Annotated in this window: 52 protein-coding genes (1 of these 52 running past the window's edge); 15 read left to right on the forward strand and 37 right to left on the reverse strand. The window is 38.2% G+C overall.

Features of this window, described 5'->3' with window-relative positions; genetic code table 11:
• Positions 1 to 525: 525 nt before the first annotated feature.
• Positions 526 to 1,314 carry a CDP-diacylglycerol--serine O-phosphatidyltransferase gene (gene pssA / locus H4J52_RS06570; RefSeq protein WP_182181599.1) on the reverse strand — a complete coding sequence of 263 codons (789 nt, stop codon included), beginning with the start codon at positions 1,312 to 1,314 and terminating at the stop codon, positions 526 to 528.
• A 180-nt stretch (positions 1,315 to 1,494) separates the two neighbouring features.
• Here pssA and H4J52_RS06575 point away from each other — a divergent pair, with 180 nt between their 5' ends.
• Positions 1,495 to 1,938: a DUF4124 domain-containing protein gene (locus tag H4J52_RS06575; RefSeq protein WP_182181600.1), complete on the forward strand. Its 444-nt coding sequence runs from the start codon at positions 1,495 to 1,497 to the stop codon at positions 1,936 to 1,938.
• A gap of 10 nt (positions 1,939 to 1,948) precedes the next feature.
• Here H4J52_RS06575 and clpB read toward each other — a convergent pair whose 3' ends face one another.
• From clpB to rluD, 3 genes are all read right to left on the reverse strand, one after another.
• On the reverse strand, positions 1,949 to 4,522 hold the full coding sequence (gene clpB, locus H4J52_RS06580) for an ATP-dependent chaperone ClpB (RefSeq protein ID WP_182181601.1): 2,574 nt from the start codon (positions 4,520 to 4,522) through the stop codon (positions 1,949 to 1,951).
• Between the two features lie 135 nt (positions 4,523 to 4,657).
• On the reverse strand, positions 4,658 to 5,479 hold the full coding sequence (pgeF, locus tag H4J52_RS06585; protein ID WP_182181602.1) for a peptidoglycan editing factor PgeF: 822 nt from the start codon (positions 5,477 to 5,479) through the stop codon (positions 4,658 to 4,660).
• Positions 5,439 to 6,416, reverse strand: coding sequence for a 23S rRNA pseudouridine(1911/1915/1917) synthase RluD (rluD, locus tag H4J52_RS06590; protein WP_182181603.1), 978 nt, complete (start codon positions 6,414 to 6,416; stop codon positions 5,439 to 5,441). Before rluD ends, pgeF begins: the two co-directional genes overlap by 41 nt.
• 187 nt (positions 6,417 to 6,603) lie before the next feature.
• On the opposite strand from rluD, the gene H4J52_RS06595 reads away from it, so the two are divergent.
• Positions 6,604 to 7,368 carry an outer membrane protein assembly factor BamD gene (locus H4J52_RS06595; protein WP_182181604.1) on the forward strand — a complete coding sequence of 255 codons (765 nt, stop codon included), beginning with the start codon at positions 6,604 to 6,606 and terminating at the stop codon, positions 7,366 to 7,368.
• A 74-nt stretch (positions 7,369 to 7,442) separates the two neighbouring features.
• Here H4J52_RS06595 and glnB read toward each other — a convergent pair whose 3' ends face one another.
• Positions 7,443 to 7,781, reverse strand: a complete 339-nt coding sequence (gene glnB, locus H4J52_RS06600) for a nitrogen regulatory protein P-II (RefSeq protein ID WP_182181605.1) — start codon at positions 7,779 to 7,781, stop codon at positions 7,443 to 7,445.
• A gap of 205 nt (positions 7,782 to 7,986) precedes the next feature.
• On the opposite strand from glnB, the gene nadE reads away from it, so the two are divergent.
• The 3 genes from nadE to H4J52_RS06615 all read left to right on the forward strand — a co-directional run bounded on the left by nadE (position 7,987) and on the right by H4J52_RS06615 (position 10,292).
• A complete protein-coding gene (nadE, locus tag H4J52_RS06605) occupies positions 7,987 to 8,838 on the forward strand; it encodes an ammonia-dependent NAD(+) synthetase (RefSeq protein WP_182181606.1) in 852 nt (283 codons plus the stop codon).
• 82 nt (positions 8,839 to 8,920) lie between these two features.
• The gene (locus tag H4J52_RS06610; protein WP_182181607.1) at positions 8,921 to 9,496 is read left to right on the forward strand and encodes a GspH/FimT family pseudopilin; all 576 of its coding nucleotides are present in this window, start codon (positions 8,921 to 8,923) and stop codon (positions 9,494 to 9,496) included.
• A 214-nt stretch (positions 9,497 to 9,710) separates the two neighbouring features.
• On the forward strand, positions 9,711 to 10,292 hold the full coding sequence (locus tag H4J52_RS06615; protein WP_182181608.1) for a GspH/FimT family pseudopilin: 582 nt from the start codon (positions 9,711 to 9,713) through the stop codon (positions 10,290 to 10,292).
• Positions 10,293 to 10,303: 11 nt separating this feature from the next.
• Here H4J52_RS06615 and H4J52_RS06620 read toward each other — a convergent pair whose 3' ends face one another.
• The 12 genes from H4J52_RS06620 to murJ form a co-directional block, all read right to left on the reverse strand.
• Positions 10,304 to 10,642 carry a TapY2 family type IVa secretion system protein gene (locus H4J52_RS06620; protein WP_182181609.1) on the reverse strand — a complete coding sequence of 113 codons (339 nt, stop codon included), beginning with the start codon at positions 10,640 to 10,642 and terminating at the stop codon, positions 10,304 to 10,306.
• A 1-nt stretch (position 10,643) separates the two neighbouring features.
• The gene (locus tag H4J52_RS06625; protein ID WP_182181610.1) at positions 10,644 to 11,051 is read right to left on the reverse strand and encodes a type IV pilin protein; all 408 of its coding nucleotides are present in this window, start codon (positions 11,049 to 11,051) and stop codon (positions 10,644 to 10,646) included.
• The gene (locus H4J52_RS06630; protein WP_182188798.1) at positions 11,051 to 14,623 is read right to left on the reverse strand and encodes a pilus assembly protein; all 3,573 of its coding nucleotides are present in this window, start codon (positions 14,621 to 14,623) and stop codon (positions 11,051 to 11,053) included. Before H4J52_RS06630 ends, H4J52_RS06625 begins: the two co-directional genes overlap by 1 nt.
• A gap of 2 nt (positions 14,624 to 14,625) precedes the next feature.
• Complete coding sequence (locus H4J52_RS06635; RefSeq protein ID WP_182181612.1) at positions 14,626 to 15,150, reverse strand: PilX N-terminal domain-containing pilus assembly protein; 525 nt, start codon at positions 15,148 to 15,150, stop codon at positions 14,626 to 14,628.
• Positions 15,141 to 16,130 (reverse strand): PilW family protein, encoded by a 990-nt coding sequence (locus H4J52_RS06640; RefSeq protein WP_182181677.1) that lies wholly within the window; start codon positions 16,128 to 16,130, stop codon positions 15,141 to 15,143. Before H4J52_RS06640 ends, H4J52_RS06635 begins: the two co-directional genes overlap by 10 nt.
• A 67-nt stretch (positions 16,131 to 16,197) precedes the next feature.
• Positions 16,198 to 16,809, reverse strand: a complete 612-nt coding sequence (pilV, locus tag H4J52_RS06645) for a type IV pilus modification protein PilV (RefSeq protein ID WP_182181613.1) — start codon at positions 16,807 to 16,809, stop codon at positions 16,198 to 16,200.
• Between the two features lie 394 nt (positions 16,810 to 17,203).
• Complete coding sequence (gene ispH, locus H4J52_RS06650; protein ID WP_182181614.1) at positions 17,204 to 18,133, reverse strand: 4-hydroxy-3-methylbut-2-enyl diphosphate reductase; 930 nt, start codon at positions 18,131 to 18,133, stop codon at positions 17,204 to 17,206.
• 44 nt (positions 18,134 to 18,177) lie between these two features.
• Entirely contained in the window at positions 18,178 to 18,612 is a 435-nt protein-coding gene (fkpB, locus tag H4J52_RS06655; RefSeq protein ID WP_220460114.1) for an FKBP-type peptidyl-prolyl cis-trans isomerase, read from the reverse strand.
• A gap of 32 nt (positions 18,613 to 18,644) precedes the next feature.
• The gene (gene lspA, locus H4J52_RS06660) at positions 18,645 to 19,151 is read right to left on the reverse strand and encodes a signal peptidase II (RefSeq protein ID WP_310649974.1); all 507 of its coding nucleotides are present in this window, start codon (positions 19,149 to 19,151) and stop codon (positions 18,645 to 18,647) included.
• 172 nt (positions 19,152 to 19,323) lie between these two features.
• Positions 19,324 to 22,161 (reverse strand): isoleucine--tRNA ligase, encoded by a 2,838-nt coding sequence (gene ileS, locus H4J52_RS06665; protein ID WP_182181616.1) that lies wholly within the window; start codon positions 22,159 to 22,161, stop codon positions 19,324 to 19,326.
• A gap of 115 nt (positions 22,162 to 22,276) precedes the next feature.
• Positions 22,277 to 23,203, reverse strand: a complete 927-nt coding sequence (ribF, locus tag H4J52_RS06670; protein ID WP_182181617.1) for a bifunctional riboflavin kinase/FAD synthetase — start codon at positions 23,201 to 23,203, stop codon at positions 22,277 to 22,279.
• 117 nt (positions 23,204 to 23,320) lie between these two features.
• Positions 23,321 to 24,916 (reverse strand): murein biosynthesis integral membrane protein MurJ, encoded by a 1,596-nt coding sequence (murJ, locus tag H4J52_RS06675; RefSeq protein WP_182181618.1) that lies wholly within the window; start codon positions 24,914 to 24,916, stop codon positions 23,321 to 23,323.
• Between the two features lie 310 nt (positions 24,917 to 25,226).
• Here murJ and rpsT point away from each other — a divergent pair, with 310 nt between their 5' ends.
• The 3 genes from rpsT to H4J52_RS06690 all read left to right on the forward strand — a co-directional run bounded on the left by rpsT (position 25,227) and on the right by H4J52_RS06690 (position 27,998).
• Entirely contained in the window at positions 25,227 to 25,487 is a 261-nt protein-coding gene (gene rpsT, locus H4J52_RS06680; RefSeq protein ID WP_182181619.1) for a 30S ribosomal protein S20, read from the forward strand.
• A 207-nt stretch (positions 25,488 to 25,694) separates the two neighbouring features.
• A complete protein-coding gene (locus H4J52_RS06685; RefSeq protein ID WP_182181620.1) occupies positions 25,695 to 27,347 on the forward strand; it encodes a dipeptidyl-peptidase 3 family protein in 1,653 nt (550 codons plus the stop codon).
• Between the two features lie 156 nt (positions 27,348 to 27,503).
• On the forward strand, positions 27,504 to 27,998 hold the full coding sequence (locus H4J52_RS06690) for a peroxiredoxin (RefSeq protein WP_182181621.1): 495 nt from the start codon (positions 27,504 to 27,506) through the stop codon (positions 27,996 to 27,998).
• Positions 27,999 to 28,070: 72 nt separating this feature from the next.
• Here the strand turns inward: H4J52_RS06690 and dinB are convergent, their stop codons facing one another.
• Positions 28,071 to 29,132 (reverse strand): DNA polymerase IV, encoded by a 1,062-nt coding sequence (gene dinB, locus H4J52_RS06695; RefSeq protein WP_182224395.1) that lies wholly within the window; start codon positions 29,130 to 29,132, stop codon positions 28,071 to 28,073.
• A 221-nt stretch (positions 29,133 to 29,353) separates the two neighbouring features.
• On the opposite strand from dinB, the gene H4J52_RS06700 reads away from it, so the two are divergent.
• Positions 29,354 to 30,484, forward strand: coding sequence for a HupE/UreJ family protein (locus tag H4J52_RS06700; RefSeq protein WP_182224396.1), 1,131 nt, complete (start codon positions 29,354 to 29,356; stop codon positions 30,482 to 30,484).
• 121 nt (positions 30,485 to 30,605) lie between these two features.
• Here H4J52_RS06700 and metH read toward each other — a convergent pair whose 3' ends face one another.
• The gene (gene metH, locus H4J52_RS06705; RefSeq protein ID WP_182181651.1) at positions 30,606 to 34,304 is read right to left on the reverse strand and encodes a methionine synthase; all 3,699 of its coding nucleotides are present in this window, start codon (positions 34,302 to 34,304) and stop codon (positions 30,606 to 30,608) included.
• A gap of 59 nt (positions 34,305 to 34,363) precedes the next feature.
• Positions 34,364 to 35,311 (reverse strand): homoserine O-succinyltransferase, encoded by a 948-nt coding sequence (gene metA, locus H4J52_RS06710; protein ID WP_182181652.1) that lies wholly within the window; start codon positions 35,309 to 35,311, stop codon positions 34,364 to 34,366.
• A gap of 312 nt (positions 35,312 to 35,623) precedes the next feature.
• Between metA and H4J52_RS06715 the strand changes: the two genes are divergently transcribed.
• The gene (locus H4J52_RS06715) at positions 35,624 to 36,418 is read left to right on the forward strand and encodes a class I SAM-dependent methyltransferase (protein WP_182181653.1); all 795 of its coding nucleotides are present in this window, start codon (positions 35,624 to 35,626) and stop codon (positions 36,416 to 36,418) included.
• A gap of 121 nt (positions 36,419 to 36,539) precedes the next feature.
• Here the strand turns inward: H4J52_RS06715 and recA are convergent, their stop codons facing one another.
• A complete protein-coding gene (gene recA, locus H4J52_RS06720) occupies positions 36,540 to 37,577 on the reverse strand; it encodes a recombinase RecA (protein ID WP_182181654.1) in 1,038 nt (345 codons plus the stop codon).
• 337 nt (positions 37,578 to 37,914) lie between these two features.
• On the opposite strand from recA, the gene mutS reads away from it, so the two are divergent.
• A complete protein-coding gene (gene mutS, locus H4J52_RS06725; RefSeq protein ID WP_182181680.1) occupies positions 37,915 to 40,494 on the forward strand; it encodes a DNA mismatch repair protein MutS in 2,580 nt (859 codons plus the stop codon).
• A 63-nt stretch (positions 40,495 to 40,557) separates the two neighbouring features.
• On the opposite strand, the gene rpoS is transcribed toward mutS, so the two are convergent.
• The 10 genes from rpoS to H4J52_RS06775 all read right to left on the reverse strand — a co-directional run bounded on the left by rpoS (position 40,558) and on the right by H4J52_RS06775 (position 47,962).
• Positions 40,558 to 41,481: an RNA polymerase sigma factor RpoS gene (gene rpoS / locus H4J52_RS06730; protein WP_182181655.1), complete on the reverse strand. Its 924-nt coding sequence runs from the start codon at positions 41,479 to 41,481 to the stop codon at positions 40,558 to 40,560.
• Between the two features lie 86 nt (positions 41,482 to 41,567).
• The gene (locus tag H4J52_RS06735; RefSeq protein ID WP_259367829.1) at positions 41,568 to 42,428 is read right to left on the reverse strand and encodes a peptidoglycan DD-metalloendopeptidase family protein; all 861 of its coding nucleotides are present in this window, start codon (positions 42,426 to 42,428) and stop codon (positions 41,568 to 41,570) included.
• Between the two features lie 29 nt (positions 42,429 to 42,457).
• Positions 42,458 to 43,036, reverse strand: a complete 579-nt coding sequence (locus H4J52_RS06740) for a YqaA family protein (RefSeq protein ID WP_182181656.1) — start codon at positions 43,034 to 43,036, stop codon at positions 42,458 to 42,460.
• Between the two features lie 140 nt (positions 43,037 to 43,176).
• The gene (locus H4J52_RS06745) at positions 43,177 to 43,812 is read right to left on the reverse strand and encodes a protein-L-isoaspartate(D-aspartate) O-methyltransferase (protein ID WP_182181682.1); all 636 of its coding nucleotides are present in this window, start codon (positions 43,810 to 43,812) and stop codon (positions 43,177 to 43,179) included.
• Between the two features lie 68 nt (positions 43,813 to 43,880).
• Positions 43,881 to 44,627 (reverse strand): 5'/3'-nucleotidase SurE, encoded by a 747-nt coding sequence (gene surE / locus H4J52_RS06750; RefSeq protein ID WP_182181657.1) that lies wholly within the window; start codon positions 44,625 to 44,627, stop codon positions 43,881 to 43,883.
• Positions 44,628 to 44,631: 4 nt separating this feature from the next.
• Positions 44,632 to 45,666: a tRNA pseudouridine(13) synthase TruD gene (gene truD / locus H4J52_RS06755; RefSeq protein ID WP_182181658.1), complete on the reverse strand. Its 1,035-nt coding sequence runs from the start codon at positions 45,664 to 45,666 to the stop codon at positions 44,632 to 44,634.
• Position 45,667: 1 nt separating this feature from the next.
• The gene (ispF, locus tag H4J52_RS06760; RefSeq protein WP_182181659.1) at positions 45,668 to 46,168 is read right to left on the reverse strand and encodes a 2-C-methyl-D-erythritol 2,4-cyclodiphosphate synthase; all 501 of its coding nucleotides are present in this window, start codon (positions 46,166 to 46,168) and stop codon (positions 45,668 to 45,670) included.
• Positions 46,165 to 46,923, reverse strand: a complete 759-nt coding sequence (ispD, locus tag H4J52_RS06765; RefSeq protein WP_182181660.1) for a 2-C-methyl-D-erythritol 4-phosphate cytidylyltransferase — start codon at positions 46,921 to 46,923, stop codon at positions 46,165 to 46,167. Before ispD ends, ispF begins: the two co-directional genes overlap by 4 nt.
• Positions 46,924 to 46,930: 7 nt before the next feature.
• Complete coding sequence (gene ftsB, locus H4J52_RS06770; protein WP_182181661.1) at positions 46,931 to 47,233, reverse strand: cell division protein FtsB; 303 nt, start codon at positions 47,231 to 47,233, stop codon at positions 46,931 to 46,933.
• Positions 47,234 to 47,344: 111 nt separating this feature from the next.
• On the reverse strand, positions 47,345 to 47,962 hold the full coding sequence (locus tag H4J52_RS06775; protein ID WP_182181662.1) for a hypothetical protein: 618 nt from the start codon (positions 47,960 to 47,962) through the stop codon (positions 47,345 to 47,347).
• Positions 47,963 to 48,122: 160 nt separating this feature from the next.
• On the opposite strand from H4J52_RS06775, the gene H4J52_RS06780 reads away from it, so the two are divergent.
• Positions 48,123 to 49,016 carry a mechanosensitive ion channel family protein gene (locus H4J52_RS06780; protein ID WP_182181663.1) on the forward strand — a complete coding sequence of 298 codons (894 nt, stop codon included), beginning with the start codon at positions 48,123 to 48,125 and terminating at the stop codon, positions 49,014 to 49,016.
• A gap of 390 nt (positions 49,017 to 49,406) precedes the next feature.
• Here H4J52_RS06780 and eno read toward each other — a convergent pair whose 3' ends face one another.
• Positions 49,407 to 50,705, reverse strand: a complete 1,299-nt coding sequence (gene eno, locus H4J52_RS06785) for a phosphopyruvate hydratase (protein WP_182224397.1) — start codon at positions 50,703 to 50,705, stop codon at positions 49,407 to 49,409.
• Positions 50,706 to 50,853: 148 nt separating this feature from the next.
• Positions 50,854 to 52,491 (reverse strand): CTP synthase, encoded by a 1,638-nt coding sequence (locus H4J52_RS06790; RefSeq protein ID WP_182181665.1) that lies wholly within the window; start codon positions 52,489 to 52,491, stop codon positions 50,854 to 50,856.
• Positions 52,492 to 52,780: 289 nt separating this feature from the next.
• On the opposite strand from H4J52_RS06790, the gene H4J52_RS06795 reads away from it, so the two are divergent.
• The gene (locus H4J52_RS06795; protein ID WP_182224398.1) at positions 52,781 to 53,380 is read left to right on the forward strand and encodes a DUF4202 domain-containing protein; all 600 of its coding nucleotides are present in this window, start codon (positions 52,781 to 52,783) and stop codon (positions 53,378 to 53,380) included.
• A gap of 69 nt (positions 53,381 to 53,449) precedes the next feature.
• Here the strand turns inward: H4J52_RS06795 and H4J52_RS06800 are convergent, their stop codons facing one another.
• From H4J52_RS06800 to H4J52_RS06810, 3 genes are read right to left on the reverse strand one after another with little or no spacing between them, the layout of a single operon-like run.
• Positions 53,450 to 53,815 carry a YbaN family protein gene (locus H4J52_RS06800; protein ID WP_182181667.1) on the reverse strand — a complete coding sequence of 122 codons (366 nt, stop codon included), beginning with the start codon at positions 53,813 to 53,815 and terminating at the stop codon, positions 53,450 to 53,452.
• A gap of 57 nt (positions 53,816 to 53,872) precedes the next feature.
• Positions 53,873 to 54,877: an ABC transporter permease gene (locus H4J52_RS06805; protein WP_182181668.1), complete on the reverse strand. Its 1,005-nt coding sequence runs from the start codon at positions 54,875 to 54,877 to the stop codon at positions 53,873 to 53,875.
• A 5-nt stretch (positions 54,878 to 54,882) separates the two neighbouring features.
• Positions 54,883 to 55,797: an ABC transporter ATP-binding protein gene (locus tag H4J52_RS06810; protein WP_182181669.1), complete on the reverse strand. Its 915-nt coding sequence runs from the start codon at positions 55,795 to 55,797 to the stop codon at positions 54,883 to 54,885.
• Between the two features lie 165 nt (positions 55,798 to 55,962).
• On the opposite strand from H4J52_RS06810, the gene H4J52_RS06815 reads away from it, so the two are divergent.
• Together H4J52_RS06815 and H4J52_RS06820 are read left to right on the forward strand one after the other, a co-directional pair.
• Positions 55,963 to 56,193 (forward strand): hypothetical protein, encoded by a 231-nt coding sequence (locus H4J52_RS06815; protein WP_182181670.1) that lies wholly within the window; start codon positions 55,963 to 55,965, stop codon positions 56,191 to 56,193.
• Positions 56,184 to 56,441, forward strand: a complete 258-nt coding sequence (locus H4J52_RS06820) for a hypothetical protein (protein ID WP_182181671.1) — start codon at positions 56,184 to 56,186, stop codon at positions 56,439 to 56,441. The genes H4J52_RS06815 and H4J52_RS06820 overlap by 10 nt, the downstream gene beginning before the upstream one ends.
• Here H4J52_RS06820 and H4J52_RS06825 read toward each other — a convergent pair.
• Positions 56,438 to 57,671, reverse strand: the 3' portion of a protein-coding gene (locus H4J52_RS06825) for a GNAT family N-acetyltransferase (RefSeq protein WP_182224399.1). Its footprint extends 974 nt past the window's final position; the window shows 1,234 of its 2,208 coding nt (coding positions 975-2,208); its start codon lies off the right edge, out of view — the gene reads right to left on this strand; the stop codon is at positions 56,438 to 56,440. The genes H4J52_RS06820 and H4J52_RS06825 overlap by 4 nt on opposite strands.

The following is a 57,671-nucleotide window of genomic DNA, read 5'->3' on the forward strand; positions in this document are numbered from 1 at the left end:
GAACCGACTATGTAAAATCAATGTAATGTGAGTGTCCACACAAATTGCATGATAACTAATTGTTAAAGAAAAACTCATTTACTCAAAGTAAAGAGTTAGATATAAAACCCATTCGTTTATACCTTCGGAGCGTTGCTCCATTGCTGCAGGCCTTGCCTGAAGCGAGATGCGCATGATACGCTCCTCAGCTTTGATGTCAACGTTTTATTTAATTTAATTTGAAGTTTCTTATAAAGCTTCAAACTTACTTTTAAAACGTTAAGTTAACGACTTTGCCCTAAAGCGATGTAGATAACTTATCAAAACAGCTCTTTCGTGGTTCGTTTTAACTGAACCCCTTGGAACTGGAGCGCATTCTAGACATTTTTCGCTGGGCGTCAACCCTTTTTTGTCATAACTTTGAAACAATCACTTTTTTGGTTAGTTAACGTACAATCCCCGGTTGCGCTGCAGATTATTTGAGCAGCTAAAGTAAAGTTATCGCAAAAGTGCCTATATGTTCAAACAAGAATTGAGTGTTTTAAGCTATTTTTCTTTCGGATCTTTAAAGTCTTCATCTTTATCATCCCCGACGACATGTTCTAGTTTTAACTTATTAACAGAACGAATAGTAGTGAAAGGTCCGGAGCACGCATAGAAACCAAAGATGATAAGTAGTACGTTCTCTGGGCTAGAAGCAACAATAACGAAGGCTAGTACGATCAATAGCACAACAAAGAAATTCACTTTCCCTTTCCAGTCAACATCTTTAAAGCTGTTATAACGAAAGTTACTTACCATCAACCCCCCTGAAAGCATGGTAATAATACCAACAACAGTGCCGTAGTCTTGGCCGTTTATTTGATATTCTGCGCCAACCCAAACTAAACTCGCAATTACTGCAGCCGCTGCTGGGCTAGCTAACCCTTGAAAAAAGCGTGCATCGGCAATACCCATTTGTGTATTAAAACGCGCTAAGCGAAGTGCTGCACAAGCAACAAAAACAAAAGCGGCTAACCAACCAAATTTCCCATAACTCGATAGTGCCCAGTTATATGCAACAAGCCCAGGTGCTATACCAAAAGATACCATATCAGCCATACTGTCATATTCTGCACCAAAATCACTTTGTGTATTGGTCATTCTTGCAACACGCCCATCTAAGCCATCAAATATCATCGCAATGAATATTGCCACTGATGCACTAACAAAGTGGCCGTTCATTGATGAAACTATGGCATAAAATCCTGAAAAGAGACCTGCTGTGGTTAATAGATTAGGTAGTAAGTAAATACCTTTAGAAGGAGTGCTAGTATTTATTTTTTTATCATTCATTGTTGGTGCGCTTGTTTAAGAAGTTATTTAAAGTTATTTATTTAAATCTAACATAAATTTATATGATGGGTATATTAGAGAGTAATAGAACAATATTCTTTTGCTTATATTTGTATAGTTTCAATTGTGTTGTTATATAAAGTATAAGGGACTTTTCTCTCAAAACTTATGGGTGGCTCAATGAATTTTCGTATTATATCTTTCGGGCTTGTTATTTATGTTAGCTATTGTTCTGCGAGTGAGCTTGTGGTCTATCGCTGGCTTGACAAAAATAATGTCGTACACTTTAGTCAACATCAACCTATTAACGATGAATACACGCAGTTTTTAATTTCAAACCAATCTAAAGTCATTAGCCGTGCCGATGTTATGCCCCTTTTACCTGCCAATAAAAGTGAATTACCTAAGAGTGATAAAGAGAATATTCCATCAACAATAAATACATCTGAAAAATGTAAGGAGGCAAAAGAGAATCTGACCATGTTGTTAGCGTTTAAAAAGTTGCAATATACGGATGAAAATGGTGTTAAACAGATATTAAATGAACAAGAAAAAAATCAGCAATTAGCAATAAACCAAAAGCGCACAGAGGTTTACTGTGCGCCGATAAAAAAAGAAGAGTAACCGCTTATTTTCAATGCCTAAAAACTAACTCTCCATTACTTACGTCTATATTTATTTCACCTTTATTTTTAAAGGATCCAGAAAGTATTTTCTGCGCTAAAGGATTTTCAATTTTCTGTCTGATCACTCTTTTTAAAGGCCTTGCACCAAATAATGGATCAAATCCAGCCAGAGAAATTAGCGCTAACGCTTCCTGTGTTATTGATAACTTAATATCTTGATCCGCTAAACGTTCTTGTAAACTATCAATTTGTATCGCCGCTATTTTTTCTATTTGCTGTGAAATTAAGGGATGGAAAACAACGGTTTCATCAATACGGTTAATGAACTCAGGTTTAAAGTGTAAACTCACCTCTGACATCACCTTTGTTTTCATTTCTTCATATTGACCATCATCTGCAAATGTTTGTATGTGATCGGAGCCAATATTAGAGGTCATAATGATAACCGTATTTTTAAAGTCAACGGTACGTCCTTGGCCATCAGTTAATCGTCCATCATCAAGCACTTGTAATAGAATATTAAAGACATCACTGTGCGCTTTTTCAATTTCATCAAGGAGAATAACTGAATAGGGCTTGCGTCGAACAGCTTCGGTTAAATAGCCACCTTCTTCATATCCTACGTAACCTGGAGGAGCCCCCACTAAGCGAGAAACTGAATGTTTTTCCATAAATTCAGACATATCGACACGAATAAGAGCATCTTCACTGTCAAAAAGATAATGCGCTAAAGCTTTAGTTAATTCTGTTTTCCCAACACCGGTAGGACCTAAGAATAAAAATGAACCAATCGGCTGACTGGGATCTGCAAGCCCAGCTCTTGAACGCCTAATTGCATTTGACACACTAACAACCGCTTCAGTTTGTCCAATAACACGTTGATGTAAATTATCTTCCATTTGTAATAACTTATCACACTCTTCTTCTAACATTTTTGAAACAGGAATACCCGTTGCTCTACTTAACACATCAGCAATTTCAACTTCTGTGACCTTATTTTTTAATAATGTCATTTCTTGCATTTCTGCTTGGCTTGCTAAATCGAGTTGTTTTTCTAATTCGGGTATTTTGCCATATTGTAATTCAGACATTTGGTTAAGATCGCCCACACGTCGCGCAGCCTCTAAATCAAGCCTTGCCTGTTCTAAATCAGATTTTATAGCCTGTGTACCATGTAAAGCAGCCTTTTCTGTTTTCCAAATTTCGTCTAATTCGTCAAAGTTATTTTGGCAAACACTGAGATCTAATGAGATCAACCCTAAACGTTTTTTAGAAGCATCATCTGAGTCTTTTTCTAATGCTCGTTGCTCTAATTTTAGTTGAATGATACGACGTTCTAAGCGATCTAAGTCTTCTGGCTTAGAATCTATTTGCATGCGAATACTTGATGCAGCTTCATCGATAAGATCTATCGCTTTATCAGGTAATTGCCTATCACTTATATAGCGATGTGACAAAGTAGCAGCAGCAACAATAGCAGGATCAGTAATATCAACACTATGATGAAGTTCGTAACGTTCTTTTAAACCACGCAATATAGCAATGGTGTCTTCAACACTGGGCTCTTCAATTAATATTTTTTGAAAACGACGCTCTAAAGCCGCATCTTTTTCAATGTACTTTCTATACTCATCTAGTGTTGTGGCACCTACACAATGTAAGTCGCCACGGGCGAGTGCTGGTTTTAACATATTTCCAGCATCCATTGCGCCATCAGATTTTCCTGCGCCAACCATTGTATGCAGCTCATCAATAAACAAAATGACTTGCCCTTCTTCTTTAGCTAGCTCGCTCAATACCGCCTTTAAGCGTTCTTCAAATTCACCACGGTATTTAGCGCCAGCGACTAGTGCCCCCATATCAAGTGACAATACTCGTTTTCCCTTTAAACCTTCAGGGACCTCATGATTAATAATCCGCTGTGCTAAGCCTTCGGCAATGGCGGTTTTACCCACTCCCGGTTGACCAATTAACACAGGATTGTTTTTTGTACGGCGCTGTAAAACTTGAATAGTACGACGAATTTCATCATCTCGGCCAATAACAGGATCAAGCTTTCCTTGCTCTGCGAGTTCAGTTAGATTAATCGTATATTTATCGAGTGCTTGTCGGATATCTTCTGCATTGGGTTCATCAACCTTTTGCCCCCCGCGCACATGCAATATTGCATCTTGTACCCGTTGTTCACTTGCCCCTAATGATTTTAATATTTGCCCCAATTTTCCTTTGTCTTCGATGGCAGCAAGGATAAAAACGTCTGAAGAGATATATTTATCACCCATTTTTTGGGCATATTTATCGCAGAGATTAAGTAAATTCCCCATGGCAGAAGAAAGTTGCACATCACCACCAGATCCTGAAACCTGAGCGAGTTTTTCGATAACCGTTTCTATTTGAGCGCGCAGTGATCTCACATCAATACCCGCACTTTTCAACAATGGAATAATACTACTCGCGTTCTGATTTAATAGTGCGAGCATAATATGCACGGGTTCAATAAATTGATGATCCCGCCCTAATGCTATTGATTGGGCATCAGAAATAGCCACCTGAAATGCTTGGGTTAATCTATCTAAACGCATGGGACTCTCCTACTTAATAAATAAACATATTCTTTTATACCTTATAGATAAGGATAAAATTGAAATATTTCAAGGAAAGAAGTGAAAAGCTTTTGATTTGGAATAAGTTTTACTGACTTTATTATATGTTTACAACTAATTTCGACAAATTATCGAAACCATTCTGCCCGTAATACTATCTCGTCGATAAGAAAAATACTGTTGTTCGTCAGAATAAGTGCAGTGATTTAAGTGATAAACCTTATTAATGCCAAGTGCATTTAATTGAATTTTTGCGATCATCGCTAAGTTTGCTAAGTATTTATTGTTACCTTCAGTTTTTGGTAAAACAGATTGCTCAGCAGGAACAAAAGCCAATGAAAATTTTTCAGATTGACGTTCAAACACTATTTTTACTTCTTCACCTACCTCAAAAACAGATTGACCAATACAAGGACCTAACCAGGCAATAACATTTTCATTCGCCGTTTTCATATTATCAAGAGTATGAGCAATAATATTTTTAGCTAAGGGTTTCCATCCGCCATGAATGGCCGCAATTTCATTACCGTCAATCGATGTTAATAGTATGGGTAAACAATCTGCAGTCATTACGGCTAAAGCAATATTCTTTTGCCGAGTGATTGCTGCATCAGCTACTAAAGGCGTTATTGAATGAGACTCTACAGTAACAACTTTATTACCATGCACTTGTTCAAGCCATTGAATTTTGGTATTCGACGGTAAGTATGCGAGTAACGAAGCTCTATTTTTGTTGACATGCTCTAGATCATCACCAACATGTTTGCCCAAATTAAATTGGTCGTATGCCGAAGAGTGTGAATGATTAAAGGATAACGTTTTTTGTTGAGGAACGAGTCTTGTCGTAGTAAAAGCCAGTACATTTTGTACTGGCCACTCTACATTGTAGAGACTATTATAAATAGTCGTCTGTTGCGTTAAGTTTTGAATCCTCACGCAAAATATTTGTCAAATTCACCATATCGTCTGGAATAGGTGCATGCCAAGTCATTTCTTCACCGGTGATAGGGTGAAACAATGACAACATTGCCGCATGTAATGCTTGGCGTTTAAAACCACGAAGTACATCCCGCAAATCTTCTGTCGCATTCTTAGGTGGGCGTGGACGACCACCGTAATTAGGATCACCAATCAATGGGTGAGTAATATGCGCCATATGAACACGAATTTGGTGCGTACGACCTGTTTCAAGACGTAATCTTAAACGTGTGTGTAAACGGAATTTTTCCATTACACGATAATGCGTTACCGATGGACGACCAAAAGGACTAACAGCCATGTGTGTTCTTTTAGTTGAATGACGACCTATGGGTTCATCAACCACACCACCAGCGGTCATTAAACCATTAGCAATCGCTTCATACTCACGCGTTATTTCACGCTCTTGTATAGCATCAACTAAATTTGTTTGCGCAGCAATTGTTTTAGCAATAACCATCAAGCCTGTTGTGTCTTTATCAAGTCTGTGAACGATACCTGCGCGAGGTACAACATTAAGCTGTGGGCAATAATACAATAAAGCATTAAGCACGGTACCGTCAGGATTACCTGCTCCAGGGTGAACAACAAAACCAGCAGGCTTATTAATAACGATAATATCGTCATCTTCATAAACGATATTTAAAGGAAGGTTTTGTGGTTCAAATCGCACATCACCTTCAACTTCAGTTGATATTTTAACAACTTCCCCACCAAACATTTTCTCGCGAGGTATGATTAAAATAGCGCCGTTTAAAGTAACGTGACCTGCTAAGATCCATTCTTTTATGCGAGAACGAGAATATTCAGGGAACATCTCAGCTAATGTTTGGTCGAATCGTTTACCTAAACAAGTTTCAGGAACCGTATCTGTATGTTGAATTATTTCAGCCATTAAAATTTCTATTTAACTCTCTATAAATTTACTATGAATTAGCGCTGTGCAAGGCAAGTATGCTAGGTTAGAATGCCAGTGTTTATTTTACCTCTTTGCTAATTCAATTACATTAAGTAATTTGCAAAGGACGTATATTTATTTAACTAATACCTTTAACTAAAACAAAGTAGTGATACCGAAGTCTATGCAAAAATTGACAATGAAAATGATAATACTAGTGCTTTCATTAGGGCTAGCGGCGTGTTCGTCATCAGATAAAACCGATATTGAAAAGGTACCAGACAAGTCAGCGCAAGCATTATTCACTGATGCTAGAACTGCGCTTGATAGTGGCTTATACCAAAGAGCTATCCAAATTTTATCGGCAATTGACTCACGCTTTCCGTTTGGACCTATTTCTCATCAGGTACAATTAGACTTAATTTACGCCTATTATAAGAGTAGTGACTCAGCTCAAGGCATCGCTTTAGCCGATCGATTCTTACGCTTAAACCCAGATCATGTAAACCTTGATTATGTTTATTACATGCGCGCATTAATCAATATATCGACTGAAGATAATATGTTCCAAGAATTAGCCGGGATTGATCGTTCAGACAGAGATCCAACGGCGGCCCGTGAAGCCTTTAAAGATTTTAAAACAATTATTACTGACTTACCTCAAAGTAAATATGCCGCTGATGCACGCAAACGTATGATAGGTATAAAATCACGGTTAGCTAAATATGAATTGTCCGTCGCCCGTTTTTACATGAAACGTGATGCGTGGGCATCAGCAGCAAATCGTGGTAAATATATTGTTGAATACTTCTCGCCAAGCCAACAAGTAGAACAAGCTTTAGAAATTATGATTGAGTGTTACGACAAGTTAGGTTTAATGGATTTAAAAACTAATGCTAAGCAAGTATTAGTCGCTAATTATCCAAATAATAATTTTTTGACGCGTTAAATTATGCTCAAAATAAAGCCCACTTAGTATAAAGACTAAGTGGGCTTTTTTTATGACTAATTTACCTAAAAAATTTATATAGCTGCTTCGTCTTCTTCGCCTGTACGAATACGAATGACACGTTCAACATCAGTAATAAAAATTTTTCCATCACCAATTTTACCCGTTTGTGCCGTTTCAATAATGGCGTTAACGCAGCGCTCTACTTGCTCAGTGGCAACAACAATTTCTAATTTTACTTTTGGCAAAAAATCTACCATGTACTCAGCACCACGATAGAGTTCGGTATGGCCTTTTTGTCGGCCAAAGCCTTTAACTTCTGAAACTGTCATTCCGGTAACCCCGATTTCACTCAGTGCTTCACGCACGTCATCCATTTTAAAGGGTTTGATAATTGCTTCAATTTTTTTCATTTTTATTGTCCATTACCCGCAAAATATACTTTGAATTGTACACAATTATATGAATTAAACCCAAGCGCTATATTTATTCTACGCCATTTAAATTTTAGATACCCCCTGAAACTCCAAAATGCTAGTTTCCTTTATTTTGAAGTATCACGGGGATACGTTACAATAAGGTTATTTCTCTTATCGAATAAATGGCAAAGGACATTCAATGGATCTGCAATTAATTATAAATGAAATGAAAGTTTTACCACAAATAGATATCGATTTTGAAATAAAGCGCCGTATTGAATTTATAAAAAAGACACTTAAGACGTCAGGATTAAAGAATTTAGTTTTAGGTATTAGTGGTGGCGTTGACTCTTCTACTTGCGGTCGTCTTGCTCAACTTGCCGTTTCAGAGCTCAATGCTGAAGAAAAAGTTTTAAATAAAAATTCAACCATGGTTTATCAATTTATTGCTGTGCGACTACCTTACAGCATTCAAGCCGATGAAGACGATGCTCAACTTGCTTTGAGCTTCATTCAACCGACACATTGCTTAACCACTAATATTGCTGATGCGGCAAATGGTATTCACACTGAAACTATCAACGCACTGAATCAAGCAAATATATTATTAGCCAATGAAGCAAAAATTGATTTTTCAAAAGGTAATGTAAAAGCCCGTAGCAGAATGGTCATGCAATATCATATAGCCGGTATTGTCGGTGCACTTGTTTTAGGTACCGATCATTCAGCAGAAAATATTACTGGATTTTTTACTAAATGGGGTGACGGTGCCTGTGATTTAGCGCCTTTATTTGGCCTATCAAAACGCCAAGTAAGATCATTGGCTGAAAAATTAGGTGCTCCAGGCTTGTTAATCAATAAAGCACCAACAGCTGATTTAGAAGACTTGGAACCGGGTAAAACAGACGAAGATGCTTTAGGGATGAGTTATGATGATTTAGATGACTTTCTTGAAGGAAAGCAGGTAACACCTGAAATACAGACACTTATTATGAATATTTATAAAAAAACACAACATAAGAGGTTAGCTATCCCAACAATCTACAGTTAATTAAATACAAATAGCTTGTAAATTAAAAGTTAACAACCATAATTAGTAGCACATTAATTTAGCCAACGGACGGCTTGCTACTATGTTATACATCACATTAAAAATCGTTGGTTTCACCCTCATTGAAACATTAATCACTCTCGCTATACTGATCTCTATCGCTACAGTAGCACTGCCCAGCTTTGCAGATTTAGTCATCAAAATACGGGTTGATAATGAAATTTCAGCTCTGCATCGGTTGCTCTTATTAACGAGGAATCATGCGGTTAATCAAGAACGTTTTGTTACGGTATGTCCATTAAATAAATCAGGACAGTGCTCTAACCAATGGCATGAAGAGCTAAGTGTATTTTATGATGACAATAAAAATAAAGCCCTTGATCCCTCAAGCGCTGAAGTTGTTATAAAAATAAAGTTAGCGATAAAGTCTGGTGATAAATTGCAATACGCCCAAGGAAGAACAGCATTAATTTATGCTCCTAGCGGCCGGCTTGCGGTTTGGGGGGGAAATGGTACTTTTCGTTACTGCCCAAAAAATCATAGTAACAAGTCACGGGGAATTATTATTTCAGGGGCTGGTCGCTTTTATTTATCTACCGACCAAAATATGGATGGCATAGATGAAAATCGCAGTGGCAGAATAATTCATTGTAACTAATAAATTAAAATAAGTTACACCATCAAAATTCAATGTTCTGTAAATACCAAAAAAATCTAGTTTCTCATATCCAGCTGAGTAACCTAGCGAAATATTAGCTTAAGTGATATAACTTAGTCATATTGAAATATTCTTGACGCTGTTTTGAATATGATGTAATCAATAAGACTGACTAAGTGCTCTCATTGATATAACAGAAGTTAAGGCTGATATTATGAAGAGTTATGATTTGCAATCAAACAACAAACAACATGGTTTTACTCTGGTTGAGCTAATGGTCACCATTGCTATTGCGGCAACCTTAATGGCGATAGCGCTGCCAAATTTCAACAGTTTCATGGTGGAGACACGCGTCGACAATGAAATTTCTCACTTGCAACGTATGTTATTAACAGCGAGAAATACCGCCATAAATGCAGAACAAACGGTTACTCTATGCCCACTCAATGCGAGTAGCCGTTGCGATACTAATTGGCACAAGGAACTCAGCGTCTTTATTGATATTGATGGTGACAAAACGTATGAGCCAGCTAATGATGAAAGGTTAATCACCGTAAAGGCTCAAATAAAGAACAATGATAAACTCCAATACGGCCAAAACAGCATTATATATACACCAACTGGCAGTATATTAGGAGGTGTTAGTGCAACCCCTTTTAGCTATTGTCCACAAGGTTATGCTGAAAAGTCACGCGGAATAACAGTGAGTTCATCTGGACGTTCTTATGTTACCTCTGATACAGATAACGACGATATAGATGAAGACCGCTCAGGTAATGAAATTAATTGTCTTTAGTTTAGCCACAATTAACGCGCGGTATTTTCATCTAATTGTTTTGAAACAGCACTCGTGAAATCATCTTGAGATTTTACACACTCTTTTACCTTATGAATTTGCTGCTTTTTCTTTGAAATCCCTGTTGCCACTTTTTTACCCACTAGCCAATGAGTATATTTTGCAATGCCGTTAGCTTTAATAATGCCAAAGTGAATAATATCTGTCCCGCCCATTAATTCAACATGGCATTTAACCTTGATTTTTGATGCTTGTGCGCCTATTTTTGCCATACTGTCGATACTTATAAAAAGTAAACTAGCTAAAAGTAAGCTTGGCGTGAGATAACGCTTAAATAATAGTTTCATCATATTACTCCCAGCAATTGGTTGATGTTGCAGCTTTCTTACCCGTATCAGTGATAGATAACATTAAACAAGACGAATCATTTGTTGCTTGCGTGCCTCTAGCCGACGCGGTCAATATATAAGTTACCCCTACAACTGAAGCATCTATGCTATAAAACCCAGAATCTGTTATGTAAGGATCAGCAGAAACACCTAACTTTGTCATATCTGTTGTGTACTCTCTGTGGTCAGTAAAATACTGTTCTTGCAAGCTTGCTAATCGAAGTAACTCGCGTTGACCTTCACTACGGTTTGCTCTGGAAATATTGTCAATATAAGACGGATAAGCAACCGAAGCTATGATCCCAACCACCGCGACTGAGATCATGAGTTCAAGTAAGGTAAAACCTTTGACTATTGATATTTTTATCATTACTTCGACTCCGTCACATAAAGGTAGGTTCTTGAGGTTTCTAAGCTAATACCCAACGGAATAATTTTACCTGCCAAAAGCTTTATTGTGGCTATCACCTCTCCTTCTTCAATTGGAGCACAATTTTCAGAGCATGGTACGGTAGGCTCTTGTGGATCTTTAGTAATAATAATTGAAGGTGTATCAGGAATACCAGCAGCAATTTCCCAAGTCCTCCAATCATAAACAGTCGTACCTAACGCTAAATTAACTGCATATAAAATACCAGAACCATCACTTAATTCACAACTATCAGGATCAGAAGATACGGCAGCGGGCGTAAAAGAGGTAAAATATACGACACCATTTATAACAATAGCTGACGCCGTATTTTTCTCACCATTACCCACGAAATCAATAAACCACCCTTTTTTGTTGCCTACTGCTATTTCCAGTGTTTGACGAGCAGCTGCAGTCAACGCCTGACCAAACGGATTATTTGTATAATTATAAAGATCACTCGCTAATATAACTGAAGGAATGGAACGTTGAGGGTGGGTGGGTGAAGAAACGAATGAGGTAGTGATAATATTTGCATCTTTAATCATGAAAAATTTATCGTCAGTGTCACTGGCCGCAGGTGTTGATCGGTCGCCACTTCCAATAAGTATTGCTTCGTAGGGTCTTTCCTGTTTTGTTACCACGGTTGAACTAATACCATTAGCATCAACTGATGTAGTTTCTACCGTGTCTGAAATGTATGTTCTAGCAATTGAAGGTTCGCTAAAAAAGCGGCGATCTGTCGCATGAGTTGTTCCGCCCAACTTAGCTAATTTAAAAGCAGTCCACGGCGATGTTCCACTAAAGGGAGCATTGCCGGGCATATCAACACGCCAAACATTTCCACCCGTATCGCCAAAATAAAGACGGTCTGTTAAGCCATCAGAATCACTGTCTAAGATAGCGAGGCTAGAAGGCACGCTATCAGTTATCTCAGTAAATTGAGTATTAGTCGCACTCGTTGCATCAGGGCTTAACCCCCATTTTAATACACCTGTTTCTGCATCGACCATATAAACAGCACGGCCTAAGGTATCATCTGCACCAACGGTTAAGTTATCTTTAGTTGTGTCATACCCGCCAGCAAAAAAGAGTACAGGTTTTGGTGTACCATTTTCTATGTTAAGCGCTGAAAATCCTATTTTAGGTTGCGACCATGATTGTCCTAAATGGCTAAATCCTGCTGAGCTTGCATCTATGTGCCACAATAACTTAGGAGTATCGGGGTCACTAACATCCATAGCATAATATGAAGAGCCACCACGACGTAAACCAAAAAATATCCACGCTTTATCTCCACTTGCGCTATCAATAGACCCATCACCATTGACGTCCAGTAAGTATGAAACGGCGGGGCTGTCTATGCCGTATGATTTACCTGATGAAGTAAAATTTTCACGTAAACCTTTTATTTTTGAAAAAAATTCTTTAGGCATAAAAGCCCAGCTTTCATCAACTGTTGCTCCATTATCGTCAAACATATGTAAAACGCCCGCATTGGTACCAACAATAATTCGGATATCCTGGCTTGTACTGACACCTCCATAGTTAACAACTAAAGGTTTAGAGTGTAATGGATCACCAAAAACATCACTTCGAATATCAGTGATTAAACCATCGTTATTAGCATCATCAACATCAATTCCCTTCGCCCAGTTAAGCATACTGTCAATTTCATTAACCGCGACATCCAATTTAACAGCCAGTGTGGCAGCATCTCCGTATGATGTTTCAGCATTGGTTTGGGTCAAGGGCACTAAAGTATCATTCAAACCAAGGTCACTGATGATAAAACGACCTGATTTAGTGCGTAACATTTCAGCCACCCCGCCCTTTTTAACATCATTGCCATCGGGTGTTGTCTCAGTTGTCCAGAAAGTTTTAGCGTCTTTTGAAATATTACCATTATCATCAATCGCTGCAACACCAACTCTATCGACCTGCTTACCATTAGTCACTTTTAATTTTTTCAAATTTCCTTGCCATCTTGCACCATGATCGGGAACAAACATTGCGTAATAAACAGAATCTAAGGTTTCGGTGCGGTCAAAATTATTTGAGGCAACTGAAGGTGCAGTAAAACTGGTGTTCACTTCTAAAATATTGGTTAATGCCGCCTGTAGTGAGGCGAGTAAGGCACTAGGATCTCTAGCCGGGTAATATTGCCCTCCTCCTAACCTTGCAGCCTCTCGCAATAACTCACCCGCATCATCAATAGCATCTTGACCAAAACCGATAGTGAAAAGTGTTGCTGATTGCACATCGGGTAATGTGCTGTGTAGATCATGAGTATGCATCCAACCGGCAAGCGCAGCTAAATAATTGTCCGTGCCATTGACATCAAAAGGTAATCCAATGTCAGGTAAACCTTTAATATAACTGTCAGCGGCAAGATCTCGAGTTGGCTCCCCATCAGTAATAATGATCACATAAACTTCATTAGTACACGAATTATAGGGAGATTTATAGACCCCTCCATCTTCAATTGTTATATCTCTTGGCGGCGTATTGCCTCGATAATTACGTCCAGCATTTGAATCATTATCACCAAAGTCTACTGACTTACCACTAAAGTATCGCGAGGCTTCATAAAGAGATTCGCATAACGGTGTATTTGTTTCAGCATCAATATCTAAATCAATTATATTTACTAATTCAGCGCGAGCTGCTGCGGTCATTTCTTGGATACCAAAAACAATTCTGCCACCGTCACGGACATATTCACCGGAGTGATTATAATTAAAAACTTGTAAGCCAAAATCAACAGAAGGTGCTGATTCAATTAAATCAGTCACCGTATCTTGTGCTATTTCTAAACGGGTACGATTGACCTGGTCGAGTGACTCACTATTTGCCCAACGCAAATAGTTGTCGGTATAAAGCGTAACAACCTCACCCGACCAAATAACATTTGAATTATTGGCGCTTGGCGTATAATAAATAGGGCTTTGTGTCGAACCCTCACCATCGATAGGAAAGCCGTCAGGTAAATCAATGACGGTACCGCCATTTTTTTCTATACCTGCATTATCTTCTGGGTTTGCAGGCACTAAATTAACATCATCTTCACAGTCAATTACATCAATATTAGTACCATTGTTATCAGGAATTTCTTGCCAGCTACCTGAGTTTCCTTGAAAGGCATATTCACGAATGTGTCCTGTATAAAAGCCAACAGATGCTAAACGTTCACGGGCAGTTGCACAGCTATTTATTGCATCAAGAAAACGACGGCTTTCACTTGGACTGTCGGGGGTAATTGAAGAAGCACCATCAATACCACCTTTGGTGAAATAAATATATTTATAAGATAACGAGTTTAACCCTCCAACTGCAGGGTAAACTGTATCAGGATCATAAGGTTCATCGACTGATTCTAGACTATTCATGCTGCCAGAGTTATCAAAAATAATCAGTACTTGTGGTTTATTGCCAGTACGTTGTGCTGCATCACCAATATAAAGTTCAATATCTTCACTATAAGCAGTAAGTGATGTGCATATCAATAAGCCAAGTAATAATAACTTTTTCATCATCAGTTCCCCACATTAAGTAGTTGTTGCGATACACCTGAATTAACTTCAATAGTGCTTTTATTGGTGCGACCATACAGTCGAGTAACCTGCACTTTAAGTACATTACACTTAAACACTTGTACAGAAGAAGCCGCTCGAGAGTGGGGGCAATCGGCTTCAATCTTATACGGGTTAGCCAGCGTTATTTCTGCGCTGGTATTAATTGCACTACTCACTGTTGGTGAAAGTGGAAATCTTGCAATTTCAGAAGCAAAAGCATTGGTTCCGCTTATTTGTGTTACTTCTTTATAAATAACTTCATCAATGGCGCTTACCGCTTCTTGGGTAGCCACCACTTTTTCTTCACTTGCTCCTGACATTTTCATATCGATGGTGGTATTTTGCATCAATGCAGCAGCAACTGCAGTTAAAGCAATCAAAAAAACCAGTGAAACAATCAGTACGACACCACTTTGCTTAGGGTACTGCTGATTTAAATTTCGGTGATAGAGTGCATGATTTTGTTTTATTAACCTTATGGCCATGAGTCGACCCTCGCATTGTAAAGTGTAATGGTAGAACTAAATAATAAACGTCGATAGTTATCACCTTTACCATCCCCATCAATAAAATCAATATTGAGGTCACCAAGCTGATAACTATTTAAATTTTCGTAATCTCGATCCGGTAAAATATTTCGTGCTAAGACAAAAATCTTAACCGCGAGTATTCGAACATCACTTTCATTATCCCAGTGACTATTGGCCATGTTATCAGCTGAAATAAAAGCATTCACTACGCCATTATTAGTCGTATCGACACCATACATAAAACGAATATATTCGATACCTTCGACCACCATATCAAGGTTCATCACTAACGCTTTATTTTGTAATCGACCTTGCACTAAAACGGGTACGTTATTAGTACCTTGACTGTCTTCACGGATATAATAAATATGCTGTTGATATTCCCAAATTTGACCAAAGTTTACACTGGGTACTGCAGTCCCACCAGCAAATATACCTGCGGTATTTGAATTTGAAATAATATAATAATCATCACTAGAGATATCGGCTAAGGCTATAGTCGATGAAACCGCTCGTTTGAGCTGCAACACATCTGAGCCTATTTTTGCATTGGTAATGCAGCCCATTAAAGTGGCATTGTTGACTGTTTTGCCCCACAACGTTCTAAAATGACCAATGGCCGCAGGAAAACTAGCATTATTTACGCCTTCACCAATACAATCACCCGCAACCGTCATTGGTAAAGGTGAACTTACCAAGCCACTTACATCAAGTGATCCCGATAAATCTCCCCAAAAACCTTGCCGTAATAGGTCATCACTGAGTAAACTAATCGCATATCTGCCATTTTCTTGTAACTCCCCATAACTGGTGGTCTCAACAGTCGTCGTTTTCATACCAACAAAAATACTTAATATACCTAACAGCAACATTAAACCTACCGCAAGCGATATAAATATTTCGATTAAACTAAAACCTCGTTGAGCATTAAACATCATTTTCTCTTGTCTAAAATAAACGCAATAAATTTTGTCACTTCACACCAACTAGCCGTTTACTGTATTAATACACGAACGCTTCAATGGTAACTTGTCGACGTTTATTATCACTTGTGCCACAAGCGTTGGCTAATGTTGCAGCCGCTGAACTATTGTTATTGGCATCATAGCCGTCAGCCGTTTCTATTCTACCTTGCCAGCTGATCACCACGGTGACTGCGTTTCTGTTATGATCAATACAGCCAAAAGCGCCCACTAATCCCCCTGAATTTTTACCTCCAGCGGTTACATCAGCCCCCATTAACTTGACTTCCCATTCATACAAGTCATTGGTCACCATTTCAGCACTCGTACACAAAGAGTCAGCTGAATTACACCTCTCGCCAGGTATTGCGTTTAAAGCGGCACCATAAACACCTTGATAGGTCTCTAAGACTAAAAAATCAGAGTCATTGCTACGCATTCGTTCAATAATATCTTGCGCTAACGCTGAGGCGACAGAACGTTGCATCGCATCAAAGCTACCTTTTTTAGCCGATGCCTGCATAGCTACGGCGCCAAAAATTCCCGTCACTAAAATCACCAAAGCGACTAAAACTTCAATAAGTGTCATCCCCTTATTCACTGAAAGTGGGTTTTTATTGGGGTAATTAATCCTAAATAAGTTATTGCGCATAACATTCCTTAATACACTGCCAATCGTGGCTAACTAGCCAAATAAATTGTGCTTTAAAATATAGAGCGAGAGGGAAAAAAATAAAAGAAACAACACGGGCGAGTATACTTTTAAGTAATAAACGGTAAAAAAATAAAAATAATATTTTACAGGCAAAAGCAATCGAAACTAGGCCTAGGGCGAAGAATTCAGTGGTAAACTTATATGTGTTAAAAATCACAAACGTGAACCGCATTAACCCATACCTTAAAATTTATTATTGAATAGCTAATTTCCACAGCGACTATTCATGATAATAAAGTTAAGTAATGAATATTGATATTAGTGTACTTAAAATTTTACCGCTTAAAGGAGGGTAAAATTATATTCAATCACTTAACCTAATATTTTAAGACTAGCGTAATTCTATAGGTACCGCAAATACGGTGTTCTCTTCTCGGCCAGGATATTCGATAACCTCTTGACCACCATAGTCTTTTAATGCGTCAATAACTTGTTGTATAAGTATCGCAGGTGCTGAAGCCCCCGCAGTAACACCAATTTTTTTAATATTATCAAGCCATTGTGGTTGAATATCAGAAAAGGTATCGATCAAGTAAGAAGGTGTGCCCAACTTCTCAGAGAGTTCACGTAAACGATTAGAATTAGAGCTATTCTTCGCCCCTACGACTAAAAGTAGATCAACTTCTGCAGAGATAGTACGCACAGCATCTTGACGATTTTGAGTCGCATAACAAATATCGTCTTTGCGTGGGCCTTTAATTAACACAAACTTTTTTCTTAAGGCATCAATGACTTCAGAGGTATCATCAATTGATAATGTTGTTTGACTACAGTAATACAATTGGGAAGGGTCTTTAACTTCAAGTGTTGCTACGTCAGCAACTGACTCAACTAAATAAATTCCACCTTGTTCACTTTCATACTGCCCCATAGTCCCTTCCACTTCGGGGTGTCCGGCGTGACCAATAAGAATACATTCAATATTTTTACGGCTCGTACGTGAAACTTCCATATGTACTTTAGTGACTAACGGACAAGTCGCGTCAAACACCTTCAGGCCGCGATCCTTAGCTTGTTTACGAACAGCTTTAGAGACACCATGAGCACTGAAAATAACGGTATTATCATCGGGAACTTCAAAGAGTTCATCAACAAAGATTGCGCCTCGGTCTTTTAAGCCATCAACAACAAACTTGTTATGTACGACTTCATGGCGCACATAAATAGGTGCACCAAATAAGTCGAGTGCTCTGTCGACAATGCTAATGGCTCGGTCTACACCGGCACAAAAACCACGAGGGTTAGCTAAAATAATTTCCATGATCTGTTCCTAAGGGACTACATACAAGTCCTAAGAGTTAACGGCTATAAAACTTCAACAATATCAATAACAAAAGTAATAGCTTGTCCAGCTAACGGATGATTAAAATCAATAGTTACGGATGTACCAACCACTTCTTTTACCATTCCTGGTAATTCTATATTCCCAGGTTGAGTAAACGTAATAATACTGCCCACTTCAGCAGGCACGTCACTACCAAATTTGTCAGCGTCAACGTAATGGAAATTGTCAGGGTTGGGCTCGCCAAAAGCATCTTTTGCTTCAAGGGTAAATTCTTTAGAATCTCCAGCGGCGAGTCCTAATAGTTGTGCTTCAAAAGCAGGTGAAATACTTGCATCCCCCATCACTATTTTAGCCGGTTTTTTATTAACTTTTGTACTGTCTGCAGCTGAGCCGTCAGATAGTTTCATGGTGATATGTGTGATAACTTGAGATTTTTCAGTAATTAACATAGTCATTATATTTCTCGTATACTCTTATCTATTAAGCGTTATTTGGTTTCGTATTTTTTTGCTGGTTCACCATTTTTAAATGAATCATATATCATCAAAGCTGCGCCGATAAATATAGCAGAATCGGCAATATTAAAAACGGGCCAATGGTGACCAGCAATATGAAAATCTAACATATCGATAACATAGCCAAATAATGCACGGTCAATTAAGTTACCCACTGCCCCACTTAGCATAAACGCTAAAGCGATACTCAATAATGGGTTTGATTTTGGCGTTTTAGCCAACCACACTAAAAATACCACACTAGCAACAGCAGCAATGATGGTAAAAAACCAACGTTGCCACCCGTCTTGATCCGCAAGAAAACTAAAAGCGGCTCCAGGGTTTTGAACATATCTTAAATCGAAAAAAGGCAAAATATTCATTGATTCGCCCAAGTTGAAAGCGTTAACAACTAAATACTTGGTTACTTGGTCAATGATCAAAAATAAAACGGTTAACCATAACCATTTAAAACCTGTTTCTGTAAAAAGTTTATTCATTTGCATATTTATTATTTTTCAATTTTTTATTTTTAAACAATAAGAGAGTTAGAATGTTCACAATATCAACGTTAATTCACTATAGAACAAAAAGAAAGTACACAGCCTAGTATGCTAGGCGAGTACTTTCGGTGCCGCTATTGAGTGAAGTAACAAAGATATTTGGAAACATTTAGGCGAATTGGCGTATCTCGCCCTCACCCTCTACGTTAGTTATACAACGTCCGCAAAGTTCAGGATGCTTTTCATCTTGTCCTATGTCTTCAGTAACATGCCAGCAACGTTCACATTTAGTCCCCTCTGCTGGAGCAACAGTTAACCATAAACCTTCAATCTCAGTTGCTAAGACACCCTCTGGAGCGCTTTCAACCACTTCAACCGTCGCTTTAGAGGTGATCAGAACAAAACGAAGTTCTTCGCCTAACTGCTGTAATTTTTCAGCTAACTCAGCGGTAGTATATAAAGTAACTGACGCTTCAAGTGCTTTACCTACTTGCTTTTCTTTACGGGCATTCTCTAAGGCTTTGTTTACTTCAGTGCGCACCAGTAAAATTTCATTCCAGTAATCATTGTTTAATGCATTACTTGTTTCTGCTTTAGGCAAGCCATTAAACCAAACACCCGTAAAAACGAATTCATCACGTGTTTCACCAGATGGTGTCGGTAGCGCCTGCCAAATTTCTTGTGCAGTAAAAGATAAAACAGGTGCCATCCAACGCGTCATCGCTTCAGCAATTAAGTACATGGCTGTTTGACATGAACGACGAGCCGTACTGTCGTCTTTCGCGGTGTACTGGCGGTCTTTAATAATATCTAAATAGAATCCACCTAACTCGGTAGTACAGAAGTTCATCAGTTTATGAACAACTACATTGAATTCATATTCGTCATAAGCGCTAACAATTTCTGCTTGCAACTGTGCGGCTTTATCAACAGCCCAACGATCAAGAGCGACCATATCATCAAAAGCAACTGAATCTATTTTTGGATCAAAACCATTAAGGTTTGATAATAAAAAGCGCGAAGTATTACGAATACGTCGGTAAGCATCGGCTTGGCGTTTAAAAATTTCGTCAGAGACGGTTATTTCTTGCGTATAGTTAACTGAAGCTACCCATAAACGTAAAATATCAGCCCCTAACTTACTGGTAATTTCTTTTGGGGTGATAACATTGCCTAAAGATTTAGACATTTTATGGCCGTTCGTATCAACGGTAAAACCATGAGTTAGTACTTGTTTATAAGGTGCTTTACCGTTCATCGCTACCGATGAAATCATTGACGACATAAACCAACCACGATGTTGATCTGAACCTTCAAGATATAAATCTGCAACACCATCAAACTCTTCACGTGCATTAACAACAGAGTAATGCGTAGTGCCTGAGTCAAACCATACATCTAAGGTATCAGGTACTTTTATATATTCTTTTGCGTCATCGCCAATAAGTTCAGCAGCGTCTAAATCAAACCACGCTTGAATGCCTTTTTCTTCAACACGTTTAGCAACTGTTTCAATTAACTCAATGCTACGTGGATGCAAAGCACCTGAATCTTGATGTATAAATAATGCCATTGGCACGCCCCACGTACGTTGGCGTGAAATACACCAATCAGGACGACCTTCAACCATCAATTCAATACGGCGTTGGCCCCAATCAGGGATCCATTGGGTTTTTTCAATTTCGTTTAATGAATCTTGACGTAAACCTTTTTTGTCCATGCTAATAAACCATTGTGGTGTAGCACGAAAAATTAAGGGTGTTTTGTGGCGCCAGCAATGCGGATAAGAATGCTCTATTGCATGGTGGTGTACTAAAGTGCCATGTTCTTTCAATGTTTCAACGACATTCGCATTGGCTTTAAAAACATGTTGACCAGCAAACAATGGCGTATCTTCTAAATAAACACCATTCGCACCAACAGGATTTGCCACTTCAAGGTTGTATATTTTACCCACCACGAAATCTTCAACACCGTGACCCGGCGCTGTATGAACACAACCTGTACCAGAGTCGGTAGTAACGTGTTCACCTAGAATCATTGGCACAGTAAAATCATAAAAAGGATGTTTTAGTTGCACTAAGTCTAAATCGCTACCTTTACAAAAACCTAACGCATGGTATTTATCAATTCCGAAACGGTCCATACAACTTGTGACTAAGTCAGACGCAATGATAAAACGTTCTTTACCTTGCTCTGTTTCACATTGTACTAACGTATATTCAACATCAGCATTTACCGAAACTGCGCGGTTAGCCGGTAATGTCCAAGGAGTTGTTGTCCAGATAACAACTGAAACGTTACCTTCACCTTGATGACCTTCTGGATGATCAAACTTGTCTGCAACGCTTTGATCAACAACAGTAAATTTCACATCAATCGCAGGAGACTGTTTATCTTTATACTCAACTTCAGCTTCAGCTAAAGAAGAACCACAATCTGTACACCAATGAACAGGTTTGAATCCTTGATGTAAATGGCCATTTTCAGCAATTTTTCCTAAAGCACGAATGATATTCGCTTCGGTGCCAAAATCCATAGTCAGATAAGGTTTTTCCCAATCAGCAAAAATACCTAAACGTTTGAAATCTTCACACTGTCCAATAACTTGCTTGGCTGCATATTCACGACATTTTTCACGAAAAACACTCGCTGAGACTTTATGCCCCGGCTTGCCAATTTTTTTCTCAACCATTAATTCAATTGGTAAGCCATGACAATCCCAACCTGGAACAAATGGCGCATTGAAATCAGATAATGTTTTTGATTTAACAATAATATCTTTAAGAATTTTATTAACTGAGTGACCTAAATGAATATCACCATTTGCATACGGAGGGCCGTCATGCAAAATAAATGACTTTTTACCCTTTTTAGCTTCACGAATTTGGCCATACAAGTCTTTCTCAGCCCACTCTTTTAGCATGTTTGGTTCACGGTTTGCCATATTACCTTTCATCGCGAAAGAAGTAGCTGGCAAGTTTAGGGTTTGTTTGTAATCACTCATTTAAATCATTATCCGTTGTTATATTCGCTAACTGGTGGTTAGCTTCTGATAAGTTAATAATAAAATCAACATCGGTTACATATTAATTTTATTATTAACTCACGTATCTGTTTATTTACAAGTTTTGAACAAAGGCCTTTGCCTGTTCGCTGTCTTGTGATATTTGCATTGTTAATTCATCTAGTGATGAAAACTTTATTTCATTTCTTAGTTTTTTCAGCATAACCACTTCAATAGTTTGACCGTATATATCTTTATTAAAGTTAAAGATATGTACTTCTAATTGTTGTCTTATACCTGCAACTGTAGGCCTTGAACCTATATTAGCCACACCATAAAAACAATCTTCAACCGTATTAACTTTTACAACAAATACACCTGAAATGGGCGAAACTCGTCTTTTAAGTAGCACATTCGCTGTTGGAAACCCCAACTGCCGACCACGCTTATCACCATGAAAAACACGACCTATGATGGAATAAGCACGACCCAGCATTTCTTCTACATCGGCTAACTCATTATTTTCGAGGGCCTTACGTATTTTAGTACTGCTAATCCGACTGTCTTCAAGCTTAAAACTTGCGGTATCAGAAACAGTAAAATCAAATTTTTCACCTGCCTGCTTAAGTAAACTAAAATCACCAAGACGGTTCTTGCCAAAACGAAAATCATCACCAATAATTAAATGTTTAATACCTAATTGTTTTACTAATAATTGCTCTATAAATTCTGACGCGCTTTTGCGGGCAAATTCTCGATGAAAGTTCACACAAATTAAGCGTTGAACACCCAAATTTTTTAATAAAAAATATTTATCTCGCAAACGTGTCAGTCTTGCAGGCGCCGTATTAGGAGAAAATAATTCTTGTGGCTGTGGCTCAAAGATCATCACTGCAGGTGAACAGTTCAATGCTTTGGCTTTTTCAATTAAGGCTTTTATCACACGAGCATGTCCCAAGTGAACACCATCAAAATTACCTATGGTTAACACACAGCCATGATCTTCAGCTTGAATATTGTGGATACCGCGTATTAACTGCATTTAATTAAAAAACCTAAATTTAACTTACATTACTTTGCAAGTGTCGCCATTGAAGAATATAAACCGATAAATTATATATTACTCAAGCTTAAGAATCAGCACTTGAACGCAATTTCATCAATTTATTTTTACGTCTGCTTGAACTTTGAAATCTTTCACTCGTATTCCTAATGCAGCAATAGAAATAAAGTAACTCAGCATACCCAAAGAAATACAAATAAGTAATTGTTGAATTTGCATAGCGGTACTCATGGCTAACCACCCTTTAAACGGTGGCGACAACCCATAAAGCACTCCAGCCATTATGCCCGCGGAGAAAACAAGTCGAGCAAAAAACCACCAACTGGCTTTCGACAGTTCAAAAACATTGTTCTTTTTCAAGCCATGATAAAGCATCAGCGCATTTAAGGTTGCCGACATCGCCGTAGCTATCGCTAAACCCACATAACCAAAAAAAGGTGCCAACATCAAGTTGAAAACCATATTAGCAACCATTGCTTTAATACCTATTTTTACCGGCGTTTTTGTATCTTGTCGGGCATAATAGGCGGGCGCTAATATCTTAATAAACATAAAGCTTATTAATCCAGAAAGGTAAGCAAACAAGGCATAAGACACCTTTAATACCGTTGCTTCTAAAAACTCACCACGCATAAATAAAATCATAATAATAGGCTGAGCTAACACCATTAAGCCAGCAAGTGCAGGCCAACCAAATAGCGAAACAATTTTTAATCCCCAAGTAATCGTATCGCTAAACTCTTGGTTATTTTTCTTAGTATGAAGTTTTGCCAAACTTGGAAGAATGACTGTCGCAATACCAATACCAAATAATCCCAACGGAAATTCTAATAATCGGTCGGCATAATAAAGCCAACTGATAGAGCCTGTTACTAAAATAGTCGCGATGACAGTATCAAGCAGTAAATTAATTTGTGTCACCGAGACACCGAATAAGGCAGGTACAATAAGCTTGCGTATTTTTGTTACGCCTGGCTCATGCCATGCCCATTTTGGCTTAACAAAGACCCCCGCTTTAATCAAAAATGGAATTTGAAATAAAAACTGAGCTAAACCACCCAAAAAAACACCCCAAGCTAATGCATAAGCAGGATTTTCAAAAAATGGTGATAGATAGATTGCACAACCAATAATACAAACATTGAGTAATACGGGAGTGAATGACGAAACAGCAAATTTGCCAAAGGTATTTAACACCGCGCCAGCAAGGGCCGTAAAACTAACAAACCATAAATAGGGAAAAGTAATTTTAAGTAAGGTAGATGCTAATTCAAACTGCTGTGCTTTAGGGCCATCGTTAAGCCAGTCAACAAACCAGCCATAGCCAAACAATATAACAAAAAGTGGTGAGGCAACCATACCAAATAGTGTCACTAAGGTAATGATGACCCCTAAAGTACCTGAAACTTGCCCAATGAGTTTTCGTGTTTCGCCTTCACTAACACCAATACTGGCTTGCTCGTCTTTCGTATGATATTCACTCAACACGGGGACAAAAGCTTGTGCAAAGGCCCCTTCAGCAAACAATCGCCTGAAAAAACTGGGGATTTTGTTAGCAAAGAAAAAAACATCTGATGCCAAGCCCGCACCAATAATATTGGCGATAACAACATCTCGAACCAAACCGAGCACACGAGAAACCAAAGTCATAAAACTCACTATCAGACCTGATTTTATTAACTTTTTACTCAACGAATAGCTCCAATAAATTGATGAAAACAATGATTTTGCAAGATGTAATTTCTCATTAATATTATGCAGCTTTTTACTGGTTATAAACAAGTAAATGCAAAGAAGTTTTTAATCTATTTAAAATCCCGAAAATAACAGGTAAAATACCTGCATTATTTAGTAACCAATAATGATAATTATTATATAATGGTAAATCCATCGTTATTAAGTAAATTAAACCGGTAAAAGGTTTGACAATCGAGCTAAAAAAAGGCATATTTCCTCGCCTTAAATTTAGGCTATATATACAATCATATTTTAGGAGTTCACCTTGGCTAATTCAAAGCAGGCGAAGAAACGCGCGGTTCAATCAGAAAAACGCCGTCAACATAATGCAAGTCGTCGTTCGATGATGCGCACGTTATTTAAAAAAGTACTCGCTGCAATTGAAGCTGGTGACAAAGACACAGCATCTAAAGAATTTGCTGTTGCACAACCGATTTTAGATCGTTTTGCAAGCAAAGGTCTTATTCACAAAAATAAAGCCGCTCGTAGTAAGAGTCGTTTAAACGCTGCAATTAAAGCGCTTTAATTTTTGTTATTGAATTTAAAAACCAGCTTATGCTGGTTTTTTTTTGCCGTTAATTTAGCTTTCTCCCTTCTAAAATAAAACATGATCTTTAAGTCTTATCAAATTTCTAATCAGTAAAATCTTGCGCATCTTGCCATTTTTGTTAACCTCTCCTCGTTATATATAATAATTACATCATGAATATACAAAACAACGTGAGAATAAAAAATGAAACTAACAAAATTAGCTACTGGCCTTTTGCTTGCCACTAGCCTTTTAAGCGCTTGTAGTGAAAATAATAATACGCAAAATCCTGCTCCTACTTTATTAGTAGAAGCACAAAGTCGCTTAGACATTTATAAAACGGTAACGCTTAGTGCTGACTTAAGTCACCTGTCTGAAAACCAAAAACAAATGATTGTTCTACTGATTGAAGCTTCAGATATTATTGATGAACTTTTCTGGCAACAGGCCTTTGGTGAAGACAAAGAGACTTTCCTTGCGAGTATCGAAGATGAAAAAGCTCGTGAATTCGCCCGTATCAATTATGGTCCATGGGATAGATTAGACGGCGACAAACCTTTTCTTTCTGGGTATGAGGCAAAAGCACTTGGTGCAGAATTTTATCCAAGTGATTTAACTAAAGAAGAATTTGAGAAAACAGACTTTGAAGATAAAGACGGCTTATATTCAGTGGTCCAACGCAACAGTGATGGTCAGTTAACCTCTGTTGCATATTCCGAACTCTATAGCGACAGTATTAATCGCATTGCCGCTATTTTAGAAAAAGCATCAAGCCTTGCTGATGACAAAGAGTTTGCACATTACTTAAATTTACGTGCCACTGCTATGCGTCATGATGACTTTCAAGCCTCTGATTTTGCTTGGATGGATATGAAAAACAATCCAATCGATGTCGTTATTGGCCCCATTGAAACCTATGAAGATCTACTGCATGGCTCGAGAACAGCTTTTGAATCTTATGTGTTGATTAAAGATTTGGCTTGGAGTGCAAAGCTCGCTAAATATGCTGAGTATTTACCAGAGTTGCAAAAAGGCTTACCTGTTAAGAAAGCATATAAGAAAGAAATTCCGGGCTCAGATGCAGACTTAAATGCCTACGACGTTATTTACTATGCAGGGCATTCGAATGCGGGTAGCAAAACAATTGCAATTAATCTGCCCAATGACGAAGTAGTGCAATTAGAGAAAGGAACGCGTCGTTTACAGCTTAAAAATGCGATGCAGGCTAAATTTGATACTATCATGCTCCCTATAGCAAGCACGCTCATTGTGCCTGAACAGCGAGAAAATGTAACATTCACCGCTTTCTTTGCTAATACTATGTTTCATGAAGTTGCTCACGGTTTAGGTATTAAAAACACCATTAATAATAAAGGTACGGTAAGAGAATCATTAAAGGAACTCGCCTCAGCATTAGAAGAAGGTAAAGCTGATATTCTTGGCCTTTATATGATCCGTCAATTATTGATTAAAGGCGTCATTGAAGAAGGCACTTTGCAAGATTATTACACAACCTTCTTAGCGGGTATTTTCCGTTCAGTACGCTTTGGCGCGTCGTCTGCTCATGGTAAAGCAAATATGGTACGCTTTAATTATTTCGCCGAACAAGAGGCATTTACCCGTAACGCAGAAGGTTTATATTCTGTCAATATAGATAAAATGACAGCAGCTATTGATTCGTTATCTGAATTAATTTTAACCTTACAAGGTAATGGCGATTATGACAGTGTTGCAGCACTTGTTGCAAAAAGTGGTGTTATAAAAGCTAATTTAGCCGAAGACTTAGCTCGCATTGAAGCCGCTAATATTCCAGTTGATATTACGTTTAAGCAAGGTAAAAAAGTTTTAGGTTTATAATACTTTTAAGTTAATCCTTGATTGACGCTAAAATCTCATAAAGCCTATCCATTGCGATAGGCTTTTTTTTAATAAAAATTGAAAAGTATTTCAACTTATAGCGGTCTAATAAAAAGTTATTAAGATAACTCATCATTTAATACGAAAGGTTTATTCATGAAAACAGCTTTATCGATTTTTATTATACTGATCAGCTTGTTTACTTTTAATGCTCAAGCAAATGACGACATAAGTGCCAAAGCACCCACTTGGATACTATTAACTCAAGCGGGTACAAGTATTTCTTTAGCTGACTATCAGGGAAAACCAGTGATTTTGCACTTTTGGGCGACATGGTGCCCTTATTGTAAAAAATTGCAGCCTAAATTAGTTGAGCTAACTGAAAAGTATAAAAATACCGGCATTGAGATTGTTGCTATTAGTTTTAGTGAAGATGAAGGAGCAAAACCACAAGACTCGATTACTCAACGAGGTTATCAATTTATTACCGGTGTTGAAGGTGAAAAAGTTGCCAAGTTATATGACGTAAAAGGTACACCAACAACATTTTTTATCAATCGAAGTGGACAAGTTGTTTTCAAATCAACCAGTTCAAATAGTACCGATCCACGGTTAGAATTAGCGATTAAAGAAATAATCAAAAAAAAATAAGCAGAAAAATAAAAAATCGATGCGTAGCAAGTAAGCACTTACTTAAGCTACATTCACTATTTTATCTATTACTTACCAACTCAGAGACAGTTGTTTTATTTCTTTCACATCATGATGAGCAAAACCTAACGTTAAGCCAATTAAACGAATCCCCCTAGATTGACTGCGTAAAAGCGCTTTAACGAGTAGTTGCTTAAATGTGCTTTCATCACAACGCTGGCTCTGCTGTTCTACTGTCGTTTGCGTAAAATCATTAAACTTAAGCTTTACACCTTGTTTGCTTATCATCATGTGCTGATGCTTTTCTAACCGTAATAAAAGCTTCTGGTATAGAAGTTCAACGGCACTTTCGCACTCTTTTTCACAAGACAAGTCTTGAGAAAAAGTGGTTTCTATCGCTAATGATTTTCTTACTCTGTCGGTTTCTAATTGGCGATGATCAATACCAAAACTACGTTGATACAATGCAGGCGCAAACTTGCCGACAATAGGTGTTAATACGGCGACAGCACTTGCTCGTATATCTGCACATGACGAAAAGCCGTAACCCAATAACTTTTGTGCGGTTTTAGGGCCAATACCCGGGATTTTTTTCAACGGTAAATTTTCAACGAAACCACTAACGTCTGCGGGCGTAACAACACATTGACCATTAGGTTTGTTTTCATCACTGGCAATTTTAGCGATAAATTTATTAGGGGCAACACCTGCCGAGGCGGTTAGGTTGAGTTCATTAAAAATATCACGACGTATTTGCTCCGCAATGAGCGTCGCACTGCCGTTAAACGCTTTGTTACCGGTAACATCTAGAAAGGCTTCATCAAGCGACAATGGTTCAATCAACTGAGTGTAACGTTGAAATATCGCCCTTATTTGTGCAGAAACTTCTTGGTAAACAGCCATTCTGCCTGAAACAATAACTAGCTCAGGGCAAAGTTGCATCGCCTTAATTGTTGGCATTGCAGAGCGAACACCAAATTTTCTTGCTTGGTAATTACACGTACATAAGACGCTTCGGGGCCCTGTACCACCGACCGCAAGTGGCACATTACGTAAAGACTCATTGTCTCGCATTTCAACCGCTGCATAGAAACAGTCCATATCTATATGTATTATTTTTCGGCTTTGAGTCATGTTTTAATTATAGTAATCATGTTTATCAAAAGTCCCTTATTTCGTTGTGAAAAAATATAGCGTATTATCGCTATGGGCAACCCAAACTGTATGTAAATACAGTATAAGCTTTTAAGTTAATAGTTCAATACTGAAATAATAATTTGACCACTGTTAATTTCATGCTAAATACGTTAATTTGTCGCTTTATTTTTTATCAATGACTAGCTGATATTACTTTTATGATTACGCGCCTTTTACAAACAACTTTTGCCCTATTACTACTTTTATCACCTGCACTAGTGAATGCTCACACCAATGAAGTTAACCAAGCAGAGCTTAAATTACTTGTAGAGAATAACTACCAACTTAGTATCGATATTGATGTTTTACATGTCATTAAAAGTCATCAAAAATCATCAGTAGATGAGACAGATTTAATTAATCATCTAAAAAACCTCTCTTTAATTGAAACAAAGCAATTACTCTCAAAAATATTGCAAATAATAAATCAACAAAGCGCTTTTATTATTGATGAAGAAAGTGTGCTTGTTGCCCCTTTTTCAGGGCTAACGGTATTTGAATTAAAAGCAAGACTCCGCGCTAACTCACCGACTAAAACCATTAAGCTATTGTCGCAGGGTCAATTGCCACAAAAAAGTAACAACGCAGCCTTGATATTTTCGCCCATCTTAGGGGATGTCTTATTAACAGTCAGCCGTTCAGAGAAATCTTTAGTGCTATCCGGCCAGAACAGCCATCACTTTTCTATTGATGATATCAAGGGTGGCGTACGTAAACTTTCAACAGCCGAAATTAAGCTGCTTAATATTGTTGAGTATATCTATCAGGGGTTTGTACATATTCTGCCGCAAGGGCTTGATCATATTCTTTTTGTGCTCGCGCTATTTTTATTAGCCACGAAGACATCAACACTGCTCTGGCAGGTAAGTGCCTTTACTCTTGCCCATACCATTACGCTAGCTTTAGGTATATTTGGTATTATCAACCTACCTAGCAGCATTGTAGAGCCGCTTATTGCCTTATCAATTGCTTACGTGGCTATTGAGAATATTTTTTATCACAAACTGACAAAGTGGCGCTTATCCATTATTTTTGCTTTTGGTTTACTGCACGGTTTAGGGTTTGCAGCAGTACTTGTTGAACTGGGCTTACCCAAGAGTGAGTATGTCAGTAGCTTAATTTCATTTAATATTGGCGTTGAGTTGGGTCAAATAATGGTCGTTGCCTTGGCTTTATTAGCGACGCGCTGGTTTGCTAAAAAACCTCAATATAGACAATACGTGGTGATACCGTTAAGTGCGCTTATTGCCGTTATCGCTATTTATTGGTTTATTGAAAGAACCTTTTAATACGCAACACAGGTCATCTCGTCGTTTAACATTCAGTAGTCAAATGAACAACGGCCTTAAAGCTACTTTACAGAGATTTAAGGCCGTTGCCGTATAAACTAAATGATAATGGCTCTATTAATTACTCAGGTTCATAATCCAAGTTAGCTGACAGCCAACGCTCTGCTTGTGGCAATGTCATCCCTTTGCGAGTAGCATAATTAATCACTTGGTCTTTAGCGACTTTAGCGACCGCAAAGTATTTTGATTCTGGGTGAGCAAAGTACCAACCACTAACCGCGGCTCCAGGCCACATGGCAAAACTTGAGGTGAGCTCCATGCCGATGTTTTCTTCAACATTGAGTAGTTCCCACAACAAACCTTTTTCAGTATGCTCTGGACAGGCAGGATAACCGGGCGCAGGTCTAATACCTTGATATTTTTCGCGAATTAAATCGTCATTAGCAAGCGACTCTTGTGGGGCATATCCCCAGTATTCTTTGCGAATTTTTTCATGGAGATATTCAGCACTCGCTTCTGCTAATCGGTCGGCAACCGCTTTAACTAAAATACTATTGTAGTCATCATGTTGAGCGGCGAACTCCTTCACTAGGTCATCACAACCATAACCTGCAGATACCGCGAAAGCACCAACATAATCTTTAATACCCGACGTTTTATCGGCGATATAATCAGCCAAACAACGGTTAAACTGCCCTGCTGGCTTTTTACTTTGTTGACGTAATTGATGTAATTTCATCAATTGCTTATCTCGGTTTTCATCTGCAAATAAAATTAAATCATCTTGTTGACGATGAGCAGGAAACAGACCAAAAACCGCTTTTGCGGTTAACTTTTTACTGTTAATAATATCGTCTAATAAAGCATTAGCATCATTAAATAGATTAGTTGCCTCTTCGCCGACCACTTCGTGTCGTAAAATAAGCGGATATTTGCCTGATAACTGCCAAGTCATGAAAAATGGCGTCCAATCGATGTAGTTTCGAATGACATTTAAATCAAGATCATCAAGTACCGTAACACCAAGTTTATTGGGTATTTTAGGGGTATAGTTTTCAAAACTTATTGGCGCAGCATTGGCGCGTGCATCTTCTAGTGATATTAAGCTTGAACGTGGTCCTTTTTTATAATGACGCTCTCGCACCCGCACATATTCATCGTCTTGACGCGCTAAAAATGCCGCACGTTTATCACTATCATCTGAAAGTAAGGTACTAACGACTGAAACTGAACGCGACGCATTAGGTACATATATCACCGGATGTTGATATTGTTGTTCTATTTTAACGGCAGTATGAGCTTTTGATGTTGTCGCGCCACCAATGAGTAATGGCAAGTCAAAATTAAGACGTTTCATTTCTTTAGCAACATGCACCATTTCATCAAGTGACGGTGTTATCAAACCTGATAATCCAACCACATCGACCTTTTCGGCTTTCGCCACGCGCAAGATATCATCACAAGAAACCATGACACCTAAATCAATAATTTCGTAGTTGTTACATTGTAAAACAACTCCGACTATATTTTTACCAATATCGTGGACATCACCTTTTACCGTTGCCAGTAAAATTTTACCGTTTGATTTTATTTCAGTTTTTTCAGCTTCGATAAATGGATTTAAATGAGCAACAGCTTGTTTCATCACTCGGGCTGATTTTACCACTTGTGGCAGAAACATTTCGCCTGCGCCAAATAAATCGCCAACGATATTCATACCATCCATTAATGGTCCTTCAATAACATCAAGAGGTCGTTCAGCCACTAGCCTTGCTGCTTCAGTATCTTCGACAATAAATTCATTAATGCCTTTAACCAAAGAGTATTCTAAACGCTCTTTAATCGGTAGCTCACGCCACGTTAAATCAGCCTTATTATTTTTGCTTCCCGCTTGCCCGCGATAAGATTCAGCCACATCAAGTAAGCGTTCTGTTGCGTCGTCATCACTATTTTGTATAACATCTTCAACAGCAAGGCGGAGATCGTCAGGAATATCTGAATAAATAGCTAACTGACCTGCATTTACAATGCCCATGTCCATACCATTTTTTATTGCGTGATATAAAAACACCGCATGAATCGCTTCACGTACTGGGTTATTACCACGAAATGAAAATGACACGTTAGAAACACCACCAGAAATCATCGCATGAGGCAGGTTTTCTTTTATATCCGCAACCGCTTCAATAAAATCTACCGCATAGTTATTATGCTCTTCAATACCAGTGGCTACCGCAAAAATATTCGGATCAAAGATAATGTCTTCTGCAGGAAAACCTATTTCATTGACTAAGATTTCATAAGCACGTTTACATATTTCATACTTACGTACCCGTGTATCTGCTTGACCTTGCTCATCGAAGGCCATAACAATAACAGCCGCACCATAACGGCGTAAAAGTTCAGCTTGTTTACGGAAGTTTTCTTCGCCTTCTTTCAAGCTGATTGAGTTAACAACCCCTTTACCCTGAATACATTTCAAGCCTTCTTCTAAAATATCCCATTTAGAAGAATCAAGCATAATCGGCACTTTCGCGATATCAGGTTCACCGGCGATTAAATTCAAATAACGGATCATCGCCGCTTTTGAATCAAGCATGCCTTCATCCATATTTATATCTATAATTTGCGCGCCATTGGCGACTTGTTGTAGGGCAACTGCGACCGCTTGTTCGTAATTTTCTTCGGTAATTAAGCGCTTAAATACAGCAGAGCCCGTAACATTGGTTCGTTCACCAACATTAACAAACAATGAAGTTTCATCTAGGGTTAACGCTTCAAGCCCAGACAAACGACAAGCAATTTTCCTTGCGGTGATCTTCCTAGGTTTTACATTGGCAACCGCATCGGCCATACCTTTTATATGCGCCGGCGTTGTACCACAACAACCGCCAATAATGTTAAGGAATCCCGATTCAGCCCACTCATTGACATGAACATTCATATCTTCGACGCTGAAATCGTATTCACCAAAGGCATTAGGCAAGCCTGCATTAGGATGAGCTGAAACAGCAAAATCTGATATTCGACTCAATTCTGCCACATACTGTCTTAGTTCAACCGGACCTAATGCACAGTTCAAACCAAATGAAATAGGTTTCGCATGGCGCAATGAATTATAAAAAGCTTCGGTGGTTTGCCCAGACAATGTTCTGCCTGAGGCATCAGTAATGGTACCCGAGACCATTACAGGTAAACGTAACTGCAATTCATCAAAAACAGTTTCAACCGCAAAAATAGCCGCTTTAGCATTTAAGGTATCAAAGATAGTCTCAATAAGAATAATATCTGAGCCACCTTCAATCAGTGCTTTCGTTGATTCTATGTAGGCATCTTTTAATTGATCAAAAGTCACATTACGATAAGCAGGATCGTTAACATCGGGAGAAATAGAACATGTTCTATTCGTTGGCCCTAAAACGCCGGCAACAAACCGAGGCTTATCAGGGTTTTTAGCGGTAAATTCATCCGCTGCAGCACGGGCTATTTGTGCCGCCGCTAAATTGATTGCCGCACTGTAAGACTGCATATCGTAATCTGCCATCGCAATCGTCGTGGCATTAAAAGTATTCGTTTCAAGAATATCAGCACCCGCTTCAAGGTATTCATAGTGAATAGCTTTAATTACCTCGGGCTGGGTTAGCACTAACATGTCATTATTGCCTTTGACATCAAGATGCCAATCAGCAAATTGTTCACCTCGATAATCTTGTTCTTCAAATTTATAGGCTTGGATCATCGTCCCCATAGCACCATCTAAAATAAGAATTCTTTTTTGTATTTGTTGCTCAAGACGACTAAATGATGCTGATTTTTTCATACGATTTCTCTACTTTTACTTTCAAACTTAATTTAATGGCTAAATATATCCGACACTGTTTATATTTCTGCATCTGGGTGTATTGCTTTAATATTTGTTGCGTCTAGCTTGTACGGTGTGATCTGATAGACATAATAGTTTAACCAATTAGTAAATAACAAACTGGCATGACTACGCCATGAACTGTGTGGCACTTTTGTTATGTCATCATTAATATAGTAATTATTGGGCATAACTGCGTTAATATCGGCTTTAAGGTCACGTTGAAACTCTTCATCTAGTGTGGTTGAGTCATATTCTGGATGACCGGTTAAATAGACCTGCTGTTTATTTTTGCTCGCGACCACGTAAACCCCTGCTTGAGGAGATTCAGCAATAATCTTTAATTCAGGAATTGAGAGGTAATCAGATTTATCAATATATCCAAATCGTGAGTGTGGGACATTAAAAAATTCTTCAAAGCCGCGGGTAAGCTGTTCTTTTTGGTCGATGGGGCTATGTTTAAAAACACCGGATAATTTTTCTTTTCTTAAATGTCGTCGTAATCCATAGTGATGATATAGAGCGGCATGAGCAGCCCAACAAGAAAACATTGTTGAGGTGACATTTTCTTCAGCCCAATCAAATATTTCACAAATTTTATCCCAGAAAGTTACTTTTTCGTATTCCATTAACGCCAATGGTGCACCGGTTATAATTAAGCCATCGTATTGCGTATTCTTAATGTCATCAAAGAGACGGTAAAAATTATCTAAGTGCTCTTTCGGCGTATGTTTGGATTCATTGGCGTGAATACGTACAAAATCAACATTTATTTGTAAAGGTGTATTAGACAATACCCGTAATATTTGAACTTCTGTTTCAATTTTATTAGGCATTAGATTGAGAATAGCGACTTTCATTGGGCGAATTTCTTGACTTGCCGCTCTACGCTCAGACATTACAAAAATATTTTCTTCACCTAAAATAGACAAAGCAGGTAATAAATCTGGAATTTTAATGGGCATAGCGTTTACCTAATCAAATAATGTCAAACAAGCATGAACACTTTGTTCTCTAATTTCACGTATTAACTTTTATATAAATATGAGTATTTGATGGTACGTGTATTTATAGCTATGTCAACATCTAAACGTATAGACGTCTATAACGTTTTATTTCATTAAATAAGTAACTCATTGCTTTGGCATTGAAAGTAAGCAGATTGTTAATGTTTAATAACCTATCTGTATTTATTTATGAGTAACATCTTGAAGTGTTATTTTTTATTAGATTGCGGTAATATCAAAACTCTGAAGAAAACATGGCAGATTTTACCCTTGACTATAAAAGTACTTTCCCCGGTAGAACGACATAATAATGACGTCATTAAAACTTATGACAGTATATTAAAAGATATACAAGATGAAGAAGCGCTTATTTTTATGAATCATGGCTTCGCTCCATGTGAAATTTTATTAGATGACATTGATAAAAAATGGAAACATCAAATATCGCTTTACAACAACATGCTAATTCAAGCATTCAAGCTTGGTTTAAGCGAAGTCCTAACCGATAAATCGATTTTAGAAATAGGAAGTGGACGTGGCGGTGGCTTAGCTTTTGTTAAAAAATATTATAATCCAAAACAAGCAACAGGCGTTGACCTAAATAAAAATCAAGTAACTTTTTGTGCTAACACTCACAAAATAGAAGGTCTGCACTATATGGAGGGCGACGCATGTGCCTTAAATATTGAAGACAACAGTATTGATATTATCTTTAATGTTGAATCATCGCATTGTTACTCAAATATCAATCAATTTTATCGCCAAGTTAGTGATAAACTTAAACCTGGAGGCTTCTTTCTCTATACCGATATATTTTTCCCGGATGAGAAGCTTTATGATGATTTTTTAGCTTTTAAACAGAATTTAATTCCTGGCATGGATATTTTATATGCTGAAGATATGACCGAAAACGTCATTAATGCTTGTCGATTAGATAAAGTAGACTTTAAAACAACACTGCCCAAGACAATTGCGGCTTTAATGTCAGAAATTGCTGAAGTTAAATTAGATAAATACGAAAAAGGTCTTATTAAATATATTACGGTTGTGGCAATAAAGCGCTAACGCTTCATTGTAAATGAATAGCGACTATTAATTGATTATAATAATCAAATTTACATTCTTCAGATATAATAAGCCACCGCAAATGCGATGGCTTATTAAGATATAGATGACTAATAACAGCTTATTCGGTAACCGCTTCTTCTTTAGGTAATTTATCACCCGCTCTTACGCTTTTAACTAACAGTAATTCACGTAAACGTTTATCAAGCTCTTTTGCCATTTCAGGTTTTTCTGCTAACGATTTAGAAGCGTTTGCTTTACCTTGGCCAATACGATCGCCATTGTAACTGTACCAAGAACCCGCTTTTTCAACCATATTATGCTGAACACCTAGGTCAATTAATTCACCTAAGCTGTTAATCCCTTCCCCATATAAAATTTGAAATTCAGCTTGTTTAAAAGGAGGCGCTATTTTGTTTTTAACCACTTTTACGCGGGTTTCATTACCAATAATTTCGTCGCCTGCTTTTACAGCACCGATACGTCGAATATCTAAACGAACAGAAGCATAAAACTTAAGTGCATTACCACCCGTTGTGGTTTCAGGAGAACCAAACATTACACCAATTTTCATACGAATTTGGTTAATGAAAATAATCATGGTATTTGATTTTTTCAAGTTACCCGTTAACTTACGCATTGCTTGTGAAAGCATACGGGCTTGTAAACCCATGTGTGAGTCGCCCATATCGCCTTCAATTTCTGCTTTGGGTGTAAGTGCAGCAACAGAATCGACAACAATAACGTCTATAGCACCTGAACGCGTTAGCATGTCACAAATTTCCAATGCTTGCTCACCAGTATCAGGCTGAGAAACAAGTAATTCGTTGATGTTAACACCTAACTTTTCAGCATAAATAGGGTCAAGTGCATGTTCAGCATCAACAAAGGCACACACTTTACCGTTACGCTGAGCTTCAGCAATAACTTCAAGTGTTAAGGTTGTTTTACCACTTGATTCAGGACCATAAATTTCAACAACACGCCCAAGTGGCAAACCACCCGCACCGAGTGCAACATCAAGCGCTAATGAACCTGTAGAAATGGTTTCAACATCCATGGTGTTATTATCACCAAGTTTCATAATTGAGCCTTTACCAAATTGTCTTTCAATTTGACTTAATGCTGCTGCTAATGCTTTTTCTTTATCATCTTTCATGTTTGTTCCGCCGATGTTGCTAAGATTTCGTTTTGATGAAGCAAGTATACTGTATGACCGTACAGTATCAAGCTTTTTTACAACTATTTTAATTATATTATCAAAAACAAAACGAGTTGACTTTTAAGTCATTGATAAACAAAAACATAACGAACATTAATAACTTTTAATCATTACTCACCAAAAAGTTACTATTTATATTATCACTGTAAAATCCTTTCATAAATCTTATCGTATTCAGTAAAAACTTTAGTTAAATAAATAGAGTCTAAATTTGCCAGTTATGACATAATTGTGACCTTACTCTTTCATTGAACTTATGAGTTACCGCATAGAAATGACGACAGCAAACTTAGACTTATCCTCACACACCCCTATGATGCGCCAGTACTTAACCATTAAAGCTGAGTTCCCTCATATTTTAATTTTTTATCGCATGGGTGACTTTTACGAATTATTTTTTGATGATGCGAAAAAAGCATCTGATTTGCTCGATATTTCATTAACCGCTCGCGGCAAGACAGGTGGCAATGCTATACCAATGGCAGGCGTTCCCTATCATGCGGTGGAGAATTATCTAGCAAAATTAGTACAACTGGGTGAATCTGTTGCCATTTGTGAACAAATTGGTGACCCAGCAACCAGTAAAGGTCCTGTTGAACGTAAAGTTGTTAGAGTTATTACCCCAGGCACAGTGAGTGATGAAGCATTATTACTTGATAAGCATGACAACCTAATTGTTGCGGTAAGTGAAGGCAATAATAAGTCATCGCAACGCTTTGGACTGTCTTATCTTGATATGACCAGTGGCCGCTTTGTACTGACCGAGCCAAGCACCATCGAGCAGTTACAAGCTGAATTACAGCGTTTATCTCCTGCTGAACTCCTCTACAGTGAGTCGTTCTCAGCGCCAGAGTTACTAAAAGGCTATCAAGGGTTAAGAAGAAGATCTGAATGGGAATTTGATTTAGACACGGCCATTAATTTACTCAATACACAATTTGGCACTAAAGAACTTTCTGGCTTTGGTGTTGATGATAAATCATTAGGCTTAATGGCCGCTGGTTGCTTATTCCAATATGTAAAAGAATGTCAACGCAGTGCGCTTCCTCACATTCGAGCCATTATTTGTGAGTCTTCTGCTTCTGGTGTCATTTTAGATGCGGCAACTCGTCGTAATTTAGAACTCACGCAAAACTTACAGGGTGGCTTTGAAAATACCCTCGCATCGGTATTAGACAAGTCAGCGACACCAATGGGTTCTAGATTACTGAAGCGTTGGTTACATTTTCCTTTACGTGATTTAAACATATTAACCGCACGTCAAAATGCAATTAGTGAACTATTGTCACAAGATTTAACGTCTGAATTATTTAGCCAACTTAAATCTTTTGGTGATATTGAGCGTATTGTTTCTCGCATTGCCTTACGCTCTGCGCGTCCAAGAGATTTTGCTCGTTTACGTAATGCCTTAAGTCAATTGCCTGAACTTCAGCAACATTTACACGCTTGTCAGCAAGCACATATCACTGAATTAGCGTCACAAAGTTTTCCGATACCCAACTTACACGACTTATTACAACATGCTTTAGTTGAAAACCCACCCGTTCTTATCCGTGATGGTGGTGTTATTGCCAAAGGCTATCATGAAGAACTTGATGTGTTACGTGACTTAAGTGATGGTGCTACTGAATTTCTTGCCCAACTCGAAGCGCGTGAAAAAGAACGTACGGGTATTAGTTCCTTAAAAGTAGGTTATAACAGGGTTCATGGCTTCTTTATTGAAATGAGTCGTACTGCCGCGAACGATGTACCTGATGATTATATTCGTCGACAAACCTTAAAAAATAACGAACGTTTTATTACCAATGAACTAAAACAACACGAAGAGAGAGTACTCAGTGCCCAAAGTAAATTTCTCGCATTGGAAAAACGTTTATATGATGAACTGTTCGATTTAGTCTTACCCGATTTAGAAAAGCTGCAGTTACTTGCACAAGCAATTGCCGAGTTAGATGTCTTGAATACTTTTGCTGAACGTGCCGAGAGCTTGAATTACGTACAACCCAATTTAACAAAAAATAACGGTATTGAAATTAGCGCGGGTCGCCACCCTGTTGTCGAGTTAATGACAAGCGAACCCTTTATTGCCAATCCAGTAACGTTAAATACCGAACGTAAAATGCTGATAATTACTGGCCCTAACATGGGCGGTAAATCAACCTATATGCGGCAAACGGCACTCATTGTTTTATTGGCTCATATTGGTTGTTATGTACCGGCAGATTCAGCAAGTATTAGTATGGTTGATCGTATATTTACCCGTATTGGTGCGTCTGATGATCTAGCCAGTGGCCGATCAACTTTTATGGTTGAGATGACAGAAACCGCTAATATCTTGCATAATGCGACAGAAAAAAGTTTAGTGTTATTGGATGAAATAGGTCGAGGTACCAGTACTTATGATGGTTTATCTCTTGCTTGGGCGTGCGCTGAAATGCTGGCGATTAAAACCAAAGCTTTTACTTTGTTTGCCAGCCACTATTTTGAATTAACACTTTTAGCCGAGCAAATACCGACACTGGTTAATGTACATTTAGATGCGGTTGAACATGGTGATACCATTGTCTTTATGCATAGGGTTCAAGAAGGTGCTGCAAGCAAAAGCTTTGGCTTACAAGTAGCACAATTAGCTGGTGTGCCTAAGCCGGTTATTCAACGAGCAAAACAACGCTTGGCTGAACTTGAAAAACAACAGACGCCTTCTATTATCAATGTTGAACAGCAACCTTTTGAGCAACTTTCATTTATTGAAAATACTCACCCCATACTTGAGTCCTTATCATCAATTGATGTCAATGATTTAACCCCTAAACAAGCATTAGATTTATTGTTTGAGTTTAAAAGTAAAATTTAACCGCTTATGGTTGGCATAAAAAAACCAGCAAATGCTGGTTTTTTTATAGACTCAATCAGTTAATTAAGCTTGGAACAAGGCTTCTATTGATAAATCTTGTTGGCTCAATATATCCCGTAAACGCTTAAGTGCTTCAACTTGAATTTGGCGAACACGTTCACGTGTCAAACCAATTTCTACGCCAACGTCTTCTAATGTTGCCGCCTCGTAGCCTAACAAACCAAAACGACGAGCAAGTACTTCACGTTGCTTAGAGTTCAATTCATTTAGCCAATGAATAATGTTATTTTTAATATCTGTAGTTTGTAGGCTGCCTTCTGGGCCGCCACTCTTGTCATCAGGAATAACGTCTAATAATACTTTGTCGTTTTCACCACCAAAAGGTGAATCAACCGATGTCATACGCTCATTCAAACGTAGCATTTTAGTAACATTAGCCACCGGGACATCAAGCTGTTCAGCAATATCTTCTGCGGTAGGTTCATGGTCAAGTTTTTGGACCAATTCACGCGAGGTGCGTAAATAAATATTGAGTTCTTTTACGACATGGATAGGTAAACGGATAGTGCGGGTTTGATTCATAATGGCACGTTCAATCGTTTGACGTATCCACCATGTTGCATAAGTTGAAAAACGGAAGCCACGTTCTGGGTCGAATTTTTCTACGGCGCGGATCAAACCTAAATTACCTTCTTCAATTAAGTCGAGTAATGGCAAACCACGATTGTTATAGCGACGGGAAATTTTAACAACTAAACGCAAGTTACTTTCGATCATGCGTTTTCTAGAGGGCTCGTCACCTTTAAGAGCAAGGCGAGAAAAATAGACTTCTTCTTCTGCGCTAAGTAGCGGAGAAAAACCAATTTCACTTAAATACAACTGAGTAGCATCTAAATTTGATGGAGCATCTTCTCTATCTTTAGATGATGCTTTAGTTGACTCATTTTTATCTACAACAGTATTTACTAATTCTTTTTCTATACCCATGCTGTATCTCCCGATATGCTGCAAAGTCTACTATCACTGATTAAGTATTCACACGAACTCCAATTTATTATTATTATTATTATTTATTATTTCGACAGATACTTCATTGGGTTAACTGATTTTCCGCGAAAGCGAACTTCAAAATGAAGCATAACTCTTTCAGCGTCTGTATCACCCATTTTAGCGATAACTTGACCCGCTTTTATCAACTGCTGTTCTTTAACTAAGATACTCTCATTATGAGCATAAGCACTAAGGTAATCATCATTATGTTTAACAATAATTAACCGTCCATATCCTCGTAAAGCATCACCGGCATAAACGACTACGCCATTAGCTGTTGATTTAACCGAGTCACCGCGTGTACCTGCGATATTTATTCCTTTATTACCTTGTTTTGCTGTAGAAAACCCTTCAATGACTTTTCCTTTAGCAGGCCACAACCAAGTCCTTATCTTTTGAGAAAATGTTGTGCCATTTGCAGAGGTTTTGTTGTTTACTTTTTGCTCTCTTACGTTTTTACCATACGCCTGCTTTTTATTTGATGCAACAGGTTTTTTTACCCTTATTGGTTTCTTATTTTTTTGCTTTTCAACGCGAGCTATATGATTACTGGCTTGAGCAGAATTTTTGACTAGAAATAATTTTTGTCCAGGAAATATTCTGTAAGGTGACGCTAGGTTATTGAACGTTGCCAAGCGATTAATATCAACATTAGCACGCCACGCAATAGAATATAAAGTTTCACCTTTTTTGACTATGTATTCACGTCCCTTTAAGCTGCTTTTAAGACGTTTGCTTAAAGGGATGGAGCCTTGAACATCAACAACAGGTGCAGGTTTATGGTTCGAAGAACAGCCCGCGAAGAACAAACTAAGCGCTAAAAAAGCGACATAGGTGAGCTTTTTATAGGGCAGAAAAAAATAGTGTTCAATATGTAAAGTCAAAAAGCATTCCTAATGTTGTCGATATTTATTTACCGCAATAAAAAATAAGCAACGATGATAAGTCCAACAATGATCCAACCCAGTAAATCTACCCATTGCCTTATCTTTTGTTCCATTGCTGCGCCGCCCCAACGAATAACGCCTGCAACCAAGAAAAACCTCATGCCACGGCCAATCGCAGAAGCGATTAAAAAAGGTAGAAAGGCCATTTGTAAGAAACCGGCACTCACGGTAAATAATTTATAAGGGATCGGTGAGAAGCCCGCAATAAAAACCACCCAAACACCCCACTGCACAAACCATAACACCACAGCATCAAAGGCCTCTTGTTTTCCCAGAGCGGTAATTGCCGGTTGTATCCAAGGTTCAAACATATAATAACCAAGTAAATAACCAACCGAGCCCCCCAAAATAGAAGCAACCGTCGTTAACGTTGCGTACGACCATGCTTTATTCGGTTTAGCTAAGACCATTGGCGCAAGCAGCACGTCAGGGGGGATAGGAAAGAATATAGATTCAGCAAACGTTAATAGTGCCAGCATTCTTGGCGCAAATTTATGCTCAGCAAAACGAAGTGTCCATTCATACATCTTTGAAAAAATTTTCAATTAATCATACCTTTTGTACAATAATAAAGAGGATATAACCTTGCCTAGCTTGTTTTACGAAGGCGCAGCAAAGCTATGGGTATCATTCAGGTTTCATCATTTAAAAAACAGTTAAATTTTGTCTTCTTTACAGACAACAATTAAATTAACGCGCCAGGAACAAGCGGCACAAATTTAACCATCTCAACTTGCTGTTCTTTATATTCGTCACCGTGACGAGTAATGACTTTTAGTATTTGTGTCTCTGATCCTACGGGAATAACTAAGCGTCCCCCTTCAGCTAATTGTTCTAATAATGCTTTAGGGACTTCTGTTGGCGCTGCAGTAACGATAATCGCTTGAAAAGGAGATTTACTACTCCAACCTTTCCAACCATCGCCATGCTTCATTGAAACGTTGTTTAAGTCTATTGACTGTAGGCGACGCTTTGCCTGCCACTGTAAAGATTTGATACGTTCTACCGAAAAAACTTTAGGCACCAACTGCGTAAGAATTGACGTTTGGTAACCTGACCCTGTACCTATTTCTAAAATACTTTCAGGCACACCGTCAGCTAATAATAATTCCGACATTTTCGCAACGATATAGGGCTGAGAAATAGTTTGCCCTTGTCCAATGGGCAGCGCAGTATTATCGTAAGCTTTATGTGCCAATATTTCTGGAACAAAAAGATGACGCGGTGATTGAGCAATGGCATGCAATACTCGCTGATCACGTATTCCTTCGGTATATAATTTCTGCGCCAATATTTCGCCACTACGACGTGATTTACCGATGAAACGGCTCCCTACCTTTACATTCATAACGTGCTCTTTTTATTTTTCTTATCTAAAATTAAAGTCGACTAAACGGTTAAGTCACCCACCCAACGAGTGATTGATTCCAAACTGCCATGCGCGGTCATATCGACCGTTAATGGTGTTATTGACGCATAGCCATGAGCAACAGCATGAAAGTCAGTGCCTTCTCCACAATCTTGTTCTTGGCCTAAGCGGCCATACCAATAAATATCACGTTGCCATGGGTCTTGTGTTTTTTCCATCATCTCAGCTTTATGGCGATTACCCAAACGTGTTACTTTTATACCTTTTAATTCATCAAGAGGAATATCAGGCACATTAATATTGATAATTTGATCCGCCGCTAATGGATGTGATTGCAAACGCTGAATAAATTTTGCAGTGACTACCGCTGCTGTTTGGTAATGCTGCTCACTTTGTCCCACCAATGAAACAGCAATAGCCGGCATGCCCATATGACGTCCTTCCGTTGCTGCCGCTACCGTGCCTGAATATAAGGTATCATCACCTAAATTAGCGCCACAGTTGATGCCTGCGACAACTAAATCTGGCGTAACAAGTTGGCTTATCCCCAGGTGAACTGAATCTGTGGGTGTGCCGTTAACTGAAATAAAGCCATTGTCTAAAGTCTGAATGCGCAACGGGTTCAATAATGTTAAAGAATTACTGGCGCCACTACAGTTTCTATCGGGTGCTACCACAGTTATATCAGCTATTTTCGCTAATTCGTCATGTAAAATTTTAATGCCTAAAGCATGCACGCCATCGTCGTTACTTAATAATATTTTCATCCGTTTAGTTTCCTACTCGTTCAGTCATATCTTGATAATTAATAAGTTCACGCAATATGGTTGTTGCATAACACCCCGAAGGGAGAAAAAAACTGAGCGTTATCGTATCATTTTCAGCGGTAATTTGACCTTCTGTTAATGATAATCTTATTCTGCGTCGCTCTTGTTTTAAGCCAAATTTGACTAAGCCCTGGCAAAAATCACTATATTCGTTAGCAATTTCTTGCTCTAATTGTTGCGATTCACCTTGCGACATTAATTCACCCGCCCCCCATAGGGCAGCCGTTAAATCGATATCTTTTTCTTGAAAGCGCTGCATGATGGTTTTGTCAATTGCTTCGGCTAAAAAAACCGATTGCGTACCACTCAACATAAAAACATCACCGATACTTAAAGATTCAAACTGATTATTTTCAATACGTTGGCTAATTATTTGATTAAAGATCTCTGAACGAGCAGCAGATAAATACAGACCTCGTTTCTTTTTGTCTTTTACTTTCTTTCCTTGAAATAATTCTAAAGCTCTATCAAGGTTACCACCATTAATACCAAAGCGTTGTTCACCAAAGTAGTTAGGCACGCCAAATTGGCTAACAGCAGCCCATCGTCGTAAGACGTCATCAATATTACTCACTTTTCGTAACACCAATTCAAAGCGATTACCTGATAAGGCCCCAATACGCAACTTTTTGTTATGGCGTTTTACCGAAAGCACTTCAACACCTTCAATGGCTAAATTACTTAGATCATAAACAGTCTTACCGGGAAGATGGATACCAAACCATTGCTCGGTAACGGCAAAGCGGTCTTTAAGACCAGCATAGGAGACAAGCCCTTCTTTTACTTTGAAATACTTAGCTAACTCCCGAGCGACAACGAGGGTATTAGCACCGGTTTTTCTAATATGAATAAAGAGATGTTCGCCTTCACCACAAGGTTCAAAAGGTAATCTTTCGAATACCTTAAAGTCTGACATTTCACTACGTAACTGACCTGTAGACTCCGGTTGTGTGTATAAATATTGTAATGACTGACTCATATTATTGATTTTTCTCTATAACGGCTGTAGAAGATTTTAGTAATAAGACAACGGCATGAACCGCTACGCCCTCTTTACGGCCTGCATATCCTAATTTTTCAGTGGTTGTTGCCTTAACATTCACTTGATCAAGTTCGGCGTATAAGTCTTCACTTAAGCAAGTACGCATCGCTAGTAGATGCGGTGCTATTTTAGGTGCTTGTGCAACAATGGTAATATCAGCATTTCCCAGTTGATAGCCTTTTTTAATCATCAAGTTAACCACATGCTTTAATAAAATTCGACTAGAGATATTTTCATATTGGCCATCAGTATCAGGAAAGTGATTACCAATATCGGCTAAGCAAAGCGCGCCTAATATTGCGTCACATAACGCGTGGATAGCGACATCACCATCAGAGTGAGCGATAAAACCCTTTGGGTAATCTATTTCTACACCCGCTAATATAAGGGGACCCATACCGCCAAATTTGTGTACATCAAAGCCGTGACCTATTCTCATGCATTTTCCTGTAATTTGTGTTTTTGTTGCTGTTGTTTTTGCTTAGCTAAGAAAAAAGCAGCGAGTGCGAGATCATCAGGATGGGTAATTTTGATATTTTCACTACTTGCCCAAACCAACAAACTAGGTACATTAGCAAATTCAATCGCTGATGATTCGTCAGTAATATCAGCGTCTTGACTAAGACCGTTAATGATAGCCTCTTTTAACGCCTTTACTTTAAACATTTGTGGTGTCAGCGCATGCCATAAATTTTCCCGAACAACCGTTTTTAGTACTTGGTGTTCAGCTAAATCTCCACTGAATGAGCGTTTCATCGTATCGCGAACCGGCGAAGCTAGCAGGCCACCAGTTTGTTTTTCTATACATGCTTTCATCAAGTTAGAAATATCGTCATGGCAAACACAAGGTCTTGCTGCATCATGCACTAACACCCAAGCGTAACACTCAGTATCAATAACCTTTAATCCAGCAAGCACCGAATCAACTCGCTCTTTACCGCCAATAACTGTTTGAATATTTTGGTTATTTACCAATGACGTGCGCGGAAAATACTCATCATTACCACTAAGGGCAATAATCACTTTGTTTACCAATGGATGACTGAGTAATCGTTCAACGGTATGTTCTAATATGGTTTTATTATCAATGGTTAAATATTGCTTAGGGCAATTAGCCAACATACGTTTACCCACGCCAGCAGCAGGAACAATGACAACGAATTGTTGAGTAAGCGTTATCGGCTTAGTTAACATAAAATTATTATTCCGGATCTATTTGCATAGTATTTTTTTCTGATGGAATTAAACGAAAAAATATTTCGCCTTCCTTTATCATGCCTAATTCATTTCTGGCACGTTCTTCAATGGCCTCAACGCCAGACTTTAAATCATCGGTATCAGCATAGAGTAATTTATTACGTTGTTTAAGTTTATCGTTATCAAGTATTTGACGTTGTACTTCATTCTCTAAGGCAAGGTAATCAGGCACACTATTTTTACCGAACCAGAGCCGATGTTGTAATAACACGATAAAAATCAGTAGAAGTACGGTTATTGCGCGCATAGAAACCTAAATAAAGCCTAAAATTGATCTATATAAATACCAGTATAACGACCATTATAAATAGGTGTTTGCTAGTGTAAACATTATTAGCACATTTAACATTTTTTAAAATCAAATAGCTAAAGTTTGTTTGAAATTACGCCAATTAATTGCACATGATAACAACAATTCACGCAAACTAGGTGTCATTGGGTTTGATCTATGGGTATTTAGCCAACAATGACCACTGCAAGCGGCTATCATTACTTTCTTATTAGGTTTGAGTAACTGGCCTGTCGCTTTATTTTTTGCCATTGCAGAAAAATAAAACCAACCGTGTAGGTTTGTTCTAAAACGCTGCTGTTCAAAATCGATTCTGTCAATGGAGTCTAAGAGAATGGTTGACTCTGTCGCAATAGGTACGACTAAGCCATGACGTAAATTCACAGAAATATACCATTTATTTACTGATTCAGTGTCTTGACCGTTTAACGGCATTTGTACACTTTGTTTAGCTGACCAACTTGCATTTTGTACGTCAAGCTTAAGTGGCGTTTCTACCTGAAGCATTGAATGCGCTGTTCGCTTGATATAATGTGGCAAACTTTTAAGCCGCCCTTGAATTGATGGGGCTGACGAAAGCGCAAGTTCACTGAGTAAGCCAAGTTCCCTTTCGTACAACGCATTACAAAGCTCAGCAAAATCAGCTGATTGATAGTCTTGTTGCCATAATGAAGTTTGTTCATTCATGAATAATTGAGTGCTTTTTAATACGTTACTGAGTAGAATTCAACCTTAAGTTTAAGCATAACCTATTGTGTGAAGAAGATAAAATAAAGCTATATTCTTATTTATGTGGGTAGGTAATAAAACTTCACTTTAATTAAAGCAGACAATTCATGGATATTATATGTTTGAAAAAGTAGCAAGTCCCCCCCCAGAAGTAGAAAAAGCGATCTCATTAGCACCAACCGATTTATTACGACAAGAAATAGATCAGGTCAGTTATATCTATAATATCATTGTTGATTTTTTTGCGAATTACACCTTTCAGTTAATTGGTGCTTTCATCATTTTTTCACTGGGGTATCTCGTTGCAGGAAAAATTTCAAACGTTGTATTGAAACTGTGTACCAAACATAAACTTGATATTACCTTAAGCCAGTTTTTAGCCAGCACCACTAAAATGCTTATTGTGGTCATGATAACGGTTATCTCGCTGAGTAAATTAGGTATTAGTGTGACGCCATTTATTGCTGCCATTGGTGCTATTTCTTTAGGTGCAGGTTTAGCACTGCAAGGATTGTTAGCAAACTACGCTGCGGGCTTCAATATCATTATTATTCGCCCGTTCGTTGTTGGTGATACTATAACCGTTCAAGGTGTTACGGGTGTAGTACAAGAAGTTTTACTCGCTTATACCATTATTTATGACCAAGACGGTGTTTGTATTACGATTCCTAATAAGCATATTGTTGGCGAAATATTGCACAACTCAAAGCATGACTCATTACTTGAGTTAACGGTTGGCATTGCCTATAAAGAAGACCCTTTGCAAGTGATCGCCATTTTAGAAAAAATGATCGATGAATTAAACATTGTTGGTGAATCACGGTTACCTCAAATTGGTATTGACGAATTTGCTGACAGTTCTATTAATATTTCGATACGCTTATGGACACCCACCGCTAATTTTTATGACGCTAAATTTAAAGCATACAAAGCAATATACTTAGCCCTAAAAGAAAACAATATCGAGATCCCGTTCCCGCAACGCGATGTTCATTTGACTTCTAAAGCGTAAAAATTCGTAAAGGAAGTCCGACTTTCAACCACGAATTCAGAACATCGTCCTCTTTCACATCGACGTACAGGGATGTACTAATGCCGAAAAATGGCCATGTGACCATGACATACCGTTGACGTGCATGGAGGCACTAATGCCATGAAGGCATGGATGCCTAAGAATGGCCATCCTGAACATCGTCACTCTTTCACATCCATGTGATCGTGACATACCGTTCATCCTGAACATAAAAAACCACTCAAATGAGTGGTTTTTTTATGACTATTTACTAATAGTTTAATTGATAACTTGAATTTTGATTCTAGTTCAAGGCGAAAGCGCGCAGCTGACAATAGTCAGTGAGCACTTTCAACACCGAAATAGGATTAAAAGACTGTTATCAATAAACTATTGGCCTTTAACTTCTGACAGGCCATTAAATATAGCTTTATCACCTAAGTATTCTTCAATACGTAACAATTGATTGTACTTAGAAACACGGTCGCTGCGACAAAGAGAACCCGTTTTAATTTGCCCTGCCGCAGTACCAACGGCTAAGTCAGCAATGGTTGCGTCTTCAGTTTCGCCGCTGCGATGAGAAATTACCGCAGTAAAGCCGGCGTCTTTCGCCATTTTAATCGCGGCTAAGGTTTCTGTTAATGTACCAATTTGGTTGAACTTAATTAAGATAGAGTTACCAATACCGTTTTCAATACCACGCGCTAAGATTTTAGTATTCGTCACGAATAGGTCATCACCAACGATTTGTATTTTATCGCCGAGTAACTTTGTTTGGTAAGCAAAACCATCCCAATCTGACTCATCTAAGCCATCTTCAATTGAAACGATTGGGTATTCTTCACAGAGTGTTGCTAAGAAATCAGAGAATTCGTTAGCGGTAAATTGCTTACCTTCGCCTTTAAGGTCATAAATGCCTTTCTCGCTATCGTAAAACTCTGAGGCAGCACAATCCATCGCTAATGTTATATCTTTACCTAATTCATAACCGGCAGCAGAAACCGCTTCTTTAATCACTGCTAGGGCATCAGCATTTGAAGCTAAATCGGGTGCAAAACCACCTTCATCACCCACAGCGGTATTAAGTCCTTTCGCTGACAATACTTTTTTCAAAGCATGAAATATTTCAGCGCCCATCCGTAATGCTTCACTAAAGTTTTTAGCGCTCACTGGTTGGATCATAAACTCTTGAATATCGACATTGTTGTCTGCATGCTCACCGCCATTGATGATATTCATCATAGGTAAAGGTAATGAGTATTGACCCGGCGTGCCGTTTAAGTCAGCAATATGTTCAAACAATTGCACTTTCTTTTCCATTGCAGCCGCTTTTGCATTTGCTAATGAAACAGCAAGAATGGCGTTAGCACCAAATTTCTCTTTGTTTTCAGTACCATCTAGATCGATCATTATTTGATCAATAGCCGCTTGATCTAAAGCACTTTGTCCGATCAATGCCGTTTGAATGTCATTGTTTATCGCCGAAACCGCTTTTAATACACCTTTACCTAAATAGCGAGACTTATCACCGTCACGTAACTCTAACGCTTCACGCGAACCTGTTGATGCGCCAGAAGGTGCTGCAGCACGTCCCCAAGCACCTGATGCTAAAAATACGTCAGCTTCAACGGTTGGGTTACCACGTGAGTCCATAATTTCACGCGCGATAATTTTACTGATATTCGACATTATAATTCCTTTGAATGGGGCTCACTACAGCGAATGAACCGCGATTAAGTTTTAATTTCAAATTTTAGAGATAAAACACTCTGCCATAAATAATTTTGCCAGAAAGTAAAACCGCAGCATAAGGCTACGGTTATATTAATTTTCAGGTTTAATTTGATTGCTGTTTTTGATGCTCAAATGAAGCAGCAATAAAGCTTTCAAATAATGGGTGTCCATCACGCGGTGTTGAATTGAATTCCGGATGAAACTGCCCAGCAATAAACCAAGGATGATCAGGTATTTCAATCATCTCAACTAATGTTTTATCCGAAGATAACCCCGAGAACACTAAACCAGCGTTACTGATTTGGTCACGGTAGTTATTGTTTACCTCATAACGATGGCGGTGTCTCTCATGAATTGTTTCACTGCCATATACGTTGCACGCCTTGGTACCTTTCACAAGGTGACACAATTGTGAGCCTAAACGCATAGTGCCGCCTAAGTCTGAATCTTCATGACGATATTCAATTTGGCCTGCTTTATCTAACCATTCATTAATCAAACCGACCACTGGGTGTGGAGTTTCAGGGTCAAATTCAGTACTGTGCGCGCCACTTAAGCCAGCCACATTTCGTGCATAATCAATAAGCGCTACTTGCAAACCTAAACAAATACCTAAATAAGGTACTTTATTTTCACGAGCATATTTTGCCGCTAGAATTTTGCCTTCAACACCTCGAATACCAAAACCGCCTGGGACTAAAATCGCATCAACGGTTCCTAAGACATCAGTTCCTTTGCTTTCAAGGTCTTGTGAGTCTATGTATTTAATGTTTACCGTTACCTGATTTTTCAAACCTGCATGTTTTAATGCTTCATTTACAGATTTATAAGCGTCAGGTAATTCAATATATTTACCGACCATACCAATAGTCACTTCACCAAAAGGATTGGCTTCTTGGTAAAGTACTTTTTCCCACTCACTTAAATCAGCAGGAGGTACATCAAGACCAAAACGCTTAACGACTAGCTCATCAATTCCTTGCGCTTTAAGTAAAGCGGGAATTTTATAAATGCTATCAACGTCGCGCATTGATAAAACGGCTTTTTCAGCAACATTGGTGAACAAAGATATTTTTGCTCGCTCGTTTGCTGGAACCGTACGCTCACTTCGACACACTAAAATGTCAGGAACGATACCAATCGAGCGAAGCTCTTTCACTGAGTGTTGAGTCGGTTTGGTTTTTATTTCGCCCGCTGTTGCAATATAAGGCACTAACGTTAAATGCATATACATTGCACGTTCACGTCCTAATTCGGTACCTAACTGACGAATAGCTTCTAAGAACGGTTGAGATTCAATATCACCCACCGTACCGCCAATTTCAACCATTGCTACATCGTAACCTTCAGCACCTTCAATAACTCGACGTTTAATATCGTTCGTTATGTGAGGAATAACTTGAATGGTGGCACCTAAAAATTCGCCTTTACGCTCACGCGCTAGAATATCTTGATATATTCGACCAGTAGTGAAGTTATTGCGTTTAGTCATTTTGGTACGAATAAATCGTTCGTAATGCCCTAAATCTAAATCGGTTTCAGCGCCATCTTCAGTAACAAAAACTTCCCCATGTTGAATAGGGCTCATTGTACCCGGATCAACGTTAATATAAGGGTCAAGTTTTAACATGGTTACTTTCAAGCCGCGCGCTTCAAGAATTGCGGCGAGTGATGCTGCTGCAATACCTTTACCAAGAGACGATACAACGCCGCCGGTTACAAAAATATATCTAGTTGTCATGTGATACCAAAAGTCAGAGTGAGCAGGAATTTTGTGTTTTTTGCTTAAGTTGTTTTGCTAGCATATTTTGCGAATAAATTGCGAATAATAAGGTAAGTTTAGTCATGATTTTGAAAAACACACCAACCTAGCAGGACGGGAAAACATTATACTTAAAACTAGCTACCACGACAATATGATCAACAAATCAATTTCTCTTATTTTGACAAAAAATTTAATTGGAGTTTTTATTTTACCCATAAAAAGCTAACATATTGTTTTAATTCGCCCTAGGCATTGGATACCCTTTATGAATTCATCTCGTTTAACAGCCGTACATTCTGCTATTGATAAAATAAATAGTGAAGATCCGAACAAAACGCAGGTTAATGGGTTTTCTCAACCCAATGAGTTACTTTACGGTCAGTACATGACCGCTTGTTTAGAGCAGTATTTCCCCCAGTCGAATGAATTAGTAAAAATTGCGGTGCGTGCTCAGCATATTAAACGTTGGGATTCAAAACGTAACGAATTTGATGAAGGTAAAGCAGGGTATTATCAATGGCGAATTGCACAAGGAAAATTCCATGCACAGCTGACTAAATCGTTAATGTTAGAAAATGGTTATGATGAAAATGAAGCTGAATTAACCGCTTGTATTTTAAGAAAAGAACAGCTTAAAACTAACGAGCATACCCAAATTTTAGAAGATGTGGCTTGCCTGGTATTTTTACAATATTACTTTGATGCTTTTGCCGCAAAATACACAGAAGCAAACAACGAAGCTAAAATAATTAATATCGTCCAAAAAACGTGGGGAAAAATGTCAGACCGTGGCCACGAAATAGCCCTTTCTTTAACGTTACCTGATCACCTAGCAGCATTAGTGGGTAAGGCTTTAGCTAAATAAGTATTTAAAGATAATAAAATATTTTTTCTTTACATTTATTCAATAAAAAATAATGGCTGAAGTTAAGCGCTAAGTTTGCTTATTTCCATCCGAAATAGGCAATCGCCATAAAAAAACAAATGGCCCTGTCACCAAAGCGATGATCACAATCCGTAATATATTATTATCTAATAAATAACACGACCAGCTAGACGCTAAGACAATAGAAGTTAACGCTATTATCTTAGCACTCCTTGGAAGACTGCGAGATGCTTGCCAATGGTAAATAAGTGGTCCAAAAACTTTATTGTCCAGTAACATTTTATACATTTTCGGCGAAGACTTAGCGAAACAAGCACCCGAAACCAATAAAAAAGGCGTTGTCGGTAAAATCGGTAAAACAACACCTAATATAGCAAGAGCTACAAAAAATATGCCGGCAATTTTTAGTAACATATAAACGCCTTAATGCATGAAAGCTCAAACAGTGATAACAAAGTTATCACTTTAATATTAACGTTCGGTATTCCAACTGAATAAGTACGAACCTAATGCTAAGAAAATAGTACTCATTATTAATAGTGCCATTACGTGATAACTAATATCGGCAAGCGTAGCCCCTTCTGTGATCACTTTTCTCGCGCCAGCCACTAAGTGTGTTAAAGGTAAGAAGTCAGCCAAGACTTTCACCGCATTAGGCGCACCTTCTAAACTGAACCATACGCCTGAGAGCAGCATCATTGGCCATGATGTTAAATTAAGTAAACCGCCAATAAGCTCTTCACTTTTACTTCTGCTTGCAACAAGCAACCCTAACGAAATTAAGCTAACCGCGCCTAGAATAGCAATCATAAAGAGATCAAAATAACTGCCCAACATATAAAAATCGAAAAACAAATTACAACCAATATACACAACGCTCGACATAAACATCACAATAAAGATACGTGAAACTAACTGTGCAGACACAAATTCAAACGCTGAAAGTGGTGTCGCTTTTAAGCGTTTAAGTACCGCATTTTTACGATAACGTACAATGACATAGCCAACCCCAAACAGACAACTGAACATCATATTCATGCCTAAAATTCCAGGTAAGACCCAATCAACATAACGGATTTTCTTACCGTAGGTTTCTAAACGTTGAAAGTCATTATGTTGTCCTATAAATATTTTTTCAACAAGGTAACTATTGGGTGAACCTTGACTTACCCAGTAATTTTTTTCATTAAAATCAACCAAAAAATCAATGGCATGTTGTTCTAACTTTTGTGTTGCTAACACTTTATCTTGGTAATCAATAAAATCAACATAACGTGTTTCCATAAACGTTGATTGCACGGATCCAATATTAACAACCCCAACTTTATAAACCGCTTTCCCGTCGCCAGAAAAGACAAAAGACAAACCGGCTAGCATTAAGATCGGAAAGAGCAAATTCCACCCCAAGGATGAACGATCACGAAAAAATTCAATATTACGGGCCTTTACTACCGCAAAAAAACGTTTTAAATTCATTAATATTACTCCCTTAACGAATGGCCAGTTAATTTTAGAAAAAGATCATCAAGGTTTGGAGACTTCACTTGTAATCCGTCTAGCGGAACTTGTGCAGCAATTAACAAACTGATGGTTTCTTCTACTTGTTGTGTGCTAATTTCGACACGGTCGTGTGCAATAACCCACTGATGCTTATCAATTAATGCTTGAGGTACTTGCGCTTTAGGCAGGTAAATAAATACGTTATGAAAATGTTTAGCAAGGAGTCTGTTTGGTGTACCACTTTCAATAATTTTACCATTGTCCATAATAACCACGTCATCACAAAGTTGCTCTGCTTCATCCATGTAATGGGTGGTTAAAATAACCGTTTTATTTTGTGCTTTAATATTTTTAATTAACTGCCAAAAATTTCGTCGCGCTTGTGGATCAAGTCCAGTGGTTGGTTCATCAAGGAAAATTATTTCTGGGTCGTTAATTAACGCCAGTGCTAATAATAACCGTTGACGCTGTCCGCCCGACAATAGGCGATTATCTCTATCTAAAAAGTCTTTTAAACCACAAAGTTCGATCAATTGCTGATGAGGTAAGGTATGGTCATAAAACGCGGTGAATAAATTTAAGGTTTCTTGTACGGTTAAAAAGTCTTGCAAGGCGGTACTCTGAAATTGAATACCTATTTGCTGACTTATATCTTTACTGATGGCTTTTCCTGAATAAAGTACTTGCCCACTCGTGGTACTAATTATCCCTTCCATTATTTCAATCGTTGTCGTTTTACCCGCGCCATTTGGCCCTAACAGACCAAAACAGTGCCCTTTAGTAATAGCAAAACTTATATCGTCAACGGCTTGAACACCTTTGTAGGTTTTCACTAAACGATTCACTTCAATAATATTATTTTTTGTATCGTTGAGTGAGTTTTCAACTTCTGTCATAACTTTCCTATCAATACCTGTTTCTTGCGCATTATTGTAATGCGATATTTGTGAAGATTACATAATTAAACTAAATAAAATACAAATGATAATAATTATCATTTGCATTACTGCTTTTTTTACATTAAATTAATTTAAAGCAATCTTAATAAAAGGAGTTTTACCATGGGCGCACAACAATACTATATCAATAGAAAAAATATCCAAGACCGTTACGAGAGCTCTAATAATGAAAAAGCACAAGTTGAATTACCCATTAAATTATTAGAGAGATTAATATTATCTGGCGCCTTAGCCGGCCATGAATGCAGGTGCTTAGACGATGCTGCACGCAAAACATTATGGCAATCAATTTTACAGAGCAGCTTACAAGGAGAACAATCATTATGTCGCTAACTTACTCAGCCAGTTCGCATTCAAAAAGTTTTCACTGTGCCATTGCACGCTCAAGCGAGCTTTGCCAAATAGAAGACTGGTTAAATCTATTAACGAATACTTACGCTAAACACCCCAGTAACGGTTTAGCAAAAGTCATTACCTACTACTTAACGCGCATCATAAAGCATGACGACTTTACTGCTTTCGCTAGTCAACCTTGTCATTATTTTACCATGCTCAAGTTTTGGCAACAGCAAATAGCCTAAGTGTGTTGTTGTGAAATATAATCGACTAATGCGGTGTTAAGCATTTTTTTACCGGTTAGTTGATGGTTTTCACACACCTCACTAAGTGTTTTTTTCTGTAAAATCCGTTCAATTAACAACAATATTTGTGGCTGATATGCTTGTTTACAATGAATAACACACCAATAATGCAGCGCTTTTACGCAGTGACTAAATTGCCGCTTTTTTAAGGTAAAGTCATTAATACTGCTCACTTGATGAGCACTTAATTGCGGTAAACTTTTATCAGGACAATGGTGTAATATTTGCCAAACAAGTTTAGGTGTCAGTCCTTTATATTCGTCCGTGAGCAAGTAATCGAATGAATGATAAAATTCATTAACTATTTTTCGTTCAAAAAACTGACCACGGTCACTCATTGCAGAAAGCACTAAAGCAGAATATTCACCACTGGCTTTATCTTGGGTAAAACCGATCCGAGCCACTTGGTAATCAGCATCCTGCCAAAATTTAAGCAAGGGTGCATTAGCGCCAAAACTTGCGCCAATAAAGTCAAACCGTTGCTTTTTAGCAAATTTTTCAAGCTGTTTAATAAAACACGTACCAAAACCACAACCATGATATTGCGGATGAATGGCAATACGTAAAATGCGTAAATATTGATAATTAAAGCTTTCGCTAAAACCACAATGTGTCAGTAATGACTGAGGAATAAATTGACTTTTTAATCGCCGTTTATTCTCTGCAATGGCTTGAATGTCGAAGTTTTCAGTGCAACCTTCTTCAAGGAGTACCGCAACCCCAACAATATGGTTATCAATTGTAGCAATAAAGAGTTTTACCGCCTTATTATCAAGTAATAGCGTAATATCGTTTGGTGATGTTTGATAATGCGCCGTCACTAAAACAGCAAAAACCTGCTGTAATAAATCAGTATCTTCGATGAGCGACCCTGCCGAGACTTGCTTAACACATAACTCCCTTTCCCTTGAGCGCTGCGCTGATGCCTGGGTTAACAATAAGGGGTTCGAAGAAATACCCGCTAATGCAGGCAACATTGCTAGCTTCGCATTGAGTAAGCAACTTTCAAAAACAAAGTTTTCTAATGGGTCTTCTTTACACCAACGAATAGGTTCATCAATGTGAAAACTTCGCCACTGCGGTACCCGTTGTTGCAATTCCTGTTGAAATTTAACCGTAAAGCCACGCCCTGCACCCTCATAACCATGTACGGTACTCGAAAATACAACC

The sequence above is a fragment of the Colwellia sp. MB02u-14 genome (assembly GCF_014076915.1).
Lineage (GTDB): Bacteria > Pseudomonadota > Gammaproteobacteria > Enterobacterales > Alteromonadaceae > Colwellia_A.

Coding starts and splice junctions, on each gene's coding strand:
- pssA (WP_182181599.1), bottom strand. CDS start 1,314: ATGAATGATAAAAAAATAAATACTAGCACTCCTTCTAAAGGTATTTAC.
- H4J52_RS06575 (WP_182181600.1), top strand. CDS start 1,495: ATGAATTTTCGTATTATATCTTTCGGGCTTGTTATTTATGTTAGCTAT.
- clpB (WP_182181601.1), bottom strand. CDS start 4,522: ATGCGTTTAGATAGATTAACCCAAGCATTTCAGGTGGCTATTTCTGAT.
- rluD (WP_182181603.1), bottom strand. CDS start 6,416: ATGGCTGAAATAATTCAACATACAGATACGGTTCCTGAAACTTGTTTA.
- H4J52_RS06595 (WP_182181604.1), top strand. CDS start 6,604: ATGCAAAAATTGACAATGAAAATGATAATACTAGTGCTTTCATTAGGG.
- glnB (WP_182181605.1), bottom strand. CDS start 7,781: ATGAAAAAAATTGAAGCAATTATCAAACCCTTTAAAATGGATGACGTG.
- nadE (WP_182181606.1), top strand. CDS start 7,987: ATGGATCTGCAATTAATTATAAATGAAATGAAAGTTTTACCACAAATA.
- H4J52_RS06610 (WP_182181607.1), top strand. CDS start 8,921: ATGTTATACATCACATTAAAAATCGTTGGTTTCACCCTCATTGAAACA.
- H4J52_RS06615 (WP_182181608.1), top strand. CDS start 9,711: ATGAAGAGTTATGATTTGCAATCAAACAACAAACAACATGGTTTTACT.
- H4J52_RS06620 (WP_182181609.1), bottom strand. CDS start 10,642: ATGATGAAACTATTATTTAAGCGTTATCTCACGCCAAGCTTACTTTTA.
- H4J52_RS06625 (WP_182181610.1), bottom strand. CDS start 11,051: ATGATAAAAATATCAATAGTCAAAGGTTTTACCTTACTTGAACTCATG.
- H4J52_RS06630 (WP_182188798.1), bottom strand. CDS start 14,623: ATGAAAAAGTTATTATTACTTGGCTTATTGATATGCACATCACTTACT.
- H4J52_RS06635 (WP_182181612.1), bottom strand. CDS start 15,150: ATGGCCATAAGGTTAATAAAACAAAATCATGCACTCTATCACCGAAAT.
- H4J52_RS06640 (WP_182181677.1), bottom strand. CDS start 16,130: ATGTTTAATGCTCAACGAGGTTTTAGTTTAATCGAAATATTTATATCG.
- pilV (WP_182181613.1), bottom strand. CDS start 16,809: ATGCGCAATAACTTATTTAGGATTAATTACCCCAATAAAAACCCACTT.
- ispH (WP_182181614.1), bottom strand. CDS start 18,133: ATGGAAATTATTTTAGCTAACCCTCGTGGTTTTTGTGCCGGTGTAGAC.
- fkpB (WP_220460114.1), bottom strand. CDS start 18,612: ATGACTATGTTAATTACTGAAAAATCTCAAGTTATCACACATATCACC.
- lspA (WP_310649974.1), bottom strand. CDS start 19,151: ATGAATAAACTTTTTACAGAAACAGGTTTTAAATGGTTATGGTTAACC.
- ileS (WP_182181616.1), bottom strand. CDS start 22,161: ATGAGTGATTACAAACAAACCCTAAACTTGCCAGCTACTTCTTTCGCG.
- ribF (WP_182181617.1), bottom strand. CDS start 23,203: ATGCAGTTAATACGCGGTATCCACAATATTCAAGCTGAAGATCATGGC.
- H4J52_RS06685 (WP_182181620.1), top strand. CDS start 25,695: ATGAAACTAACAAAATTAGCTACTGGCCTTTTGCTTGCCACTAGCCTT.
- H4J52_RS06690 (WP_182181621.1), top strand. CDS start 27,504: ATGAAAACAGCTTTATCGATTTTTATTATACTGATCAGCTTGTTTACT.
- dinB (WP_182224395.1), bottom strand. CDS start 29,132: ATGACTCAAAGCCGAAAAATAATACATATAGATATGGACTGTTTCTAT.
- H4J52_RS06700 (WP_182224396.1), top strand. CDS start 29,354: ATGATTACGCGCCTTTTACAAACAACTTTTGCCCTATTACTACTTTTA.
- metH (WP_182181651.1), bottom strand. CDS start 34,304: ATGAAAAAATCAGCATCATTTAGTCGTCTTGAGCAACAAATACAAAAA.
- metA (WP_182181652.1), bottom strand. CDS start 35,311: ATGCCCATTAAAATTCCAGATTTATTACCTGCTTTGTCTATTTTAGGT.
- recA (WP_182181654.1), bottom strand. CDS start 37,577: ATGAAAGATGATAAAGAAAAAGCATTAGCAGCAGCATTAAGTCAAATT.
- mutS (WP_182181680.1), top strand. CDS start 37,915: ATGACGACAGCAAACTTAGACTTATCCTCACACACCCCTATGATGCGC.
- rpoS (WP_182181655.1), bottom strand. CDS start 41,481: ATGGGTATAGAAAAAGAATTAGTAAATACTGTTGTAGATAAAAATGAG.
- surE (WP_182181657.1), bottom strand. CDS start 44,627: ATGAAAATATTATTAAGTAACGACGATGGCGTGCATGCTTTAGGCATT.
- truD (WP_182181658.1), bottom strand. CDS start 45,666: ATGAGTCAGTCATTACAATATTTATACACACAACCGGAGTCTACAGGT.
- ispF (WP_182181659.1), bottom strand. CDS start 46,168: ATGAGAATAGGTCACGGCTTTGATGTACACAAATTTGGCGGTATGGGT.
- ispD (WP_182181660.1), bottom strand. CDS start 46,923: ATGTTAACTAAGCCGATAACGCTTACTCAACAATTCGTTGTCATTGTT.
- ftsB (WP_182181661.1), bottom strand. CDS start 47,233: ATGCGCGCAATAACCGTACTTCTACTGATTTTTATCGTGTTATTACAA.
- H4J52_RS06775 (WP_182181662.1), bottom strand. CDS start 47,962: ATGAATGAACAAACTTCATTATGGCAACAAGACTATCAATCAGCTGAT.
- H4J52_RS06780 (WP_182181663.1), top strand. CDS start 48,123: ATGTTTGAAAAAGTAGCAAGTCCCCCCCCAGAAGTAGAAAAAGCGATC.
- eno (WP_182224397.1), bottom strand. CDS start 50,705: ATGTCGAATATCAGTAAAATTATCGCGCGTGAAATTATGGACTCACGT.
- H4J52_RS06790 (WP_182181665.1), bottom strand. CDS start 52,491: ATGACAACTAGATATATTTTTGTAACCGGCGGCGTTGTATCGTCTCTT.
- H4J52_RS06795 (WP_182224398.1), top strand. CDS start 52,781: ATGAATTCATCTCGTTTAACAGCCGTACATTCTGCTATTGATAAAATA.
- H4J52_RS06800 (WP_182181667.1), bottom strand. CDS start 53,815: ATGTTACTAAAAATTGCCGGCATATTTTTTGTAGCTCTTGCTATATTA.
- H4J52_RS06805 (WP_182181668.1), bottom strand. CDS start 54,877: ATGAATTTAAAACGTTTTTTTGCGGTAGTAAAGGCCCGTAATATTGAA.
- H4J52_RS06810 (WP_182181669.1), bottom strand. CDS start 55,797: ATGACAGAAGTTGAAAACTCACTCAACGATACAAAAAATAATATTATT.
- H4J52_RS06815 (WP_182181670.1), top strand. CDS start 55,963: ATGGGCGCACAACAATACTATATCAATAGAAAAAATATCCAAGACCGT.
- H4J52_RS06820 (WP_182181671.1), top strand. CDS start 56,184: ATGTCGCTAACTTACTCAGCCAGTTCGCATTCAAAAAGTTTTCACTGT.